Annotated in this window: 51 protein-coding genes and 3 pseudogenes (2 of these 54 only partly in view); 23 read left to right on the top strand and 31 right to left on the bottom strand. The window is 50.4% G+C overall.

Annotated elements, in window-relative coordinates:
• The 3 genes from glyS to AACU94_RS21695 all read right to left on the bottom strand — a co-directional run.
• Positions 1–1,729 carry the 5' portion of a glycine--tRNA ligase subunit beta gene (gene glyS, locus AACU94_RS21705; RefSeq protein WP_130216252.1) on the bottom strand. Its footprint begins 341 nt before the window's first position, so the window shows 1,729 of its 2,070 coding nt (coding positions 1–1,729); it begins with the start codon at positions 1,727–1,729; the stop codon falls past the left edge of the window.
• A 9-nt stretch (positions 1,730–1,738) separates the two neighbouring features.
• Entirely contained in the window at positions 1,739–2,650 is a 912-nt protein-coding gene (gene glyQ, locus AACU94_RS21700) for a glycine--tRNA ligase subunit alpha (RefSeq protein ID WP_001168544.1), read from the bottom strand.
• Positions 2,651–2,744: 94 nt separating this feature from the next.
• Positions 2,745–3,044, bottom strand: coding sequence for a YsaB family lipoprotein (locus AACU94_RS21695; protein ID WP_135488598.1), 300 nt, complete (start codon positions 3,042–3,044; stop codon positions 2,745–2,747).
• A 174-nt stretch (positions 3,045–3,218) separates the two neighbouring features.
• On the opposite strand from AACU94_RS21695, the gene AACU94_RS21690 reads away from it, so the two are divergent.
• Complete coding sequence (locus AACU94_RS21690) at positions 3,219–4,214, top strand: acyltransferase (protein WP_135488597.1); 996 nt, start codon at positions 3,219–3,221, stop codon at positions 4,212–4,214.
• A gap of 36 nt (positions 4,215–4,250) precedes the next feature.
• On the opposite strand, the gene yiaA is transcribed toward AACU94_RS21690, so the two are convergent.
• From yiaA to xylA, 4 genes are all read right to left on the bottom strand, one after another.
• The gene (yiaA, locus tag AACU94_RS21685) at positions 4,251–4,688 is read right to left on the bottom strand and encodes an inner membrane protein YiaA (protein WP_130216246.1); all 438 of its coding nucleotides are present in this window, start codon (positions 4,686–4,688) and stop codon (positions 4,251–4,253) included.
• Between the two features lie 41 nt (positions 4,689–4,729).
• Positions 4,730–5,071: an inner membrane protein YiaB gene (gene yiaB / locus AACU94_RS21680; RefSeq protein WP_130216244.1), complete on the bottom strand. Its 342-nt coding sequence runs from the start codon at positions 5,069–5,071 to the stop codon at positions 4,730–4,732.
• 167 nt (positions 5,072–5,238) lie between these two features.
• Complete coding sequence (xylB, locus tag AACU94_RS21675) at positions 5,239–6,693, bottom strand: xylulokinase (RefSeq protein ID WP_135488596.1); 1,455 nt, start codon at positions 6,691–6,693, stop codon at positions 5,239–5,241.
• 70 nt (positions 6,694–6,763) lie between these two features.
• Positions 6,764–8,086 carry a xylose isomerase gene (gene xylA / locus AACU94_RS21670; RefSeq protein WP_064527882.1) on the bottom strand — a complete coding sequence of 441 codons (1,323 nt, stop codon included), beginning with the start codon at positions 8,084–8,086 and terminating at the stop codon, positions 6,764–6,766.
• 366 nt (positions 8,087–8,452) lie between these two features.
• Here xylA and xylF point away from each other — a divergent pair, with 366 nt between their 5' ends.
• The 4 genes from xylF to xylR all read left to right on the top strand — a co-directional run bounded on the left by xylF (position 8,453) and on the right by xylR (position 13,479).
• The gene (gene xylF / locus AACU94_RS21665; RefSeq protein ID WP_135488595.1) at positions 8,453–9,445 is read left to right on the top strand and encodes a D-xylose ABC transporter substrate-binding protein; all 993 of its coding nucleotides are present in this window, start codon (positions 8,453–8,455) and stop codon (positions 9,443–9,445) included.
• 77 nt (positions 9,446–9,522) lie between these two features.
• Positions 9,523–11,064 (top strand): xylose ABC transporter ATP-binding protein, encoded by a 1,542-nt coding sequence (locus AACU94_RS21660; protein WP_130216240.1) that lies wholly within the window; start codon positions 9,523–9,525, stop codon positions 11,062–11,064.
• Positions 11,042–12,223 (top strand): xylose ABC transporter permease XylH, encoded by a 1,182-nt coding sequence (gene xylH, locus AACU94_RS21655; protein WP_130210036.1) that lies wholly within the window; start codon positions 11,042–11,044, stop codon positions 12,221–12,223. The genes AACU94_RS21660 and xylH overlap by 23 nt, the downstream gene beginning before the upstream one ends.
• Before the next feature lie 77 nt (positions 12,224–12,300).
• A complete protein-coding gene (gene xylR, locus AACU94_RS21650; protein ID WP_130210034.1) occupies positions 12,301–13,479 on the top strand; it encodes a D-xylose utilization transcriptional activator XylR in 1,179 nt (392 codons plus the stop codon).
• Positions 13,480–13,607: 128 nt separating this feature from the next.
• On the opposite strand, the gene AACU94_RS21645 is transcribed toward xylR, so the two are convergent.
• Complete coding sequence (locus AACU94_RS21645; protein ID WP_130216238.1) at positions 13,608–14,432, bottom strand: protein bax; 825 nt, start codon at positions 14,430–14,432, stop codon at positions 13,608–13,610.
• 320 nt (positions 14,433–14,752) lie between these two features.
• Between AACU94_RS21645 and malS the strand changes: the two genes are divergently transcribed.
• Both malS and avtA read left to right on the top strand, forming a co-directional pair.
• A complete protein-coding gene (malS, locus tag AACU94_RS21640; protein WP_135488594.1) occupies positions 14,753–16,783 on the top strand; it encodes an alpha-amylase in 2,031 nt (676 codons plus the stop codon).
• Between the two features lie 174 nt (positions 16,784–16,957).
• Positions 16,958–18,211 carry a valine--pyruvate transaminase gene (gene avtA, locus AACU94_RS21635; protein WP_130216234.1) on the top strand — a complete coding sequence of 418 codons (1,254 nt, stop codon included), beginning with the start codon at positions 16,958–16,960 and terminating at the stop codon, positions 18,209–18,211.
• Between the two features lie 167 nt (positions 18,212–18,378).
• Here the strand turns inward: avtA and AACU94_RS21630 are convergent, their stop codons facing one another.
• From AACU94_RS21630 to yiaJ, 3 genes are all read right to left on the bottom strand, one after another.
• Positions 18,379–19,359, bottom strand: coding sequence for an IS110-like element IS621 family transposase (locus AACU94_RS21630; RefSeq protein WP_135488593.1), 981 nt, complete (start codon positions 19,357–19,359; stop codon positions 18,379–18,381).
• 271 nt (positions 19,360–19,630) lie between these two features.
• Positions 19,631–20,104, bottom strand: coding sequence for a 4Fe-4S binding protein (locus tag AACU94_RS21625; protein WP_135488591.1), 474 nt, complete (start codon positions 20,102–20,104; stop codon positions 19,631–19,633).
• A 101-nt stretch (positions 20,105–20,205) separates the two neighbouring features.
• Entirely contained in the window at positions 20,206–21,039 is an 834-nt protein-coding gene (gene yiaJ / locus AACU94_RS21620; RefSeq protein WP_135488590.1) for an IclR family transcriptional regulator YiaJ, read from the bottom strand.
• Positions 21,040–21,253: 214 nt separating this feature from the next.
• Between yiaJ and yiaK the strand changes: the two genes are divergently transcribed.
• From yiaK to araD, 9 genes are all read left to right on the top strand, one after another.
• A complete protein-coding gene (yiaK, locus tag AACU94_RS21615) occupies positions 21,254–22,252 on the top strand; it encodes a 3-dehydro-L-gulonate 2-dehydrogenase (protein ID WP_135488589.1) in 999 nt (332 codons plus the stop codon).
• An 11-nt stretch (positions 22,253–22,263) separates the two neighbouring features.
• Positions 22,264–22,731 (top strand): YhcH/YjgK/YiaL family protein, encoded by a 468-nt coding sequence (locus AACU94_RS21610; protein WP_135488588.1) that lies wholly within the window; start codon positions 22,264–22,266, stop codon positions 22,729–22,731.
• A 124-nt stretch (positions 22,732–22,855) separates the two neighbouring features.
• Entirely contained in the window at positions 22,856–23,329 is a 474-nt protein-coding gene (gene yiaM / locus AACU94_RS21605) for a 2,3-diketo-L-gulonate TRAP transporter small permease YiaM (RefSeq protein ID WP_130210018.1), read from the top strand.
• A 2-nt stretch (positions 23,330–23,331) separates the two neighbouring features.
• Positions 23,332–24,609: a 2,3-diketo-L-gulonate TRAP transporter large permease YiaN gene (yiaN, locus tag AACU94_RS21600; RefSeq protein ID WP_130258798.1), complete on the top strand. Its 1,278-nt coding sequence runs from the start codon at positions 23,332–23,334 to the stop codon at positions 24,607–24,609.
• Between the two features lie 12 nt (positions 24,610–24,621).
• Positions 24,622–25,608 (top strand): 2,3-diketo-L-gulonate TRAP transporter substrate-binding protein YiaO, encoded by a 987-nt coding sequence (yiaO, locus tag AACU94_RS21595; RefSeq protein WP_135488587.1) that lies wholly within the window; start codon positions 24,622–24,624, stop codon positions 25,606–25,608.
• Positions 25,609–25,611: 3 nt separating this feature from the next.
• A complete protein-coding gene (lyxK, locus tag AACU94_RS21590) occupies positions 25,612–27,108 on the top strand; it encodes an L-xylulokinase (RefSeq protein WP_135488586.1) in 1,497 nt (498 codons plus the stop codon).
• Positions 27,105–27,767, top strand: a complete 663-nt coding sequence (ulaD, locus tag AACU94_RS21585; protein ID WP_135488585.1) for a 3-keto-L-gulonate-6-phosphate decarboxylase UlaD — start codon at positions 27,105–27,107, stop codon at positions 27,765–27,767. The genes lyxK and ulaD overlap by 4 nt, the downstream gene beginning before the upstream one ends.
• Positions 27,760–28,620: an L-ribulose-5-phosphate 3-epimerase gene (locus AACU94_RS21580; RefSeq protein ID WP_135488584.1), complete on the top strand. Its 861-nt coding sequence runs from the start codon at positions 27,760–27,762 to the stop codon at positions 28,618–28,620. The genes ulaD and AACU94_RS21580 overlap by 8 nt, the downstream gene beginning before the upstream one ends.
• Complete coding sequence (gene araD, locus AACU94_RS21575) at positions 28,614–29,309, top strand: L-ribulose-5-phosphate 4-epimerase (RefSeq protein WP_135488583.1); 696 nt, start codon at positions 28,614–28,616, stop codon at positions 29,307–29,309. Before AACU94_RS21580 ends, araD begins: the two co-directional genes overlap by 7 nt.
• Before the next feature lie 81 nt (positions 29,310–29,390).
• Here araD and AACU94_RS21570 read toward each other — a convergent pair whose 3' ends face one another.
• The 4 genes and pseudogenes from AACU94_RS21570 to fdhD all read right to left on the bottom strand — a co-directional run bounded on the left by AACU94_RS21570 (position 29,391) and on the right by fdhD (position 35,946).
• Positions 29,391–30,446 (bottom strand): YiiG family protein, encoded by a 1,056-nt coding sequence (locus AACU94_RS21570; protein ID WP_135488582.1) that lies wholly within the window; start codon positions 30,444–30,446, stop codon positions 29,391–29,393.
• 210 nt (positions 30,447–30,656) lie between these two features.
• Positions 30,657–32,963 carry a hypothetical protein gene (locus AACU94_RS21565; RefSeq protein WP_135488581.1) on the bottom strand — a complete coding sequence of 769 codons (2,307 nt, stop codon included), beginning with the start codon at positions 32,961–32,963 and terminating at the stop codon, positions 30,657–30,659.
• A 1-nt stretch (position 32,964) separates the two neighbouring features.
• A pseudogene (locus tag AACU94_RS21560) lies at positions 32,965–34,799 on the bottom strand (ATP-binding protein).
• A gap of 310 nt (positions 34,800–35,109) precedes the next feature.
• Complete coding sequence (gene fdhD, locus AACU94_RS21555; RefSeq protein ID WP_135488580.1) at positions 35,110–35,946, bottom strand: formate dehydrogenase accessory sulfurtransferase FdhD; 837 nt, start codon at positions 35,944–35,946, stop codon at positions 35,110–35,112.
• A gap of 193 nt (positions 35,947–36,139) precedes the next feature.
• Here fdhD and fdnG point away from each other — a divergent pair.
• The 4 genes and pseudogenes from fdnG to fdhE all read left to right on the top strand — a co-directional run bounded on the left by fdnG (position 36,140) and on the right by fdhE (position 41,663).
• Positions 36,140–39,191 (top strand): annotated as a pseudogene (gene fdnG, locus AACU94_RS21550) (formate dehydrogenase-N subunit alpha).
• 12 nt (positions 39,192–39,203) lie between these two features.
• Positions 39,204–40,106: a formate dehydrogenase O subunit beta gene (gene fdoH, locus AACU94_RS21545; protein WP_000331381.1), complete on the top strand. Its 903-nt coding sequence runs from the start codon at positions 39,204–39,206 to the stop codon at positions 40,104–40,106.
• Positions 40,103–40,737 (top strand): annotated as a pseudogene (gene fdoI / locus AACU94_RS21540) (formate dehydrogenase cytochrome b556 subunit). The gene fdoH and the pseudogene fdoI overlap by 4 nt, the downstream one beginning before the upstream one ends.
• Positions 40,734–41,663 (top strand): formate dehydrogenase accessory protein FdhE, encoded by a 930-nt coding sequence (fdhE, locus tag AACU94_RS21535; RefSeq protein WP_000027708.1) that lies wholly within the window; start codon positions 40,734–40,736, stop codon positions 41,661–41,663. The pseudogene fdoI and the gene fdhE overlap by 4 nt, the downstream one beginning before the upstream one ends.
• Positions 41,664–41,699: 36 nt before the next feature.
• On the opposite strand, the gene AACU94_RS21530 is transcribed toward fdhE, so the two are convergent.
• From AACU94_RS21530 to AACU94_RS21510, 5 genes are all read right to left on the bottom strand, one after another.
• Positions 41,700–42,074 (bottom strand): type II toxin-antitoxin system VapC family toxin, encoded by a 375-nt coding sequence (locus AACU94_RS21530; protein WP_001129490.1) that lies wholly within the window; start codon positions 42,072–42,074, stop codon positions 41,700–41,702.
• Entirely contained in the window at positions 42,074–42,316 is a 243-nt protein-coding gene (locus AACU94_RS21525; RefSeq protein ID WP_130216196.1) for a ribbon-helix-helix domain-containing protein, read from the bottom strand. Before AACU94_RS21525 ends, AACU94_RS21530 begins: the two co-directional genes overlap by 1 nt.
• Positions 42,317–42,543: 227 nt before the next feature.
• On the bottom strand, positions 42,544–42,762 hold the full coding sequence (locus tag AACU94_RS21520) for a ribbon-helix-helix domain-containing protein (RefSeq protein ID WP_135488578.1): 219 nt from the start codon (positions 42,760–42,762) through the stop codon (positions 42,544–42,546).
• Positions 42,763–43,825: 1,063 nt separating this feature from the next.
• Positions 43,826–44,116 (bottom strand): NadS family protein, encoded by a 291-nt coding sequence (nadS, locus tag AACU94_RS21515; RefSeq protein ID WP_135408300.1) that lies wholly within the window; start codon positions 44,114–44,116, stop codon positions 43,826–43,828.
• Positions 44,117–44,428, bottom strand: coding sequence for a type II toxin-antitoxin system RelE/ParE family toxin (locus AACU94_RS21510; RefSeq protein ID WP_130258786.1), 312 nt, complete (start codon positions 44,426–44,428; stop codon positions 44,117–44,119).
• 228 nt (positions 44,429–44,656) lie between these two features.
• Between AACU94_RS21510 and AACU94_RS21505 the strand changes: the two genes are divergently transcribed.
• Positions 44,657–45,565 carry an alpha/beta hydrolase gene (locus tag AACU94_RS21505; RefSeq protein WP_135488577.1) on the top strand — a complete coding sequence of 303 codons (909 nt, stop codon included), beginning with the start codon at positions 44,657–44,659 and terminating at the stop codon, positions 45,563–45,565.
• Positions 45,566–45,628: 63 nt separating this feature from the next.
• Here AACU94_RS21505 and fabY read toward each other — a convergent pair whose 3' ends face one another.
• The 10 genes from fabY to yihU form a co-directional block, all read right to left on the bottom strand.
• A complete protein-coding gene (gene fabY, locus AACU94_RS21500) occupies positions 45,629–46,570 on the bottom strand; it encodes a fatty acid biosynthesis protein FabY (RefSeq protein ID WP_001297068.1) in 942 nt (313 codons plus the stop codon).
• Between the two features lie 44 nt (positions 46,571–46,614).
• Positions 46,615–47,052 (bottom strand): D-aminoacyl-tRNA deacylase, encoded by a 438-nt coding sequence (dtd, locus tag AACU94_RS21495; protein ID WP_000560983.1) that lies wholly within the window; start codon positions 47,050–47,052, stop codon positions 46,615–46,617.
• Positions 47,049–47,921, bottom strand: a complete 873-nt coding sequence (locus tag AACU94_RS21490; RefSeq protein ID WP_000920721.1) for a virulence factor BrkB family protein — start codon at positions 47,919–47,921, stop codon at positions 47,049–47,051. Before AACU94_RS21490 ends, dtd begins: the two co-directional genes overlap by 4 nt.
• Positions 47,915–48,514, bottom strand: a complete 600-nt coding sequence (gene yihX / locus AACU94_RS21485; RefSeq protein ID WP_130223056.1) for a glucose-1-phosphatase — start codon at positions 48,512–48,514, stop codon at positions 47,915–47,917. The genes AACU94_RS21490 and yihX overlap by 7 nt, the downstream gene beginning before the upstream one ends.
• Positions 48,515–48,654: 140 nt before the next feature.
• Complete coding sequence (locus AACU94_RS21480; RefSeq protein WP_135488576.1) at positions 48,655–49,542, bottom strand: aldose 1-epimerase; 888 nt, start codon at positions 49,540–49,542, stop codon at positions 48,655–48,657.
• Positions 49,532–50,881, bottom strand: coding sequence for an MFS transporter (locus AACU94_RS21475; protein WP_135488688.1), 1,350 nt, complete (start codon positions 50,879–50,881; stop codon positions 49,532–49,534). The genes AACU94_RS21480 and AACU94_RS21475 overlap by 11 nt, the downstream gene beginning before the upstream one ends.
• A 101-nt stretch (positions 50,882–50,982) precedes the next feature.
• Complete coding sequence (locus tag AACU94_RS21470) at positions 50,983–52,416, bottom strand: MFS transporter (protein WP_130258783.1); 1,434 nt, start codon at positions 52,414–52,416, stop codon at positions 50,983–50,985.
• Between the two features lie 69 nt (positions 52,417–52,485).
• A complete protein-coding gene (locus tag AACU94_RS21465) occupies positions 52,486–53,496 on the bottom strand; it encodes a zinc-dependent alcohol dehydrogenase (protein WP_135488575.1) in 1,011 nt (336 codons plus the stop codon).
• Between the two features lie 32 nt (positions 53,497–53,528).
• Positions 53,529–54,416, bottom strand: a complete 888-nt coding sequence (locus AACU94_RS21460; RefSeq protein WP_135488574.1) for an aldolase — start codon at positions 54,414–54,416, stop codon at positions 53,529–53,531.
• Positions 54,417–54,440: 24 nt separating this feature from the next.
• Positions 54,441–55,319: a sulfolactaldehyde 3-reductase gene (yihU, locus tag AACU94_RS21455; RefSeq protein WP_059275685.1), complete on the bottom strand. Its 879-nt coding sequence runs from the start codon at positions 55,317–55,319 to the stop codon at positions 54,441–54,443.
• A gap of 172 nt (positions 55,320–55,491) precedes the next feature.
• Here yihU and AACU94_RS21450 point away from each other — a divergent pair, with 172 nt between their 5' ends.
• Positions 55,492–56,388 (top strand): sugar kinase, encoded by an 897-nt coding sequence (locus AACU94_RS21450; RefSeq protein WP_135488573.1) that lies wholly within the window; start codon positions 55,492–55,494, stop codon positions 56,386–56,388.
• A gap of 39 nt (positions 56,389–56,427) precedes the next feature.
• A complete protein-coding gene (locus AACU94_RS21445) occupies positions 56,428–57,216 on the top strand; it encodes a DeoR/GlpR family DNA-binding transcription regulator (protein ID WP_000022286.1) in 789 nt (262 codons plus the stop codon).
• A gap of 110 nt (positions 57,217–57,326) precedes the next feature.
• Here the strand turns inward: AACU94_RS21445 and AACU94_RS21440 are convergent, their stop codons facing one another.
• On the bottom strand, positions 57,327–57,671 hold the end of the coding sequence (locus AACU94_RS21440; protein ID WP_000956318.1) for an MFS transporter. Its footprint extends 921 nt past the window's final position; only the last 345 of its 1,266 coding nucleotides appear in the window; the start codon falls outside the window, past its right edge; the stop codon is at positions 57,327–57,329.

Below are 57,671 nucleotides of genomic sequence, written 5' to 3'. Positions count from 1 at the left end.
CAGCTGCATCCAGGGTACGGAAATGCGATACCGCCTTCATACGGGCATCGAAATCTGCCGGACGGGTCGGACGACGCGCCAGTACCGCCTGGATGGTGTCAACGGTGTAACCTTCGTCCTGATACCAGGCGCGGAAGCGACCGAGCATAAAGTCGATAACATCATCAACCACGTTGGCATTAGTCAGCTTATCGCCATACAAACGCACCGCTTCTTCGGTCAACGTTTGCAGATCAAGGTTGAGGTTCTTCTCAACGATAATACGCAGCACGCCAAGTGCGGCACGACGCAGCGCAAATGGGTCTTTGTCGCCTTTCGGATGCTGACCGATACCGAAGATACCCGCCAGGGTGTCCATCTTGTCAGCAATCGCCAGCGCACAGGCTACCGGGTTAGACGGCAGGTCATCACCGGCAAAACGCGGCTGATACTGCTCGTTCAGCGCTACCGCGACATCTTCCGCTTCGCCATCGTGACGCGCGTAGTGCATCCCCATTACGCCTTGGGTGTCGGTGAACTCGAAGACCATGTTGGTCATCAGGTCACACTTAGACAGCAGGCCCGCACGGGTAGCGTGGTTAACGTCAGCGCCAATCTGTTCAGCAATCCAGCCAGCCAGCGCCTGAATGCGGTCAGTTTTGTCGCGCAGCGTACCCAGCTGTTGCTGGAACAGCACGGTTTGCAGACGCGGCAGATTATCTTCCAGACGTTTTTTACGGTCGGTATTAAAGAAAAACTCGGCATCTGCCAGACGTGGACGAACGACTTTCTCGTTACCGGAGATAATTTGCTGCGGATCTTTCGATTCGATGTTGGCAACGAAGATAAAGTTCGGCAGCAGTTTGCCGTCGTTCGCGTACACCGGGAAGTACTTCTGGTCACCTTTCATGGTATAAACCAGGGCTTCAGACGGCACCGCGAGGAATTTCTCTTCGAATTTCGCGGTCAGAACAACCGGCCATTCAACCAGAGAAGCCACTTCTTCCAGCAGACTTTCGCTTAAGTCAGCGTTACCGCCAATCTTACGCGCTGCTTCTTCGGCATCGGCTTTAATCTTCGCCTTACGTTCTTCGTAATCGGCGATGACTTTCCCACGCTCACGCAGAATTTCCGGATACTGATCGGCATTGTCGATAGTGAATTCCGGTTCGCCCATAAAGCGGTGACCGCGAATCACGCGATCGGACTGAATCCCCAGAATGGTTGCCGGAATGACTTTGTCGCCCAGCAGCAGGGTCACGGTGTGTACCGGACGCACGAAGTGTACGTCGCTTGCGCCCCAACGCATCAGTTTCGGGATCGGCAGTTTCGCCAGCGAAGTCGCAACCATATTCGGCAGCAGTGCTTCGGTGCTTTCGCCCTTCACATGGGCGCGATACAGCAGCCATTCGCCTTTATCGGTAGTCAGACGCTCAGCCTGGTCAACGGTAATACCGCAACCACGCGCCCAACCTTCTGCCGCTTTGCTCGGTTTGCCTTCAGCGTCGAACGCCTGGGCAATCGCCGGGCCGCGTTTTTCGATTTCACGATCCGGCTGTGCTTCCGCCAGGTTAGCTACTTTCAGCGCCAGACGACGCGGAGCAGCAAACCATTGAACGGTACCGTGTGCGAGGCCAGCGTTATCCAGCTCCGCAGTAAAGTTCGCAGCAAAGGACTCAGCCAGGCTGCGCAGTGCTTTTGGTGGCAGCTCTTCAGTGCCGATTTCCACCAGAAAAGTTTTCTCAGACATAGCCGCCTCTTACTTATCTTTGTTGCACATCGGGAAGCCGAGGGCTTCACGGGAAGCGTAGTATGCTTCTGCCACTGCTTTGGTCAGAGTGCGAATGCGCAGAATGTAGCGCTGGCGCTCGGTGACGGAGATGGCTTTACGCGCATCCAGCAGGTTGAAGCTGTGGGCGGCTTTCAGAATACGCTCGTAGGCTGGCAGCGGCAGCGGGTTTTCCAGCGCCAGCAGCTGCTGCGCTTCTTTCTCGTATTGCTCGAAGCAGGTGAACAGGAAGTCCACATCCGCGTATTCGAAGTTGTAAGTGGACTGCTCCACTTCGTTCTGATGGAACACGTCGCCGTAGGTGGTTTTACCCAGCGGGCCGTCGCTCCAGACCAGGTCGTAAACGCTGTCTACGCCCTGAATGTACATTGCCAGACGTTCCAGACCGTAGGTGATCTCGCCGGTAACCGGTTTACACTCCAGACCACCAACCTGCTGGAAGTAAGTGAACTGTGTCACTTCCATGCCGTTCAGCCACACTTCCCAGCCCAGCCCCCAGGCACCCAGCGTCGGGTTTTCCCAGTTATCTTCCACGAAACGGATATCGTGGATAGTCGGGTCCATGCCCAGCTCTTTCAGAGAACCGAGGTACAGCTCCTGAATATTGTCCGGCGATGGCTTAATGACCACCTGGAACTGATAGTAGTGCTGTAAACGGTTGGGGTTTTCGCCGTAGCGACCATCGGTCGGGCGACGAGAAGGCTGGACATAAGCAGCCGCCATCGGTTCTGGCCCCAGCGCGCGCAGACAGGTCATTGGGTGAGAGGTTCCCGCGCCGACTTCCATGTCCAATGGTTGAACAATGGTGCAGCCCTGGCGAGCCCAGTAATCCTGTAAGGTCAGGATCAAGCCCTGGAAGGTCCTGGTATCAAACTTTTGCATATTATTTCGTGCTGGATACGTGTGGATTTAAAGGAAGGGATCAGTATACCCGCTGGATGGAAGATATACAGTACGAAACGGGAAAAAGCAGGGCTTAACGCATGGAAAGATGCAAAAAATGGCCATCTGCGTCAAAAGAACAGACAAACTGCTCTTTCCGGAAGGTATAACCACGCATTTCGTAGCTCCCCTGAAACTGTTCAAATGCGGTGACGTCGATTTTTTGCTCACCGGTGTTATAACGTTTTGCTGCCTGATCCTTGCACAACGCTTCCATATTCAATGAACGCAGCAGCTCAACCTTTACCCGCTGTGCTTTCTGCTCGGGTGGCGGTGTCGAGCATCCCACTAACACAATAAGTGCCATTGCTGGAAAGAAATAGTTCATCATCATTAAATTACCGTCTTATTTGCAGGTGAGTCTTATTATTAATATCGGTATAGTGGCTGAATCTAACGAATTTCCTCAAGCCTCTATAAGCTGTAGAGATAAAACTCGGATTATTCCAGTGCACCAGCTGAATGATTTATCGGTCAGACCTTTTTTTAACCAGTTACAGAGACACAGATGCAGCCCAAAATTTATTGGATTGATAACCTGCGAGGGATAGCCTGTTTAATGGTGGTGATGATTCATACCACCACCTGGTATGTAACCAACGCCCATAGCGTCAGCCCCATAACCTGGGATATCGCGAATGTTCTAAATTCTGCCTCCCGTGTCAGCGTGCCGCTATTTTTCATGATTTCCGGCTATCTCTTTTTTGGCGAACGTAGCGCCCAACCGCGTCATTTCTTGCGTATTGGCTTATGTCTGCTGTTTTATAGTGTCATCGCGTTGATCTACATTGCGCTTTTTACCGCTATCAATGTGGAGTTAGCGCTGAAAAACCTGCTACAAAAGCCTGTGTTTTATCACTTATGGTTTTTCTTCGCGATTGCGGTGATTTATCTGGTTTCGCCGCTGGTTCAGGTGAAAAACGTTAGCGGTAAAATGTTGCTGGTACTCATGGTGGTGATTGGCATCATCGCTAACCCAAACACAGTGCCACAGAAGGTCGACGGCTTCGAATGGCTACCGATTAACTTATATATCAATGGCGATACTTTTTACTACATCCTGTATGGCATGTTGGGCCGCGCCATTGGCATGGTGGATACGCAACATAAATCACTGTCGTGGGTGAGCGCCGTACTGTTTGTTGCGGGGGTATTTATCATCTCTCGCGGGACATTATATGAATTACAGTGGCGCGGAAATTTTGCCGATACCTGGTATCTCTATTGCGGACCGATGGTTTTTATCTGCGCAATCGCGTTACTGACTCTGGTAAAAAATACGCTGGATACACACACTGTTCCCGGGCTTGGGCTGATATCACGCCATTCTTTAGGTATATACGGGTTCCACGCATTGATTATCCATGCGCTGCGTACCCGGGGGATTGAGCTTAAAAACTGGCCAATACTGGATATTATCTGGATCTTCTGCGCCACGCTGGCCACAAGCTTATTACTTTCTGTGCTGGTGCAACGAATCGACCGAAACAGATTCGTAAGTTGAGCAAAAGCCCGGTCACACTGACCGGGCTTGCAAGGATTATTCGCTATATTCTTCCTGAGCAACCACTGTTTCTTTTGATGGATTAACTCCAGCATCACGAATATTCTTCTGCACTGCTACTGCACCAAACAAACTTAAAAAGAAGGCCAGACCATAAAACCCTTTTTCGCTGAGTAATAATGTTGCATTCCACAGACCAACTATCAGTAATGCGACAGAAATGATAAAGACAACCAGACAGGTCATATAATAAATGGATGTAGTGGGGATGCCTTCATACTTGTCCCGCACAGTTTTTTGATAAGATGCGGCTGAAAATAGTCCTAGCACCAGAACAGCAAAGTAATATCCTTTTTCATTTAACTGCATTTCCGCATTCCATAGCCCTAATAAATAGGTAACAATACCGCCGCCAAGCGCTATCCATGACACAATGCTAAATGCTGGAGAATAGGTTGATATTTTGTTTTCCATCACAGAGTTCCTTTCATATTACATTGTAAGAGCTACATAGCTCACGCTGAACGCAATAACCGCATCTGACCAAACAAGCAAGTAAAGAAGGCAATGGGATAAATCACCATTTCATAAGCATTGATAGGCGCATTTAAAACACCGATAAACAACAGACCGATAGTGATTAACGCAACTAACTGGCAGATGCGAATAAACATGTCATCCAGTTGCCCGAGTTTTTCAGCACGAAGGTAAGCATAATTGCCAAACGTTCCCGTCATTAACACGCCGAGAAAATAGCCTTTGCCACTTAACAATGGGCATGAGATCCATAGCCCAACCAGATAAACCAACGCCCCGACAACAAATAATAGTTTTGCCACAGTCTTTGAGGTTTTCATAATGATCTCCGTATCTACCAGCGATACATTACGATTAACCAACAAAAGACAAAACTGAAAAACACCATTAACAAATGATTTTCAGAATAAATTCATATGAAATATTAATGAATTGATAATATATATAGACGAGAATTATCCCCTGCCCGGTCAGGCGGGGGATAATTTTACGCCATTAGTGGCAGAAGTTGCTGATAGAGACGACGGAATGTTTCGCGTCGTGGCTGATAAGCGGCATGATGCTGCGCGTTCGGCATATGCGACTGCTCTAACGGCAGTTGCGGCAACAATTCACTGAGCGATTTATCTGGATTCACCGCAATCTGCGCCAACCTTGCTGCGCCCAGTGCAGGCCCTACATCACCACCCGTGCGGTAATCCAACTGCTGACCGCTGATATCCGCCAGCATCTGACGCCAGTACTCACTACGCGCTCCACCACCAATCAGGGTAATACTTTGCGGTTTAATACCGCATGCGTGCACTACATCCATGCCGTCGGCCAGCGCATAACCCACGCCTTCCAGCACTGCTCGCGCCAGTTCATTAGGGCCGTGTTGATGGGTCAGGCCAAAGAAAACCCCCTTCGCCTGTGGATTATTGTGCGGGGTACGCTCGCCGGAAAGATAAGGCAAAAACCAGATTGGCTCGGCACTTTCATCTGCCTGTTGCGCAGCTGTAATTAAGGCTGGAACATTGCTCAGGCCGGTTAATTTCGCGGCCCAATCCAGACACGATGCCGCACTCAACATCACCGACATTAAATGCCAACGCTGTGGTAATGCATGGCAAAAGCTGTGTACGGCGCTTTCCGGCTTGCTTAAGAACCCTTCGCTCACCGCAAAATAAACACCAGAAGTTCCCAGCGACAGCATTGCCTGGTTGGCATCAACCATACCCACACCAACCGCGCCAGCCGCATTATCGCCGCCGCCCGCGACAACAGGCACTACCGCCATTCCCCATGCTTTTGCCACCTCGGGTAGCAAAGTCCCGGTAACTTCACTGCCTTCGTATAATGCTGGCATCTGGTCACGGGACAGCTGGCAAGCTTGCAGCATGACATCACTCCAGTCACGCTTCGCGACATCCAGCCACATGGTGCCTGCCGCATCAGACATATCACTGGCAAACTCTCCGGTCATACGCAGACGCAAATAATCTTTTGGCAATAAAACTTTGTCTACCTGACGGAATATATCTGGCTCATGACGTTGCACCCACAGCAGCTTAGGCGCGGTAAATCCGGGCATCATCAGATTGCCGGTTATAGCGCGCGAATCCGGGACTCGTGTTTCAAGCAAAGCGCACTCTTGCGCACAGCGCCCGTCATTCCACAAAATCGCTGGACGTAATACCTGCTGCCGAGCATCAAGTAACGTAGCTCCGTGCATCTGTCCGGCAATACCTAACGCCTTAACCTCTTGCAAAGAATATTGTCGCGCCAGCGTTCTCACTGCACGATCTGTTGCCTGCCACCACTGTTCCGGGTCTTGTTCAGACCAGAGGGGATGCGGGCGCGAAACGGTCAGCTTTTCTGTTTGTGAAGCAATTACCTCACCCTGTTCGTTGAGCAGAATGACTTTCACGCCCGATGTGCCAAGATCTATCCCGATATACATAGCGATCGTTCCTTAAAAAATGCCCGGTATCGCTACCGATAACCGGGCCAACGGACTGCACAGTTAGCCGTTATTTGTCGAACAGATAATGGTTTACCAGATTTTCTAACTGCTCCTGGCGACCACTCTGATGCACAGGTGCAAGATTATGTTCCTGGGCATATTTTGCTAAATCCGCCAGTGACATTTGGCCTTTCAGAATTTGCTGGCCCAGTTCGCTATTCCAGCCGGAATAACGTTGCGCGACGCGTTTATCCAGCTCACCGTCTTCAATCATGCGTGCTGCAATTTTCAGCGCCAGTGCCATCGTATCCATCGCGCCAATATGACCGTAGAACAGGTCATATTTATCGGTGCTCTGACGACGTACTTTGGCATCGAAGTTCAAACCACCGGTGGTAAAACCACCCGCTTTGAGAATTTCATACATCACCAGCGCATTTTCTTCCACGCTGTTCGGGAACTGGTCGGTATCCCAGCCCAACTGCGCGTCACCACGGTTAGCATCGACAGAACCGAACAGACCAAGCGCAATGGCGGTGGCAATTTCATGGTGGAAAGAGTGACCCGCCAACGTTGCATGGTTTGCTTCAATATTCAGTTTAATCTCTTTTTCCAGGCCAAACTGCTTCAGGAAGCCGTAGACCGTCGCGGCATCGTAATCATATTGATGTTTGGTCGGCTCTTGCGGTTTCGGTTCGATAAGCAGAGTACCCTGGAAACCGATTTTATGTTTATGCTCAACCACCATCTGCATAAAGCGGCCAATCTGTTCACGCTCCTGACGCAAATCGGTATTCAGCAGCGTTTCGTAACCTTCGCGACCGCCCCACAGCACATAGTTTTCACCACCCAGTTTATGCGTCGCTTCCATCGCCGTAACGACTTGTGTTGCTGCCCAGCTGAAAACTTCCGGGTCGGGATTCGTAGCTGCGCCCGCACCATAACGTGGGTTAGTAAAGCAGTTAGCGGTTCCCCACAGCAGTTTCACGCCGCTCTCTTCTTGTTTACCTGCCAGCACATCGACCATTTGCGCAAAGTTATTGATGTACTCTTTTAACGATGCGCCTTCCGGGGAAACGTCCACATCGTGGAAGCAATAAAAAGGCACATGTAATTTGTGGAAAAACTCAAATGCGACATCTGCTTTACGCTTCGCCAATGCCAGCGCCTCGCCAGGTTGCTGCCAGGGACGGTTAAACGCGCCTACGCCAAACATATCCGCCCCGTTCCAGCAGAAGGTGTGCCAGTAGCAAGCGGCAAAACGCAAATGGTCTTCCATACGCTTACCCAACACCAATTCGTCGGGGTTGTAGTGACGGAATGCTAACGGGTTAGAGGATTTCGGGCCTTCATAACGAACGCGATCGAGCTGGTCAAAATAAGCTTGCATAATGAACTCCATAATCAGGTAATGCCGCGGGTGATGGATGATGTCGTAATATTGGGCACTCCCTTTAAGTTGCTCAATTATGTTATTTCACACTGCTATTGAGATAATTCACAAGTGTGCGCTCGCTCGCAAAATAAAATGGAATGATGAAATTGGGTAATTACTCGAAGAGAAAAATGCAACAAATTCGATTAACCAACAAAAATAAGATCTCGGTCATAAATCAAGAAATAAACGAAAAATCGTAATCGAAAGATAAAAATCTGTAATTGTTTTCCCCCATTTAGTTGCTAAAAATTGGTCACGTTTAACGCGGTGATTGTTACTTTTTAAAGCTACCCTCTAACAAAAGAAGGCCTCTGAACCATGAAAATAAAGAACATTTTACTCACCCTGTGCACCTCACTTCTGCTAACCAACGTTGCGGCACATGCTAAAGAAGTCAAAATCGGTATGGCTATTGATGATCTCCGTCTTGAGCGCTGGCAGAAAGACCGGGATATTTTCGTGAAAAAAGCTGAATCTCTCGGCGCAAAAGTATTTGTGCAGTCTGCAAATGGCAACGAAGAAACTCAAATGTCGCAGATTGAAAACATGATTAACCGGGGAGTCGATGTTCTTGTCATTATTCCGTATAACGGACAGGTATTAAGTAACGTTGTAAAAGAAGCAAAACAAGAAGGCATTAAAGTATTAGCTTACGACCGCATGATTAATGATGCTGATATCGACTTTTATATTTCTTTCGATAACGAAAAAGTGGGTGAACTACAAGCAAAAGCGCTGGTCGATATCGTCCCGCAAGGAAATTATTTCCTGATGGGCGGCTCTCCGGTAGATAACAACGCTAAGCTTTTCCGCGCCGGGCAAATGAAAGTATTAAAACCTTACGTCGACTCCGGGAAAATTAAAGTCGTAGGCGACCAATGGGTTGATGGCTGGTTACCAGAAAACGCGCTGAAAATTATGGAAAACGCGTTGACCGCCAACAATAACAAAATTGACGCTGTTGTTGCTTCTAACGATGCTACTGCTGGCGGGGCTATTCAGGCATTAAGCGCGCAAGGTTTGTCAGGGAAAGTCGCCATTTCCGGTCAGGATGCGGATCTCGCCGGCATTAAACGTATTGCTGCGGGTACGCAAACCATGACGGTGTATAAACCGATTACTCTACTGGCAAATACTGCCGCGGAAATTGCCGTTGAACTGGGTAACGATCAACAACCTAAAGCAAATACCACGCTGAATAATGGGCTGAAAGATGTTCCATCCCGCCTGCTGACACCTATTGATGTGAATAAAAACAACATCAAAGACACGGTGATTAAAGACGGTTTCCACAAGGAGAGCGAGCTTTAAGCGTTACGTCCCTGTCGACAACGGGGGCGTGATTTCTCTCCATGCCGCATGAACTGATTGGCTTAGGTGGAGTCGTTATGTCTTATCTACTTGAAATGAAGAGCATTACCAAAACTTTCGGCAGCGTAAAAGCGATAGATAACGTCAGTTTGCGGCTAAATGCTGGTGAGATCGTCTCACTTTGCGGTGAGAACGGTTCTGGTAAATCAACATTAATGAAAGTGCTATGCGGAATTTATCCCTTTGGCAGTTACGAAGGCGAAATTACTTTTGCTGGTGAAGTAATACAGGCAAGTCACATCCGCGATACCGAACGCAAAGGTATTGCCATCATTCACCAGGAATTAGCATTGGTGAAAGAGTTGACCGTGCTGGAAAATATCTTTCTTGGCAATGAGATAACCCGCAATGGGGTCATGGATTATGACCAGATGACGCTACGCTGTCAGAAACTGTTAGCGCAAGTCAGCTTATCCATTTCACCAGATACCCGCGTTGGTGATTTAGGGCTTGGGCAACAACAACTTGTTGAAATTGCCAAGGCACTAAATAAACAGGTGCGTTTATTAATTCTCGATGAACCAACCGCCTCATTAACTGAGCTGGAAACCACAGTTTTACTGGATATTATTCGCGATCTGCAACAACACGGCATCGCATGTATCTATATTTCTCACAAGCTCAACGAAGTCAAAGCGATTTCCGACACAATTTGTGTTATTCGCGACGGTCAACACATAGGTACGCGTGATGCAGCCGGAATGAGCGAAGACGATATTATCACCATGATGGTTGGGCGAGAATTAACGGCACTGTACCCAAACGAACCACATACCACTGGCGATGAAATATTACGCATAGAACATCTGACGGCATGGCATCCGGTTAATCGTCATATTAAACGGGTTAACGATGTCTCGTTTTCCCTGAAACGTGGCGAAATACTGGGGATTGCTGGACTGGTCGGCGCTGGTCGCACCGAAACTATTCAATGCCTTTTTGGCGTTTGGCCCGGACAATGGGAAGGGAAAATCTATATTGATGGCAAACAAGTGGATATTCGTAATTGCCAGCAAGCCATCGCCCAGGGTATTGCAATGGTGCCAGAAGACAGAAAGCGTGATGGCATCGTTCCGGTAATGGCAGTTGGTAAAAATATTACCCTCGCCGCACTCAGTAAATTTACCGGGGGTATTAGCCAGCTTGATGATGCCGCAGAGCAAAAATGTATTCTGGAATCTATCCAGCGACTCAAAGTGAAAACGTCGTCTCCGGAACTTGCTATTGGACGTTTAAGCGGCGGCAATCAACAAAAAGCGATCCTGGCACGCTGTCTGTTACTCAACCCGCGCATTCTCATTCTTGATGAACCTACCAGGGGTATCGATATTGGCGCGAAATACGAGATCTACAAATTAATTAACCAACTCGTCCAGCAGGGTATCGCCGTTATTGTCATCTCTTCTGAATTACCTGAAGTACTTGGTCTTAGCGATCGCGTACTGGTGATGCATGAAGGAAAACTAAAAGCCAACCTGATAAATCATAACCTGACTCAGGAGCAGGTGATGGAAGCCGCATTGAGGAGCGAACATCATGTCGAAAAGCAATCCGTCTGAAGTGAAATTAGCCGTACCGACATCCGGTGGCTTCTCTGTGCTGAAGTCACTGAATTTACAAGTTTTCGTGATGATTGCAGCAATCATCGCCATCATGCTGTTCTTTACCTGGACTACTGACGGCGCCTATTTAAGCGCCCGTAACGTCTCCAACTTGCTGCGCCAGACCGCGATTACCGGCATCCTTGCGGTAGGGATGGTGTTCGTCATAATTTCTGCCGAAATCGACCTCTCGGTCGGCTCGATGATGGGGCTATTAGGCGGCGTCGCCGCTATCTGCGACGTCTGGTTAGGCTGGCCTCTGCCACTCACCATTATTGTGACGCTGGTTCTGGGCCTGCTTCTCGGCGCATGGAATGGTTGGTGGGTCGCGTACCGCAAAGTGCCTTCATTTATTGTCACCCTGGCGGGCATGTTGGCATTTCGCGGCATCCTCATTGGCATCACCAACGGTACGACGGTTTCACCCACCAGCGCCGCGATGTCACAAATTGGACAGAGCTATCTACCCGCCAGCACCGGTTTCATTATTGGCGCGCTTGGCTTAATGGCTTTTGTCGGCTGGCAATGGCGTGGAAGAATGCGCCGACAAGCTTTGGGTTTACAGTCTCCGGCATCTACAGCGGTGGTCGGTCGCCAGGCTTTGACCGCCATCATCGTATTAGGCGCAATCTGGCTACTGAATGATTACCGTGGCGTTCCTACTCCTGTCCTGCTGCTGACGTTGCTGTTACTCGGCGGCATGTTTATGGCAACAAGGACAGCTTTCGGGCGGCGCATTTACGCTATTGGCGGCAATCTGGAAGCGGCGCGACTCTCCGGGATTAACGTAGAACGCACCAAACTTGTCGTGTTTGCTATCAACGGTTTGATGGTGGCCATCGCGGGGTTAATCCTCAGTTCACGGCTTGGTGCAGGCTCGCCTTCTGCCGGTAATATCGCCGAACTGGATGCCATTGCAGCCTGCGTGATTGGCGGCACCAGTCTGGCTGGCGGCGTAGGGAGTGTTGCGGGGGCTGTGATGGGGGCATTCATCATGGCTTCGCTGGATAACGGCATGAGTATGATGGATGTTCCGACCTTCTGGCAGTATATCGTCAAAGGTGCGATTCTGTTGCTGGCAGTATGGATGGACTCCGCAACCAAACGCCGTTCCTGATTTTGATAAAAATTTTCTCAAAACCGGTAACGTGTTGCCGGTTTTGAGTTTTTGCATGATTCAGCAGGAAAAGAACCATGTTTACTAAACGTCACCGAATCACATTACTGTTCAATGCTAATAAAGCCTATGACCGTCAAGTTGTAGAAGGTGTGGGGGAATATTTACAGGCGTCACAATCGGAATGGGATATTTTCATTGAAGAAGATTTCCGCGCCCGCATTGATAAAATCAAGGACTGGTTAGGAGATGGCGTTATTGCCGACTTTGACGATAAACAAATCGAGCAAGCGTTGGCTGATGTCGACGTCCCCATTGTCGGGGTTGGCGGCTCGTATCACCTGGCAGAAAGCTATCCGCCCGTACATTACATTGCCACTGATAACTATGCGCTGGTTGAAAGCGCATTTTTGCATTTAAAAGAAAAAGGCGTTAACCGCTTTGCTTTTTATGGTCTGCCAGAGTCGAGTGGCAAAAGATGGGCAGCCGAACGCGAATATGCTTTTCGCCAGCTTGTCGCCGAAGAAAAGTACCGTGGTGTCGTTTATCAGGGACTGGAAACTGCACCAGAAAACTGGCAGCACGCGCAAAACCGGTTGGCCGACTGGTTGCAAACGCTGCCACCGCAAACCGGGATTATTGCCGTTACTGACGCCCGGGCGCGGCATATTCTGCAAGTTTGCGAGCATCTGCATATTCCCGTACCGGAAAAACTATGCGTAATTGGCATCGATAACGAAGAGCTGACCCGCTATCTTTCTCGCGTCGCGCTTTCTTCGGTTGCCCAGGGCGCACGGCAAATGGGCTATCAGGCGGCAAAACTTCTGCATCGGTTGTTAGATAAAGAAGCGATGCCGTTGCAGCGGATTTTGGTCCCGCCAGTACGCGTCATTGAACGGCGTTCTACGGATTACCGTTCGTTGACCGACCCGGCTGTTATTCAGGCCATGCATTACATCCGCAATCATGCCTGTAAAGGGATTAAAGTGGATCAGGTGCTGGACGCTGTCGGCATATCACGCTCCAATCTTGAGAAGCGTTTTAAAGAAGAGGTGGGCGAAACCATACACGCAATGATTCATGCCGAGAAGCTGGAGAAAGCGCGCAGCCTGCTAATTTCAACAACCTTATCAATCAACGAAATATCGCAAATGTGCGGTTATCCATCGTTGCAATATTTCTACTCTGTATTTAAAAAAGCATATGACACAACGCCGAAAGAGTATCGCGATGTAAACAGCGAGGTCCTGCTGTAGCAGGAGGGGAAAAGCCGCCAGGCATGATAAGACGCGCCAGCGTCGCATCAGGTAACGCAGCACAACCGCCTGATGCGAGCAAAAGCCTTATCCGACCAACAAGTCGGATAAGGCTCGAGGGAATGCAATTACATATGCGCAGCGATTAACCGCTGGTTATCCTGGTACATCGCGAACAGGTAGTTGTTATAACTCTGTCCCTTCGTTGAATAACCTTTCAGCTTGTGAATCATCGCTGTGGCGGTGACTTCCTGATCAGCTTTACGCAATTGTGCACGTGATTTACGGAACGAAGCGTAAGCCGGGTGCGTATTCAGGTTAGTAACATAGGCGCTCACCGACTCTTTGACAGAATCAAAGTGAGAATAGCCTTTCACTTTACCCGGACCATTATTACAACGACCTTTGCCACACTTCATGCCAAACAGGTTGTTGTTGTTACGCGCCAGCTTCGACGTCCCCCAACCACTTTCTGCCGCAGCCATCGTCGCCACCATACTGGTCGGGATAATGTCTACGCGTTCAAGCAGCGTATTCCACGGGATTTTTCGTGTATTACCAGACCACTTCACCTTATAGCGTTTGGCGATGTCTTTCAGACGCGCACGCTCTGCAGGCGACCATTGGCCCTGGTACTGTTTTGAAATCAGCCAGTTACGTTCCGCCGTAATGGCAGCATTTTGGCTGGTAATGTAAGGCATTACGGTCCGGAGAAACGCTTTTTTCCTTGGTGTTCCGGAAGGGTATTTTCGCAAATCAGGAAGTGAACTGCTCTTTGCACTATTGCGAGAATACTCTTGTTTACTGCTTACCTGTTTATTACTAGCTTTGGTTATGTGGGACTTTTGACTCGCTGTTGTCGTGTGCGTTTTCGCTAACACCTCACTCGAAAACATCAGAGTGAGTAACATAAGAATCATCGCCCCATATCGTCGTATGGGAGTCAAAATCATCAGTTCTCCTGGTCGGATTTAATCATTCCAACACCTTATATTTTTCACAAATTTGAGAGTTGAATCTCAAATCATATCAAAAATAGCTGTCAAGAGCACCCCAAGGAATAGTCCAAATCTGAAACTATGTCACGTGTTAACCGTTCAGATTGGCGCTAAATCGCAGAAAATGTGGGGTTTATCGCAAAAAATAAACTTAAATCTCAGGTGAAATACTCCCCCTTTCGTCTCATCCTGGCGCAATCCTCATCAGGGATGAGTTTTACCAGTATTATCACTGGCAAACTGGTGAAATTCGCAGCAACAAGGACTCATCCGTTATGAAACTTGCCGCCTGTTTTCTGATACTCCTGCCCAGTGTTGCCATTGCCGCCGACTGGACATCTCAGGGATTTCCCACCTTTGCTGAACAAAGTGCAGGAACATTTGTTAGTCATGCCCAGCTGACCAAAGGTACGCGACCGCTGACGCTAAATTTTAACCAACAATGCTGGCAGCCTGCGGATGCGATAAAACTCAATCAGATGATTTCTCTCAAACCTTGCGACAGCACGCCCCCTCAGTGGCGATTGTTCAGGAACGGTGAATATACGCTGCAAATAGATACCCGCTCCGGCACACCAACGTTGATGATTTCGGTCCAGAACACCGCCGAACCGGTAGCAAAACAGGTCCGCGAATGCCCCAAATGGGATGGAAAACCACTGACGCTTAATGTCAGCGGCACTTTCCCGGAAGGTACGGTAGTCCGGGATTATTACAGCCAGCAAATCGCGACGGTGAAGAACGGCCAAATAACGTTACAACCTGCCGCCACCAGCAATGGTTTACTTCTGTTGGAACGCGCGGAAACTGACGCACCTGCCCCTTTCGACTGGCATAACGCCACGGTTTACTTTGTGCTAACAGACCGTTTCGAAAACGGCGATCCCAGCAATGACCAGAGCTACGGACGTCATAAAGACGGCATGGAGGAAATTGGCACTTTCCACGGCGGTGATTTACGCGGCCTGACCAACAAACTGGATTATCTCCAGCAGCTGGGCGTCAATGCTTTATGGATAAGCGCCCCATTTGAGCAAATTCACGGCTGGGTCGGCGGCGGTACGAAAGGCGATTTCCCGCATTATGCCTACCACGGTTATTACACACAGGACTGGACGAATCTTGATGCAAATATGGGTAACGAAGCCGATCTACGGACGCTGGTTGATAGCGCGCACCAGCGCGGTATCCGCATTATTTTTGATGTGGTGATGAACCACACCGGCTATGCCACGCTGGCGGATATGCAGGAGTATCAGTTTGGCGCGTTATACCTTTCAGGTGACGAAGTGAAAAAAACGCTGGGTGAACGCTGGAGCGACTGGAAACCTACCGCCGGGCAAACCTGGCATAGCTTTAACGATTACATTAATTTCAGCGACAAAACAGGCTGGGATAAATGGTGGGGGAAAAACTGGATCCGTACCGATATCGGCGATTACGACAATCCTGGATTCGACGATCTCACCATGTCGCTAGCCTTTTTGCCGGATATCAAAACCGAATCAACTACCGCTTCTGGTCTGCCGGTGTTCTATAAAAACAAACCGGATACCCACGCCAAAGCCATTGACGGCTATACGCCGCGCGATTACTTAACCCACTGGTTAAGTCAATGGGTCCGCGACTACGGTATTGATGGTTTTCGGGTCGATACCGCCAAACATGTTGAGTTGCCCGCCTGGCAGCAACTGAAAACTCAGGCCAGCGCCGCACTTCGCGAATGGAAAAAAGCTAACCCCGAGAAAGCATTAGATGACAAACCTTTCTGGATGACCGGCGAGGCCTGGGGTCATGGCGTAATGCAAAGCGACTACTATCGCCACGGATTCGACGCGATGATCAATTTCGATTATCAGGAACAGGCGGCGAAAGCGGTCGATTGCCTGGCGCAGATGGATACCACCTGGCAGCAAATGGCCGCGAAATTGCAAGATTTCAATGTGTTGAGCTATCTCTCCTCGCATGATACCCGCTTGTTCCGCGAAGGGGACGACAAAGCAGCAGAGTTATTGTTACTCGCGCCAGGTGCAGTGCAAATCTTTTATGGTGATGAATCCTTACGTCCGTTCGGCCCCACCGGTTCTGATCCCCTACAAGGCACACGTTCTGATATGAACTGGCAGGATATCAGTGGTAAATCTGCCGCCAGCGTCGCGCACTGGCAGCGCATCAGTCAGTTCCGCGCACGGCATCCAGCCATTGGCGCAGGCAAACAAACGGCGCTTTCGCTGAAACAGGGGTACGGATTTGTCCGTGAACACGGCGACGATAAAGTAATGGTCGTCTGGGCGGGGCAACAGTAACTTTTCCGGCTTCCCGTGCGGCAGTACGTCGGGAAGCCTCCCAGCCTAAAATACCAGCCTAATCGAAAACCACAGCATAAAGTGTCAATCCACCGTCAACAGCGTGATTTGCACCCTGGCAAATGTAGCGTTATTGTTACCTTCCTTGCTACAGAGTTCGACAGATATCCCGCTATGACATTCTCCCTTTTTGGTGACAAATTTACCCGCCACTCCGGCATTACGCTGCTGATGGAAGATCTGAACGACGGTTTACGCACCCCCGGCGCGATTATGCTTGGCGGCGGCAATCCGGCGCAGATCCCGGAAATGCAGGACTATTTCCAGACGCTGCTAACCGACATGCTGGAAAGTGGCAAAGCCACTGATGCGCTGTGCAATTACGATGGGCCACAGGGGAAAACGGAGCTGCTGTCTCTGCTTGCCGGTATGTTACGCGAGAAGCTGGGTTGGGATATCGAACCACAGAATATTGCACTAACAAACGGTAGCCAGAGCGCCTTTTTCTACTTATTTAACCTGTTTGCCGGACGCCGTGCCGATGGCCGGGTCAAAAAAGTACTGTTCCCGCTGGCACCGGAATATATTGGCTACGCGGATGCCGGGCTGGAAGAGGATCTGTTTGTCTCTACGCGTCCGAATATCGAACTACTGCCAGAGGGCCAGTTTAAATATCACGTCGATTTCGAACATCTGCGCATTGGCGAAGAGACGGGGATGATTTGCGTCTCGCGACCGACGAACCCAACAGGTAATGTGATAACCGATGAAGAGTTGCTGAAGCTGGATGCGCTGGCGAATCAGCACGGGATCCCGCTGGTGATTGATAACGCCTATGGCGTCCCGTTCCCGGGCATCATCTTTAGCGAAGCGCGCCCGCTGTGGAATCCGAATATCGTGCTATGCATGAGCCTTTCCAAGCTAGGTCTGCCAGGTTCGCGCTGCGGCATTATCATCGCCAATGAAAAAATCATCACCGCCATCACCAATATGAACGGCATTATCAGCCTCGCGCCTGGCGGCATTGGTCCGGCGATAATGTGTGAAATGATTAAGCGTAACGATCTACTGCGCCTGTCAGAAACGGTCATCAAGCCGTTCTATTACCAGCGTGTTCAGGAGACTATCGCCATCATTCGCCGCTATTTACCGGAAGATCGCTGCCTGATTCATAAACCAGAAGGAGCCATTTTCCTCTGGTTATGGTTTAAGGATTTGCCGATTACCACCGAGCAGCTCTATCAGCGCCTGAAAGCGCGCGGCGTGCTGATGGTGCCGGGCCACAACTTCTTCCCAGGGCTGGATAAACCGTGGCCGCATACACATCAATGTATGCGCATGAACTACGTGCCAGAGCCGGAGAAAATTGAGGCGGGTGTGAAGATTCTGGCGGAAGAGATTGAACGCGCCTGGGCTGAAAGCCATTAAAAATTGCCTGATGCGCTGCGCTTATCAGACCTACATAATTTCTGCAATCAATTGAATTTGTAGATACTGTTACGGCCTGCAAGTTTTTTCCTGGTCCAGTCCCCCGGATTGCAGGCATGCCAGACACAGCGCCGTCAGGCGCTGTTGTTTCATCCCTTCCGCGATTTTTACGCCGCTACCGGATTATGCCGTGCCGCATCGAACGGCACCCCTGACTTCAGCACTCCATACGCCACCTGTGCCAGCTTGCGCATCATCGCGCCGAGAATCACCTTTCCTTTCTTGCCATTAGCCGCCAGACGGTCGCGGAACGCCCGTCCCCACTCAGTCTTGCTGGTGGCTACCATTGCAGGCATATACAACGCCCTGCGAAGCGACACATGTCCGGCTTTACTCAACCGGCTTGCCCCTCTCACACTACTGCCTGATTCATAACGCCGTGGTGTCAGACCCGCAAAAGCGGCGAACTGTCTGGCATGGGCGAAGCGGTCCTTCAGACCGATATAAGCCAGCAATACCGCAGATGTTTTCTCTCCGATACCCGGGATGCTTTCCAGCAGTTTCCTGCGGTGTTTCATATCCGGATCATCGTCTGTCAGGTCTTTTATCTGCTTCTCAAGACGCTTCAGCTCTGCTTCAAGCCACAGAAGGTGAGCATCAATGCTCGGCCTCTGGACTTCCCGCGCCGTTTCAGTGCGATTCAGTTCCTGCGTGTGCATATCTGTCAGCGCCTGGTGGCGGACTACCAGGGCACGCAACGCGCGTTCAAGCGGGTGAGGCGCTTCCCAGGCTGCAGGGCGCTTCTGACGACAGAACTCTGCCAGCATGCGCGCATCCACAGTATCAGTCTTGTTACGCAGTCCTTCACTCTGAGCGAAAGCTTTACCCAGTGCAGGATTAATGACTGACACTATGTAGCCTGAATCGTAAAGGCACTCAGCGACAGGTTCCATATAGGTGCCGGTCGCCTCGATGCAGATATGCGCATGGTCAATCTTGTGACCTTTCAGCCAGCTCACCAGCTCATCGTGCCCTTTAGTGGTGTTAGCGAATTTTTTGGTGCGATGACGACCATCAGGACGCAACACATCGACATCCAGTTTCTCTTTAGCGGTGTCGATACCGATATAATGAAGTTCATGTTCCATAGTGAAACCAACCTTGCAAATACGGATTACCGGGAAAACCGGTCCATGATACTGTCCGGTTTATCACTTTGGGAGAAAGGCAGCCCGCTGCATAAATCTACAACACAGGTTAGAACCCAAGGCCGGATACGGCATGCGGACTGCAGGCAGAGAAAACTGGCCAATTTTCTCTGCACAGGAGGGATAATACAAGGCCGGATAAGGCGTTTACGCCGCATCCGGCATAAACAAAGCGCACTATTCCGGCGTTGAGAAACGCCGGAAAAACGTTTCAAACAGGCTGCTGCCGTAGCCGATGCCGCTGCACTTTCTCGACATCCATACATTGCAACGCCTGTGTCGGGCAGGCTTCAACACAGGCCGGTCCCGTCGCCCGATGCCAGCACAGATCGCACTTAATCGCCCTCGCCTTTTTGCGCGAAGAAACGACCTCCATCGCACCAAACGGGCAAGCCAGCATACAGCTTTTACAGCCAATGCAACGTGATTGTTCAACGAAAATATGCCCATGTTCGCGGCTTATCGCGTCAACAGGGCAGACATTCGCGCACGGTGCATCTTCACACTGATGACAGGCTACTGCCGTGGTCCAGCCGTGGTCTTTAATAACACGAATACGGGAAATAAACTCGCCCGGCGACAACGCAGAGCAATCCTGATTTTCCTGATGCGACACTGCGCAAGCCACTTCACAGGTACGGCAACCGATACATTTCGTCGCATCCGCAATAATAAACCGGTTCATGATCACTCCTTTGCACTAAAACAGCAGAGTGCCAGAGAGCGCCCCTCTACTGCTTTGATCCAACGAAGGAAATGTTAAAGTTTTGTCACCTGTCTAAAGCGTTATGTGATTGCACTCTGGTCGTCCCTGACAGTAAATCCCAGCTCATTAGAAATAGCCTGCGCGGTTTCACGCAGTGGTTTCAGGAGATTTTTCTCCCCCACCTGTTTCAACCGTGATGTCGAAAGCGAAATCGACACGGCGTACGGCACCCGCCCATGAATATCAAACACCGGAACAGCAATACAGGAGACGCCGAGTTCGTTTTCTTCTCTGTCCATCGCCGCTCCGCTTTCACGAATGTGCGCCAGTTCGTCGAACATCGCGGGCAGCTCGGTAATGGTATTGCGGGTTAACGGCTGGATTTCATTCTGATGGCTTTCCCAGTACGACTTCACGTAGTCCGGGTGACCAAACGCCATGTAGACCTTGCCCATTGCGGAACAGTAGAGCGGCATATGCTGGCCAATATAGGCACGGGTTCGCAGCATCCCGGTTGTGGGTTCCAGTTTATAAATCAAAATAGCGTGATCGTCTTCGCGGCTGGAGAAGTTAATGGTTTCACCAGTGGCGATGTTCAGTGCCTCAAGATGCGGAGCGGCGATATGAATGATATTCAGCGAAGACAGCGCCTTCTGCCCGACGGCAATAAATTTGGTAGTCAGGCGGTAACTCCCTGCGGCAGGCGCGGTGGTCACATAGCCACAGGACTGTAATCCCTGCAATAAACGATGGACGGTACTTTTGTTTAAACCTGCCAGTTCTGAGAGATGCGCCAGTGGGCAACCATTTGGATAGTTACTCAAAATCTCAATCAGCATCAACCCACGAAACAGGCTCTGACTTCCGGCTGGACGCTCTTTTTCCTGTGCCATCTCGTTCTCATTTTTTCCCATCGCTTTTTCCCCATTTTGTCGCGTCCTGATGGTAGCGCAAAGTGTGTCATAGTTCACGATCTGGGCAGATAATTTGCAACCATTTGATTTTAATGATTTTTGAAATTCACGGCGCGGATTGCTTTGTTAAAACGCGATCGATATATTTGAAATCAAATTTCGCATATTGAAATTTAAAGACAAAAAAGCGATCAGAAAAACAAGGAAGCCAGGGATGAAAGTAACATTTGAGCAGTTAAAAGCAGCCTTTAATCGGGTCTTAATTTCACGCGGCGTTGACAGCGAAACGGCTGACGCCTGTGCAGAGATGTTCGCCCGCACCACCGAATCCGGCGTTTATTCTCACGGCGTTAATCGTTTCCCTCGTTTCATTCAACAACTGGAAAACGGCGATATCATTCCTGACGCCCAACCAAAACGCGTGACCAGCCTCGGCGCAATTGAGCAGTGGGACGCCCAGCGTTCGATCGGTAACCTGACGGCGAAAAAGATGATGGATCGCGCCATTGAACTGGCGGCAAATCATGGGATTGGCCTGGTGGCGTTACGTAATGCCAACCACTGGATGCGCGGTGGCAGCTATGGCTGGCAGGCGGCGGAGAAAGGCTACATTGGCATCTGCTGGACCAACTCCATCGCCGTAATGCCGCCGTGGGGTGCAAAAGAGTGTCGCATCGGCACCAACCCGCTGATCGTCGCCATTCCTTCCACGCCGATCACCATGGTCGATATGTCGATGTCGATGTTTTCCTACGGCATGTTAGAAGTTAACCGCCTGGCAGGTCGTCAGCTCCCGGTAGATGGTGGCTTTGATGATGAGGGCAATTTGACCAAAGAACCTGGCGTTATCGAGAAAAATCGCCGCATTTTGCCGATGGGCTACTGGAAAGGTTCGGGCATGTCGATTGTGCTGGATATGATCGCTACTCTCCTTTCTGATGGTGCATCGGTTGCTGAAGTCACCCAGGATAACAGCGACGAATACGGCATTTCGCAAATCTTTATCGCCATTGAAGTAGACAAACTGATCGAAGGCACCACCCGCGACGCCAAGCTACAACGCATCATGGATTACGTTACCAGTGCCGAGCGTGCTGACGAAAATCAGGCCATTCGCTTACCCGGCCACGAATTTACTACCCTGCTGGCCGAAAACCGCCGTAACGGCATCACCGTTGATGACAGTGTGTGGGAAAAAATCCAGGCGTTATAAGGAGATAAGCCATGATTTTTGGACATATCGCGCAACCTAACCCGTGCCGTTTGCCCGCCGCCATTGAAAAGGCGCTCGATTTTCTGCGCGCTACCAACTTCAATGTCCTGGAGCCGGGCGTTGTCGAAATCGACGGTAAAAATATTTATGCGCAAATTATCGATTTAACGACGCGCGAGGCGGTGGAAAACCGCCCGGAAGTGCATCGTCGGTATATCGATATCCAGTTCCTGGCATGGGGCGAAGAGAAAATCGGCATTGCTATTGATACAGGAAAAAATAAAGTCAGCGAATCACTATTAGACCAGCGCGATATTATTTTTTATCACCATTGTGAAAAAGAATCATTTATTCAAATGACGCCCGGCAGTTACGCTATTTTCTTCCCTCAGGATGTTCATCGACCAGGTTGTATTCTGGAAGCAGCCTCTGAGATACGAAAAGTTGTGGTTAAGGTCGCATTAACGGCGCTGGATTAACAGAAGACTCTTCTACGCCAGAACGACAAGGTAATGTCATTGCGCTAAATATATATACCCTAAATATTTCAAATCGCATCACATGCAATCTGAAGTATGACGGGTATAGCCTAAAGGAATAGCTATGAAGAAAATACTTGAAGCAATACTGGCGATTAATCTCGCCGTGCTCTCCTGTATTGTGTTTGTAAATATTATTTTAAGATATGGTTTTCAGACAAGTATTTTGTCTGTAGATGAATTATCGCGTTATTTATTTGTCTGGTTAACATTTATTGGCGCAATTGTGGCTTTTATGGATAACGCCCACGTTCAGGTCACCTTTCTGGTAGAGAAACTCTCTCCAGCCTGGCAGCGACGAGTCGCTCTGGTCACCCATTCCTTAATCTTATTTATTTGTGGTGCACTGGCCTGGGGCGCAACGCTAAAAACAATTCAGGACTGGAGCGATTATTCACCGATCCTCGGTTTGCCCATCGGCCTGATGTATGCCGCTTGCCTGCCCACCAGCCTTGTTATCGCTTTCTTTGAACTGCGTCATTTATATCAACTCATCTCGCGCAGCGATTCTGTTACGCCACCACCGCAAGGAGCTTAATCATGGCTGTGCTGATTTTTCTGGGCTGCCTGTTGGGTGGCATTGCTATCGGTTTGCCTATTGCCTGGGCACTTTTGTTATGTGGCGCAGCGTTAATGTTCTGGCTGGAGATGTTTGATGTCCAGATCATGGCACAAACGCTGGTGAACGGAGCCGACAGTTTCTCCCTGCTGGCGATACCATTCTTTGTGCTGGCGGGTGAAATCATGAATGCGGGCGGCTTGTCAAAACGCATTGTTGACCTGCCGATGAAACTGGTTGGGCATAAACCTGGCGGGTTGGGCTACGTGGGTGTTCTGGCGGCAATGATTATGGCAAGTCTTTCCGGTTCTGCCGTTGCGGATACCGCCGCCGTTGCCGCGCTATTAGTGCCGATGATGCGCAGCGCCAACTACCCGGTCAACCGGGCCGCGGGGCTAATTGCCTCAGGCGGGATTATCGCTCCCATTATTCCACCTTCCATTCCATTTATTATTTTTGGCGTTTCCAGTGGTTTGTCCATCAGCAAACTGTTTATGGCAGGAATTGCCCCAGGCATTATGATGGGCGCAACGCTGATGCTCACCTGGTGGTGGCAGGCCAGTCGTCTTAATTTACCCCGCCAGCAAAAAGCGACAATGCAGGAAATCTGGCACTCTTTTGTCTCCGGTATCTGGGCGCTGTTTCTTCCGGTCATCATTATTGGGGGTTTTCGCTCCGGTCTGTTTACCCCTACCGAAGCCGGGGCCGTTGCTGCTTTCTATGCGTTGTTTGTCGCCACAGTTATTTACCGTGAAATGACCTTCGCCACACTTTGGCATGTGCTAATTGGCGCGGCGAAAACGACCTCTGTGGTCATGTTTCTGGTGGCCTCGGCACAAGTTTCCGCCTGGCTGATTACCATTGCTGAACTGCCGATGATGGTTTCTGATTTACTGCAACCGTTGGTCGATTCACCACGTTTGTTGTTTATCGTGATTATGCTGGCAATTTTGATCGTCGGCATGGTTATGGATTTAACACCAACCGTGTTAATTCTCACTCCGGTATTAATGCCTTTAGTTAAAGAGGCTGGCATTGATCCGATTTATTTCGGTGTCATGTTTATCATCAACTGTTCAATCGGCTTAATTACACCCCCCATCGGTAATGTACTTAACGTTATTTCAGGTGTGGCGAGATTAAAATTTGATGATGCAGTCAGAGGCGTTTTCCCTTACGTATTGGTTTTATATTCTTTATTAGCCGCATTTATTTTTATTCCCGATCTCATCATCCTCCCTTCGAAATGGATTAATTAAAAGGAAAATATTATGAAATTACGCTCTGTAACCTACGCATTATTCATTGCTGGCCTGGCTGCATTCAGTACATCTTCTCTGGCGGCACAATCATTACGTTTCGGTTATGAAACATCGCAAACCGATTCACAACATATTGCGGCGAAAAAATTCAATGAATTATTACAGGAAAAAACCAAAGGCGAACTGAAATTAAAACTGTTCCCGGATAGCACCCTCGGTAATGCGCAGGCGATGATCAGCGGCGTGCGTGGCGGCACTATTGATATGGAGATGTCTGGCTCTAACAACTTTACGGGACTCTCGCCCATAATCAACCTGCTCGACGTCCCTTTCCTGTTCCGCGATACCGCTCACGCGCATAAAACGCTCGACGGCAAAGTCGGTGATGACCTGAAAGTCTCCCTTGAAGGTAAAGGACTGAAAGTACTGGCTTACTGGGAAAACGGCTGGCGCGATGTCACCAACTCGCGCGCACCGGTTAAAACGCCTGCTGACCTGAAAGGGCTGAAAATTCGCACCAACAATAGCCCGATGAATATCGCGGCATTCAAAGTTTTTGGCGCTAACCCAATCCCGATGCCGTTTGCCGAAGTGTATACCGGGCTAGAAACGCGCACTATCGACGCTCAGGAACACCCGATCAACGTTGTCTGGTCAGCAAAATTTTACGAAGTGCAGAAGTACCTTTCTCTGACGCACCACGCCTATTCCCCGCTTCTGGTGGTGATCAACAAAGCGAAGTTTGATGGCTTAACCCCGGAGTTCCAGCAAGCGCTGATCTCATCTGCGCAGGAAGCGGGCAACTACCAGCGCAAACTGGTTGCCGAAGATCAGCAAAAAATCATCGACGGCATGAAAGAAGCGGGCGTGGAAGTCATCACCGATCTCGACCGCAAAGCCTTTAGCGACGCGCTGGGTACTCAGGTCCGCGACATGTTTGTTAAAGATGTTCCGCAGGGTGCCGATCTGCTGAAAGCCGTGGATGAGGTGCAATAAACCATGACGCAATACTGGCTGGGGTTAGATTGTGGCGGTAGCTGGCTGAAAGCCGGACTGTATGACCGTGAAGGCCGGGAGGCGGGCGTACAGCGCCTGCCGCTGTGTGCTGTAAGCCCGCAGCCAGGCTGGGCAGAGCGTGATATGGCAGAACTGTGGCAATGCTGCATGGCTGTCATTCGCGCCCTGCTTACTCATTCTGGCGTTAGCGGGGAACAAATAGTTGGTATCGGCATCTCCGCACAAGGAAAAGGCTTGTTTTTACTGGATAAAAACAACAAGCCACTCGGTAACGCCATTTTGTCCTCGGATCGCCGGGCGATGGAAATCGTTCGTCACTGGCAGGAAGATGGTATCCCGGAAAAACTCTACCCGTTGACCCGACAGACCTTATGGACCGGGCATCCGGTGTCGCTGTTACGCTGGCTAAAAGAGCACGAACCGGAGCGCTACACACAAATTGGCTGCGTGATGATGACGCACGACTACCTGCGCTGGTGTTTAACCGGCGTCAAAGGTTGCGAAGAGAGCAATATTTCTGAGTCCAATCTCTACAACATGAGTCTTGGGGAATATGACCCATGCCTCACCGACTGGCTGGGGATCGCTGAAATCAATCACGCCCTGCCGTCTGTTGTCGGATCTGCCGAAATCTGCGGGGAGATCACCGCCCAGACAGCCGCCCTGACCGGTCTGAAAGCGGGTACGCCCGTTGTCGGCGGCCTGTTTGATGTGGTTTCCACCGCACTCTGCGCCGGGATCGAAGACGAATTCACCCTCAATGCGGTGATGGGGACCTGGGCGGTGACCAGCGGCATAACCCACGGTTTAGGTGACGGTGAAGCGCATCCGTATGTCTATGGCCGCTACGTTAATGACGGTGAATTTATCGTTCACGAAGCCAGCCCCACCTCTTCCGGCAACCTCGAATGGTTTACCGCGCAGTGGGGAGAAATCTCGTTTGATGAGATTAATCGGGCCGTTGCCAGCTTGCCGAAAGCCAGTGGCGATCTCTTTTTCCTGCCGTTCCTGTACGGCAGCAACGCCGGACTCGAGATGACCAGCGGTTTCTACGGGATGCAGGCCATTCATACCCGCGCGCACCTGTTGCAGGCCATCTATGAAGGCGTGGTGTTCAGCCATATGACCCACCTCAACCGGATGCGCGAACGTTTTACTGATGTGCACACCCTGCGCGTGACTGGCGGCCCAGCGCATTCCGATGTCTGGATGCAAATGCTGGCGGACGTTAGCGGCTTACGAATCGAATTGCCGCAGGTGGAGGAAACGGGTTGTTTTGGCGCGGCGCTCGCTGCCCGCGTCGGCACCGGGGTTTATCGCGATTTCAGCGAAGCCCAACGAGGCTTACAGCACCCGGTACGCACCCTGCTACCGGATATGACCGCCCATCAGCTTTACCAACAAAAATACCAACGCTATCAGCATCTCATTGCCGCACTTCAGGGTTATCACACCCGCATCAAGGAGCACACATTATGAGCAGACCACTTCTGCAACTGGCCCTCGACCACTCATCACTTGAGGCCGCACAGCGCGACGTTACGCTGTTAAAAGACAGCGTCGATATCGTCGAAGCGGGTACCATTCTCTGTTTAAACGAAGGGCTTGGCGCGGTGAAAGCCTTGCGCGAACAGTGCCCGGACAAAATCATCGTTGCTGACTGGAAGGTCGCCGACGCTGGTGAAACACTCGCTCAACAAGCATTTACCGCAGGTGCTAACTGGATGACCATCATCTGCGCCGCGCCGCTCGCCACGGTAGAAAAAGGCCACGCCATGGCGCAGAACTGCGGCGGTGAAATTCAGATAGAGCTGTTTGGTAACTGGACGCTGGGCGACGCCCGCGACTGGCATCGTATTGGCGTGCGGCAGGCCATTTATCATCGCGGTCGCGATGCGCAGGCCAGCGGGCAACAGTGGGGCGAGGCCGATCTGGCACGCATGAAAGCGCTTTCCGATATCGGCCTTGAGCTTTCGATTACTGGCGGGATTACCCCTGCTGACCTACCGCTGTTTAAAGATATCCGCGTGAAAGCGTTTATAGCTGGGCGAGCACTGGCAGGCGCAGCAAATCCAGCGCAGGTAGCTGGCGATTTCCATGCACAAATCGACGCTATCTGGGGAGGCCAACGTGCGTAATCATCCGTTAGGGATTTATGAAAAAGCGCTGGCGAAAGATCTCTCCTGGCCGGAGCGGCTGGTGCTGGCAAAAAGCTGCGGTTTTGATTTTGTCGAAATGTCGGTGGATGAAACCGACGAACGGCTCTCACGTCTTGACTGGAGCACCGCGCAAAGGGCTTCGCTGGTCACTGCGATGATCGAAACGGGTGTTGCCATTCCGTCAATGTGTTTGTCTGCCCATCGCCGTTTTCCTTTTGGCAGCCGGGACGAGGCGGTACGCGAACGGGCGCGGGAAATCATGAGTAAAGCGATTCGCCTGGCGCGCGATCTCGGCATTCGTACCATTCAACTGGCGGGTTACGACGTCTATTACGAAGACCATGACGAAGGCACGCAGCAACGCTTTGCTGAAGGGCTGGCGTGGGCGGTTGAACAGGCGGCGGCATCGCAAGTGATGCTGGCGGTGGAGATTATGGACACCGCGTTTATGAACTCCATCAGCAAATGGAAAAAATGGGACGAGATGCTCGCCTCGCCGTGGTTCACCGTCTACCCGGACGTCGGCAATCTTAGCGCCTGGGGCAATGATGTTCCCGCCGAACTGAAACTGGGCATTGATCGTATTGCCGCGATCCACCTGAAAGACACCCAGCCAGTTACCGAGCAAAGTCCCGGACAGTTCCGCGACGTGCCGTTTGGCGAAGGCTGCGTCGATTTCGTTGGCATCTTCAAAACGCTGCATGAGCTTAACTATCGCGGATCATTTCTGATTGAGATGTGGACCGAAAAAGCCAACGAGCCGGTACTGGAGATTATTCAGGCACGGCGGTGGATTGAAGCGCGTATGCAGGAGGCTGGATTTATATGTTAGAGCAACTGAAAGCCGACGTGCTGGCGGCGAATCTGGCGCTTCCCGCTCACCATCTGGTGACGTTCACCTGGGGCAATGTCAGCGCGGTAGACGAGACGCGGCAATGGATGGTGATCAAACCTTCCGGCGTCGAGTATGAAGTGATGACCGCCGACGATATGGTGGTGGTTGAGATAGCCAGCGGCAAGGTGGTGGAAGGCAGCAAAAAGCCCTCGTCCGACACGCCAACGCATCTGGCGCTCTACCGTCGCTATGCCGAAATCGGTGGCATTGTGCATACCCACTCGCGCCACGCGACCATCTGGTCGCAGGCCGGGCTGGATCTCCCCGCCTGGGGCACCACGCACGCCGATTACTTCTATGGTGCCATCCCCTGCACGCGCCTGATGACCGCAGAGGAGATCAACGGCGAGTATGAATACCAGACCGGCGAAGTGATCATTGAAACTTTCGAAGAACGCGGCAGGAGTCCAGCGCAAATCCCTGCGGTGCTGGTGCATTCTCACGGCCCGTTCGCCTGGGGAAAAAATGCCGCCGATGCGGTGCATAATGCCGTAGTACTGGAAGAATGCGCCTATATGGGACTGTTCTCACGCCAGCTCTCGCCGCAGCTTCCTGCCATGCAAAACGAACTGCTGGATAAACACTACCTGCGTAAGCATGGGGCCAATGCTTATTACGGGCAATAATCTCTCACGCCGGGGCTTCATCGCCCCGGTACTATGAATTGATATGCTCCCGATTACATTGCGCACAAAAATCAGAAACGTTTAACGCAGGCGATTATAGTTACCGACCAGTTCATTATAAGCTTGTAATGATTTCGGATATGAGTCCTCGACCATCCAGCTTGTGTTTGCGTCCTGAAGTTTCTTTTTATCCCAGTCAGAATACGGGACTTTATCTCTGATACGACGAACATATTTTTTAGATGCAATTTGATATCGGTCTGCTGCCCCTGTGAAGAGAGAATTCATACTGTCTTTACTCACTTCTTTGGCTTGCGCCACCAGCGTTTCAAGTTCAGCCACTTTCTTCATTGCCGCTTCTGCATCAAACTTCTCTTGCGATATCAGGTTATTAATTTGTTTCGCTGAAATCATGGCAGCCAGAGAGTAGTAGTGGAATGTTTTCCCTTCTCTTTGTTCAATATTTTTCAGTTCTACAAGCTGACGCTTATCATTAATTTCCTGAATTGCCGCATGATAAGATTCTGCTACAGGTTCAAAGGCTTCAAGATTTTTTAAGAATGTCTGGTGCAGCGTTTTCCCTTTGGCAAACGCATCGTCTTTATAATTTTCCTGGGTGTAATATTTATCCATTTCGTTAATGGTATTACCCAACGCCACGGCAGCATCAATATAACTCGCCGCCACGCCATCAATAGGTTGCAGCGCAGGCGTTAACGCCACGACTCTTTTTATTCCTTTTTGACACTCAGAGAGATTGGATTCACTAATGCTGTAGATGCCATAAACAATGCTTTCTTTACCCGTTGGCCCCTGTTTAAAATCTTTCAGCCAGTCGGCATAACGCGCCAGACTGCGCTGTACCGGGATCTGTAACTTGTTGTAGCACTTGATATAGATATCCATTTTTTCGTCGAAAACCGCTTGTTCATCGACCACCGGTTGCGCAGGTGTTTCAGGTTTAGCTTCTGCTTTTGCAACGGGGGCTTCAGTAGGTTTCGCTTCAGGAGCGGGTGCGGCAGGTTGACTATTGGCGGGCGGGGGAGTTTCTGTTTCGGCTTTTTTATCATCACAGCCAGTGATACCGAGGGCCATTATAGCGACTATAATAGCGGAAGATAATAAATTCCTTTTCATTTAATTGCCTTATAAATAGATAAATAAGAGAGTGAATATAATAAATGAAAAAAGAAAATGTCACTACACGCGTTTTGTTTATAAATAAATTGATAATATTCACAAAATGAATGAGTCCTGTAATTTAATTTCTAAATCACAGGACTTATTTTAATTAACGGCACAACCCTGGCGAGAGGGAGTGTCATCTCCCCCGCCATTAATCACGCACTACATCCCATAACGCTCGGCAATAGCAGCATGTTTCTCTTCATTCGCTCCGGCTTCTTTGGCAAGACGCCACCAGCACAACGGATGTTCCCAGTCAGCGGTTAGTTGGCTAAGTGTTTTGTCGATATCAGCTTTGGCTATCGAACGCGGTGCGCTAATAACAAAATAGAATGCAGGCAACGGATCAGCGCCTTCACCCTGATGACTGTCCGTTAACGTATAGTCATCATTACTGTTGCTCCAGTAGTACCAGTTTCGTTCACGGAGCGCCTCACGGAAGGCATTAAACTGTTCTTCACCAGGCATAACACCTTCGCAGAACCAGGACTCGCCGTACTCGGTCGGGATAATGGTTTTCAGACACCCATAAAGTGGCGTGAAATTCTTCTGCTCTTCTTCGTCTTCAGGTCGGGTATTCAACATTTCTGCATCGAAAACCACTATTTCATCAACATGTTGCGGGAAATCGGTCCGGTAAGTCGGCTCTATAATCCTTGCTGTTACCGGCCCAATGCGTTGAGCATAGTAATAGCGGTATTCGTAATTTTCCCGGAAGCGAATGTTTAGCAGCCCCCATTTTTCGTCGATAAAACCTTCGCCTTCTGTGAGTTCGATTTCCAGTTCAGCAGCAATAGCACGCACCAAATCCCACTGTTGTAAGATGCTGGCGGTCGCCATGATATCCCACTGGAGATTACGAATATCTTCTTCACGGCTAATCATCAGTTGCTGCAATTGCTGTAAATAATCCAGCTGTCGCTCCCAGGCTTCCTGTTTTTGTGCTGCCCAGGAACACATACGATAAACGCCGACCCACTCACGCCCTTTTTCGTTTTCCAGCAACTGTTGCCCAATCGACTCCAGTTCACTCCAGTCTTCCTGTTGGTTGATCACCCGCGCACGGAACCACAGTGCCATATGTAGCAGACCCGCCTGTTCATACAGCTTCGCCAGGTGCTCGATCGCTTGCTGATCGCCACGGTTAAGCAAGAGATCCAGCAGATCGAAGCAAAGGCCGTTATCTTCCTGAAGATGGCTTTCAACGTGGCGTTGCAGAAGTTCGATCGACTCATTAATCGCATTACAGGCGTTTAACGCATTGACCAGTTTGCCCAGCAATTCCGCATCATCTGGCGTGTTCAGATAAGCGCGACGGAATATCTCTACGTCTTTTTCTGGATCTGGCTGCGTTTCTTCATCGCTATTTTCAGGTACTTCTACAACCGGACGAGCAAGCAACTCCGCCTCTTTGGCGGCGATTTTTTCACTAAGTTCGAGAAACTCGCGATCAACGCCCACTAACGAACGTAATTTCGGCATGTGCCGTTGGGCCTGTTTCATCGCCATTTTGGCCACCCAGACGGATTCACGCTCCAGCGCCAGAGTGATTTGCAGTTTTGCCAGATCAACCGCTTTGCGGTGCGCCCCGGCCTGCGAACGTTGATCCAGCATTGTCTGGATGATGCGCGCCAGCTGCCAGTGGTTTCTCTGTGGATGGCGAGGAAGCAGTACGGTAATAATCTTTACCCACATGCCCCATGAATAGGGGGTCAGATCTGACCAACGCGGTAATTCTTCCCAGACTTCTTCGTCCTGCCCGCATAACGCCATAATGTACAGTTTTTTGAGGTGATAATTGATGCGATCACGGCCCCAGTAATCATTCTCTTTTGCCAGTTCATCAATCAGTTCACGAGCTTCATCGTAGCGCTGAAGGGCAACCAAAATATCAGCGCGTGTTGCCAGCAGCGCTTCTAAATATTCACTCCCCGCTGCTTTCACCGCCTCGATTTGCCTGTCGATATAAACCAACGCTTCTTCTGTTTTGTTGGAGTCCACCAGTGCACTGGCATACTCGCAGGATAAACACATAAAGCAGCTCCAGGTCGGATCAATGCGCGCAATGGTTTCTTCACATACTGCCATGCGTTCATTCGCCCAGCCTGGACCATCGATATTTTCGTAGCAGGCTGATAAATCCTGGGTAACGCAAATGGATTGCGGGCAATCCTTCGCCTCTTCCCGGTGCGCTTTTTCAAACAGCGCTACCACGTCTGGCAGCACTTTTTCGCCTTCTTCATAGTTAGTCAGGCGATGACGCATCTCCCAGTGACCGATAAATATTTCCAGCCACGGATTTTTAGCTACTTGATTCAGCGCTTTCATTTCCGGCAATAGCGAATCGCATTTTTCTATTTGCAGGTGCAAAACACTTTCTGAAAAATCATCAATAAGCTGCGGAATATATTCTTGCCCGGCATCGCGCAACTCCTGACTATATTTGTTGTACCACTCCCATGTATCCATTTTATTTTCCTTGATTAATTAAGACAGGAATAACCTGAGTAAAATCTTCCAGTGCCTGGTGTAAATCCCACTGCTGTTCTTTATTACCGCTGGAGCACAAAATCACTTTCAGTGATTTTAATAACCGTAATGCTGCCGCTGGCTGCTGATGCTGTTGTAAGGCCGTCACCAGTTGCATGACACAGGGGTTATTAAGATTGATATACAGACTTGAGGTTTTCGTTTTTTGGATTTGCGAGGTAAATTGCCGCGCCAGCATTAACGCTGCGGTACTGATGCGTTTATCTGCGTCATCCTGTTCGAGAATTTGTTTTAATTCTGCTTCGCGGTCTGGCGTGACCACGAGCGGTAAAACCGCTGGTTCGAAGCGGGAGATAATTAATTGCTCGCCATCGCAGAGATGCTCTTCCAGATAAGCCACCTGCTCTTCAGGTAATTCTGCCAGGCTGAACAACTGCTCATTACCTGTTTGCGTACCGACTTCGATAATCCGGCAGTGATATAACAGCGCCCAACGGCGTAAAAATGGCACCACCGCATAGCGATCGCCACGGGCTACAGGCCGTTGCAGAATGTGGAACAACATCTCTTCAAAACCGCCGTCGCGGCTTAACAGAATATGAATGCTGTTATTAACGCGTAAATCCTTCGCCAGCAGCGCGCCTTTTGACGTTGGCACCTGCAAGCGATCTTTGAGCAAATCAAACAGACGGTCATCACACAACGCCGCACCCAGCAACGCTTCGTTGTGGCGCATTAATACACGCCGCCAGATTTCTGGCTGATTTTGTGCGAGATCGGACAAACCAGAGATCAGCGCCTCTTTTAACGCCTCTTGTACCGCAACCCAGGTTTCATCCCGCTGGAGATCTTCCCTGCTTGCCGTCGGCGTCAGTTTCGATGACTCAATCACGCCGCCAATAAATCCGGCCCAGGGCGGTAACAACTCACGCGCTTCATCATCCAGTAACATGCCGCGCAAAAACAACGACAGGTTGCGGTTATCGCTGGTGCCGTAGGTCGCGCCATCCTGAATCCATAAAATCCCAACCGCGTCGCTCATTCCCGCTGGCACCACCGGAATGGTACAAATCGGTTCGAAGGAGGATTCAAACTGGGCGGCAAAGGCGAGATTTTTACGCTGTACCAGCGCGCGGTGTATGGTTACGCCTTCGGGAGCAACTTCACGCCACGGTGGTTGAAGTTTATTTACCGGCTCGCTGGCATCGCCGACATAGACTGGTTCGTGCAGCAATATGCAGTAGCGGGAAAGAACGCGGTTCAACAAATTATTACTCGCCAGATGGCTGTACTCTTCCTTGAGCGTCAGAATCACCTGCGTTCCCGTTTCCGAGGACTGATGCGGCGTAACGGTATATTTTGCCCGTCGGTAGAGTGGTATTTCCAGCTCTGATCCGGCGTTTGCCAGGATGTGGTCAACACCGTGACCTCTTTTGCCAGTACAAAGGCCGACAAAAAACCGAGGCCGAACATACCAATTAAACCGGTGTTGTCATCCTGCTGACGCAACATTCGGGTATAACCCACGCCCACTGTAGCCAGGAAGCCGTGAATTTCGCTTTCTGTCAGTCCCGCACCGGTATCGGTAATAGTGATAGTGGACTTCGCCACGTCAGCCACCACACGAATTTGGTTATCCTTTGGCGCATCGGGCTGCTCAATCCTGCGGCGCACAATCGCATCATGGCCGTTCTGCACCAGCTCGCGCACGGCAACCACGGGAGTGGAGTAAAGATGCTTGCTGAGCACCTCAATTAAGCCGTTTAAATTAACTTCTGTAGAATATGAACTGCCAGGTAACTGTAATGTACTCATTTTTCAATACTCATAATCCATCACCTACTATTGAAAATACATTGCTGTTTTTACAACCGGTGCAAGGTTTGTTATTTTCATTCACGCATCGGAAACATTTATTTATTGATGCGATGATTAAAACAAAATGTCTTATATAAATAATGATTAATTCTTAAAGGATTAATGCGACTGGAGTATATCGATATAAATCGGAGTTAACGAGATAATTTCTTGTGATGAAATTATTATTTGAATGCTGAATAATATATTGAGGATTATTTAATAGAAAAATAAAACCGCAATCCAGAATCAGAATTGCGGTATTTCTTTAATTATGAATCAAACGCTGCGGATGGGTATAAACCGTTGCCCGCCCCGGCTTACAAAAGCCCACCAGCGTCAAATTACAGCGTTCAGCCACTTCTACAGCAAGCGTGGTCGCGGCAGACACCGCAAACAAAATCTCTACGCCGCACATCGCCGACTTTTGCACCATTTCATAACTGGCACGGCTGGAAACCAGCACCGCACCTTGCTGCCAGCTTTCACCTTCTTGCGCCCGGCGGCCTAACAGTTTATCCAGCGCCACATGGCGGCCCACGTCTTCATGCCCGCCTGCCAGTTCGCCAGATGGCAACATCCAGGCTGCGGCGTGGGTACAACCGGTCAGTAGCCCCACTGGCTGGAAGTCGGTGAGTTGGCGCAACGCATCATCCAGTTTGTTGAGATCAAATGTCTGAGTGAACGGCAGCGGCTGCACCGGTTTACCGATGTCATTAAGTTGCTCCACGCCGCATACGCCACAGCCCGTGCGCCCGGCCAGCGCGCGGCGGCGCTCTTTAAGCCCCATAAAACGGCGGCTGGACAGCTCAATTTGCACTTCCAGACCGTTACAGGAAGGAACAACATCCATGCCGAAGATATCGCGTGGGCTTTCGATAATTCCTTCGGAAAGCGAAAAACCGAGCGCAAACAGTTCAAGGTCTTTGGGCGATGCCATCATCACCACATGCGAAATACCGTTGTACACCAGCGCAACGGGAACTTCTTCCGCCACCTCATCTAACCGTGGGTGTTGTAAATCGTCACGACGCCATAACTCAATTTGGCTAACGCCTGTGACATTTGTCACATTTTTGACTTCTTTTTGTCGTGTTTTTTTCACTTTATATTAACCAGATAAGAACACACACACCAACATTATGGTATTCTGTTACAAACCCTTCCTGGATGGAGGGAAATTGAGCCAATTCTGGACCTTTGCGGCCCCTTCCGCAAAGAAAAATAACTCCCACTCCCTGCACACTCAGCAAGCGAATGTAAATGGGACGTGACAATGTCGAAACAAGGAGCAATCCATGCAGGTCAGCAGAAGGCAGTTCTTTAAGATCTGCGCTGGCGGTATGGCAGGCACCACGGCAGCGGCACTGGGTTTTGCACCCAGCGTAGCACTCGCGGAAACCCGGCAGTATAAACTGCTGCGCACCCGCGAAACCCGTAATACCTGCACCTATTGTTCCGTAGGCTGTGGGCTGTTGATGTACAGCCTCGGTGACGGAGCAAAAAACGCCAAAGCATCTATCTTCCATATCGAAGGCGATCCGGATCACCCGGTCAACCGCGGTGCACTTTGTCCGAAAGGCGCTGGCCTGGTGGATTTCATCCACTCCGAAAGCCGTCTGAAGTTTCCGGAATACCGTGCGCCAGGTTCTGATAAATGGCAGCAAATCAGTTGGGAAGAGGCGTTTGATCGCATCGCCAAACTGATGAAAGAAGACCGCGATGCTAACTACATTGCGCAAAACGCCGAACGGCGTGACTGTTAACCGCTGGCTCTCCACCGGGATGCTGTGTGCTTCCGCGTCGAGTAACGAAACCGGCTATTTAACGCAAAAATTCTCCCGCGCGCTGGGTATGCTCGCGGTCGACAACCAGGCGCGTGTCTGACACGGACCAACGGTAGCAAGTCTTGCTCCAACATTTGGTCGCGGTGCGATGACCAACCACTGGGTCGACATCAAGAACGCCAACCTCGTCGTGGTGATGGGCGGTAACGCCGCTGAAGCTCACCCGGTCGGGTTCCGCTGGGCGATGGAAGCCAAAATTCACAACGGCGCGAAGCTGATTGTGATCGATCCTCGCTTTACGCGTACGGCGGCGGTGGCTGACTACTATGCTCCTATTCGTTCCGGTACTGACATTGCTTTCCTGTCAGGCGTATTGCTGTACCTGCTGAACAATGAAAAATTCAACCGCGAATACACCGAAGCCTATACCAACGCTAGCCTTATCGTGCGTGAGGATTACGGCTTTGAAGATGGCCTGTTCACCGGCTACGACGCGGAAAAACGCAAGTACGATAAATCCAGCTGGACCTACGAACTGGACGAAAACGGCTTCGCCAAACGCGATACCACGCTGCAACATCCGCGCTGCGTGTGGAACTTGCTGAAACAGCACGTTTCCCGCTACACGCCAGATGTGGTTGAAAACATCTGTGGTACGCCAAAAGACGCGTTCCTGAAAGTCTGCGAATACATCGCAGAAACCAGTGCTCACGATAAAACCGCCTCGTTCCTCTACGCGCTCGGCTGGACGCAACACTCCGTTGGTGCGCAGAACATTCGTACGATGGCGATGATCCAGCTGCTGCTCGGCAACATGGGGATGGCAGGCGGCGGCGTTAACGCCCTGCGCGGTCACTCCAACATTCAAGGGCTGACGGACCTGGGGCTGCTGTCGCAGAGCCTGCCAGGTTACATGACGCTGCCAAGCGAGAAGCAGACCGATCTGCAAACCTACCTCGCCGCCAGCACGCCGAAACCGCTGCTGGAAGGACAGGTTAACTACTGGAGCAACTACCCGAAATTCTTCGTCTCCATGATGAAGGCCTTCTTTGGCGATAAAGCAACGGCGGAAAATAGCTGGGGCTTTGACTGGTTGCCGAAGTGGGATAAAGGCTACGACGTCCTGCAATACTTCGAGATGATGAAAGAGGGCAAGGTCAATGGCTATATCTGCCAGGGCTTTAACCCGGTTGCCTCATTCCCGAACAAAAACAAAGTGATCGGTTGTCTGTCGAAACTGAAGTTCCTCGTCACCATCGACCCGCTGAACACTGAAACCTCTAACTTCTGGCAGAACCACGGTGAGCTGAACGAAGTTGACTCGTCGAAGATCCAGACCGAAGTGTTCCGTCTGCCATCGACCTGCTTCGCGGAAGAGAACGGTTCAATCGTTAACTCAGGTCGCTGGTTGCAGTGGCACTGGAAAGGTGCGGACGCCCCGGGGATTGCGCTGACTGACGGCGAGATCCTCTCCGGTATCTTCCTGCGCTTGCGCAAGATGTATGCCGAACAGGGTGGCGCGAACCCGGACCAGGTGCTGAACATGACCTGGAACTACGCCATTCCGCATGAGCCATCTTCAGAAGAAGTAGCGATGGAGAGTAACGGTAAGGCGCTGGCCGATATTACCGATCCGGCAACCGGTGCGGTTATCGTCAAGAAAGGCCAACAACTTAGCTCGTTCGCCCAACTGCGCGATGACGGTACGACCTCCTGTGGCTGCTGGATTTTCGCCGGTAGCTGGACGCCAGAAGGCAACCAGATGGCGCGTCGTGATAACGCCGATCCGTCTGGCCTCGGTAACACGCTGGGCTGGGCATGGGCATGGCCGCTTAACCGCCGCATCCTGTATAACCGCGCCTCCGCAGACCCGCAGGGTAACCCGTGGGATCCGAAGCGTCAGTTGCTGAAATGGGACGGCACTAAGTGGACCGGCTGGGATATTCCGGACTACAGCGCAGCACCTCCGGGCAGTGGCGTCGGGCCGTTTATCATGCAGCAGGAAGGCTTGGGGCGTCTGTTTGCCCTCGATAAGATGGCGGAAGGTCCGTTCCCGGAACACTACGAGCCGTTTGAAACGCCGCTGGGGACTAACCCGCTGCATCCAAACGTTATCTCGAACCCGGCTGCACGTATCTTTAAAGACGACGCCGAAGCATTGGGTAAAGCCGATAAGTTCCCGTATGTCGGAACCACCTATCGTCTGACCGAGCACTTCCACTACTGGACCAAACACGCGCTGTTGAACGCGATTTTGCAACCAGAGCAGTTTGTGGAAATCGGGGAGTCGCTGGCGAATAAACTTGGCATTGCCCAGGGCGATACCGTGAAAGTCTCCTCCAACCGTGGCTATATCAAAGCCAAAGCGGTGGTGACCAAACGTATTCGCACACTGAAAGCGAACGGCAAAGATATCGATACCATCGGTATTCCGATTCACTGGGGCTATGAAGGTGTTGCGAAAAAAGGCTTTATTGCCAATACGTTAACGCCATTCGTTGGTGATGCGAACACGCAGACGCCAGAGTTTAAGTCCTTCCTTGTGAATGTGGAAAAGGTATAACGGAGACGACATATGGCTTATCAATCGCAAGACATTATTCGTCGCTCCGCGACTAACGGTCTGACCCCCGCGCCTCAGGCGCGGGACTTCCAGGAAGAAGTGGCGAAACTCATCGACGTCACCACCTGCATCGGCTGTAAAGCCTGTCAGGTGGCGTGTTCAGAGTGGAACGACATTCGCGATACCGTCGGCAATAACATTGGGGTGTACGACAACCCCAATGATTTAAGCGCCAAATCGTGGACGGTAATGCGCTTCTCGGAAGTGGAGCAGAACGACAAACTGGAATGGCTGATCCGCAAAGACGGCTGTATGCACTGTTCCGATCCAGGCTGCCTGAAAGCGTGCCCGGCGGAAGGGGCAATTATTCAGTATGCCAACGGTATCGTCGACTTCCAGTCCGAGCAGTGCATTGGCTGCGGTTATTGCATTGCGGGCTGCCCGTTCGATATTCCGCGCCTCAACCCGGAAGACAACCGCGTCTACAAATGTACGCTGTGCGTTGACCGCGTGGTGGTTGGGCAAGAACCGGCCTGCGTGAAAACCTGCCCGACGGGTGCGATTCACTTCGGTACGAAAGAGTCGATGAAAACGCTGGCGAGCGAGCGCGTGGCTGAGCTGAAAACCCGTGGTTACGACAATGCGGGTCTGTACGATCCGGCAGGCGTTGGTGGTACACACGTCATGTACGTGCTGCACCATGCTGACAAGCCAAATCTGTATCATGGCTTGCCGGAGAACCCGGAAATCAGCCAAACCGTGAAATTCTGGAAAGGCATCTGGAAACCGCTCGCGGCTGTTGGCTTTGCGGCTACCTTTGCGGCCAGTATCTTCCACTACGTGGGTGTCGGTCCGAACCGTGCGGATGAGGAAGAGAACAATCTGCACGAAGAGAAAGACGAGGAGCGCAAATGAAACGACGTGACACCATCGTGCGCTACACCGCGCCGGAACGTATCAACCACTGGATCACCGCCTTCTGCTTCATCCTGGCGGCGGTGAGCGGGCTGGGCTTTTTGTTCCCGTCCTTCAACTGGTTGATGCAAATCATGGGCACACCGCAGCTGGCGCGAATTCTGCACCCGTTTGTCGGCGTGGTTATGTTTGCCTCGTTCATCATCATGTTTTTCCGTTACTGGCATCACAACCTAATCAATCGGGATGATATCTTTTGGGCAAAGAATATTCGTAAGATCGTCGTCAACGAGGAAGTAGGTGACACCGGGCGTATAACTTCGGTCAGAAATGCGTTTTCTGGGCGGCGATTATTTTCCTGGTTCTGCTGCTGGTGAGCGGCGTGATTATCTGGCGTCCTTATTTTGCGCCTGCTTTCTCAATCCCGGTGATCCGATTCGCGTTAATGCTGCATTCATTTGCCGCAGTGGCGTTAATTGTGGTTATCATGGTGCATATCTACGCCGCCCTTTGGGTGAAAGGCACGATTACCGCCATGGTGGAAGGATGGGTTACCAGCGCCTGGGCGAAGAAACATCACCCGCGCTGGTACCGTGAGGTCCACAAGACAACGGAAAAGAAAGCTGAATGAGTATTCGCATAATCCCGCAAGATGAGCTGGGTTCGAGCGAGAAACGTACGGCGGATATGATTCCGCCGTTATTGTTCCCTCGGCTCAAAAATTTATACAACCGCCGCGCCGAGCGTCTGCGCGAGCTGGCAGAAAATAATCCGCTGGGTGATTACCTGCGCTTTGCTGCGCTTATCGCCCACGCCCAGGAAGTGGTGCTGTACGACCATCCGCTGGAGATGGATCTGACTGCACGCATTAAAGAAGCCAGCGCACAGGGCAAGCCCCCGCTGGATATTCACGTTCTGCCGCGTGATAAGCACTGGCAAAAGCTGCTGATGGCGCTGATTGCTGAGCTGAAACCTGAAATGAGCGGCCCGGCGCTGGCAGTGATTGAGAATCTGGAGAAGGCATCGACCCAGGAGCTGGAAGATATGGCCAGCGCACTGTTTGCCTCTGATTTCTCGTCCGTCAGCAGCGATAAAGCGCCGTTTATCTGGGCTGCACTGTCGCTCTACTGGGCGCAGATGGCCAATCTGATTCCCGGCAAGGCCCGCGCTGAATACGGCGAACAACGTCAATATTGCCCGGTATGTGGTTCTATGCCGGTGTCCAGCATGGTGCAAATTGGCACCACTCAGGGTCTGCGTTACCTGCACTGCAACCTGTGTGAAACCGAATGGCACGTAGTGCGCGTAAAATGCAGCAACTGTGAACAGAGCGGCAAACTGCATTACTGGTCGCTGGATGACGAACAGGCCGCGATTAAAGCCGAAAGCTGCGATGACTGCGGCACTTACCTGAAGATTCTTTATCAGGAAAAAGAACCGAAAGTTGAAGCCGTGGCAGATGACCTCGCCTCTCTGGTCCTGGACGCGCGAATGGAGCAAGAAGGCTACGCCCGTAGTTCCATCAACCCGTTCCTGTTTCCGGGTGAAGGGGAGTAATCTCTGACGTTTTCCGGGTGGCGCAGGTCGCCCGGATTACAGCTCATAAGGTGTGACGACACCTGCTATTCCCGCAAAATCTCTCGTATTTCGCGTTACTAGTTCAAAGCCATAAATCTGTGCTGTTGCCAGAATAATGGCATCTGGAAGTTTCATTCTATACTCCTGCCTTAAAGCAACGCTTCGTTCCGCGATATCCTGCGAAATCCCAATAACGTTAAACGCACTCATTGCAATCCGTGTGCGATGTTCTTGATCATATTTTTTAGCGCCAACTAGCACCTCCATCCAGGTGACCAGACTAATCGCATTCTGTAGGGGCCATGCCTCCAGTGCCTGTTTTGCCTCAATTCGTCCGCTGAACAAATCGATAAGGATATTGGTATCAAAAAGCGCAGTTCTTTTTGCCATTACCATTCCTCGCGCAGCTTACGCTGATATTCGACACCATCTTCATCACACCCTTGCCAGATACCAAGAGCACTGGATATTGTCGTTTTCGATTGATTTTCCAGATATTGATCTACCGCTTCTCGTAACAGCTCTGCGCGAGGAAGATTGCGCTGCACTTTGAGATCATCAAGTCGCTTAATCACCTCATCGGATAAATCGAGTAAAATTCTGCCCATATCCATACCTGCCATAGCGCTCATATATACCTCCAGTATATCATTTTTGAATGCATGATGAGCAAAATACTCTTGCAAAACCTTTAAAGAAAGCTCATTTACGCATCACTTTTTATTTTTGCGAGGCGTTTTCCAGATATGATGTAACAGTTGCAGTTATTATAAGTTCAGGTAAAACAGCCTTGTGTTAATGCCAGAATAAGAGCATCTGGCTTTTTGTTTTTATATTCAAGAATGAAAAAATCTTTTTGTCATTCCTTATGCTGCTTACATAGTTCTTCAACACCAACTGCCTCGTCCCTTTTCCTGCCGCCTTTTGCCTTACGCACCGGAAATTGCTGCCGCTCCAGATATTGCTCTACCGCTTCGCGTAAAATTGCAGATCGTGAAACCTTACGCCAGCCCCTGAGTTTATTCAGCCGTTTAATTGCCTCTTCTGATAAATGAAGAAAAACCGTATTCATCGCCATTGCCACCACCTTACATATATTACTCATTAATGTATGTGCGAAAATTACGCCAGAAAGTTAATTACCGAAAGCGGATTTTTTCATATTGTTTTGTTTTTGCGAGACGTTTTCCAGAAATAATGCAACAGTTGCACTTATTTAAATTATTATTGAAACACGGTTCAGCTATCGTCCGGGATAATTTATTATTAATCAGATGCTGGCGCACCCACAGAAAAAAGACAAACAATAAGGATGAACTATGAATTCTTATGATATATCACATTCAAGAATATTTATTTTTTGATCTGTTTTGCATGGGTCTTCGGTTGCCTTATTCGCATGGTGTACCCGAAAAAAGTCAGCGTCTTTACCGCACCAGGTTTAAGGTAAAATTTATCATCCATCGCAGACCAGTCAGTGCTGCCACCAACTGGTCTTTGATTGCTAGTAGTAGTAAATTTGCGGATAACAGTCCGGGAACCAAACGATTCCGTCCGGATCATCCCCCCGCATCACTCTATAGCATTGGCGTCGATCATCGGCGCGACGGCGAAGCGTAGTATAGAGCCGCTTCCATTCATGATCGCCCGGTATACTGTAGTTTACCCAACAATCCATTGAAGGGTGACGCCATTTACCTGTCAGTGTTGGGATCCCTGAATGCTTATGCGGCTTCGCTTTACCATTACGATCCCTATCTTTACGCGTATTAAAGGTGGACATTTTTAGTCTCCTGTTGAGAGTTCTAAAAATGTGCTTCCTTAAAATAGTTCATCATTTTCCCTTAATTCGCATAGCGTGCTTTTGCACGAATTTCCGATACGCGGGGACCATTATGATAGCGTCGATGCCCACACATCCAACAAGAACAAATACAGGGAGTACGAAAGCAAACACCTGATGCTTTTTTGCTTCCATCGCCTGCAGTGCGATAACGACAGCGGATTTTTTTTAATCGCGCCATATGATGGCGACGTTCAGCACGATTACGGGTCATAGCAAAACTCCTGAGCAGGCGGCACTATGCCGCTTTCATAGGAGTTCTGAATGCTGGTGCTTTCTGTATGGCATAACCATGCCTCTAACGGTTAAGTGCTTGCAGCACATGTTGCGGATCATTGGCAATCGCTCGCAGCAAAGCCTTTGCAGGCCCGGTCGGTGAACGCCGCCCCTGCTCCCAGTTACGCAACGTGTCTACGCTTACGGAAATAAGATCGGCAAATTTAGATTGTGACAACCCTGAAGCGCGGCGTATTTCTTTGATTTTCATAGCATCAATTTCAAAAGTCCGTGAAGGCTGTCGCGTTCCTTCAATAATTTCATTCATCTGGGTCATGCTGTGAGTCAACCGCTCAAAAAGTGCCTTATCCATTTACCACCTCGTATTTAACAACCGGAGCATTGCTTTTTCCTGGGGAGACAGATCATCTTTAATACCCTTACGATAAATAAGCAGCAATCTGATCTCATAACGTTTAACCTGATGAAAGTAAATAACCCTGACTCCAGCACGTTTCCCCTTTCCTCCTGCCACCCATCGAACCTTTCTTAACCCACCAGTTTCAGGTATTACCTCACCATAGTCAGGATTCAAGGCCAGGAAAAACTGAAAACGACTGAATTCATCGTCGTTCAGCAGTTTTTGAACATCTTCAGTAAAAATTTCCGTTTCGATGAAGAGTATAACTATACGCCATTGGCTTAGAGTAATAATCCTTTTTGCACGTCATTGACGTACCCTTGAAACCACTAGCTTACTGATAGTGCTCCAGCAAAACCATGTCTCTGCCGGGTTTGTCTTTACATTTGCGAGGCGCTTTCCAGCTTTTTCACGCCCGTGAATTTCCCTGTATCCATCCAGCAAAAACGGGTGTATAAAACTGTACATTCATACAGCAAAATGAGTTCTACTATGACACTGGAAAAAGGAATTGCAGAGTTAGTCGAAGAATTTATCGCTGCGGGTCGCCCCTCATCGCGTCAACAAAGTATTGCGCAGCGCAGGGAGGGCTATATCGCCAGCGCTGTCCTTGCGGGTGAGACAGAAACGCGGGTAGATATTCAGACTATCGAACTTGAAGGGATGACCTTACGAATAGTGTCACCGCTGAATGCCCCGACATTACTCCCGACGATAATTTATTACTACGGTGGCTGTTTTGTTAGCGGCGGGTTCGCAACTCACGACAACCAGCTGCGCCAGTTAGCCTATTACGGGCAATGTCGTGTTATTACCGTCCAGTATCGGCTGGCACCGGAACATACTTTCCCCGCCGCCCATGATGATGCGCAACAAGGTGCAGAATTAGTCTGGCAACACGCCGAACGACTCGGCGTTGATAAACAACGGATAACTCTTGCCGGTGACAGTGCGGGCGGACATCTGGCGCTGGTAACTGCTTTGCGATTAAAGCGTGCTGGCGAGTGGCAACCAGCACAACTCATCTTAATTTATCCCATGCTTGATGCGACTGCGCATTTCGAAAGCTACATACGCAATGGTCACGATTACATCATTACACGCGATACTCTACTGAGCGGCTTTGAGATGTACCTGCCAGATATTGATCGCAAGCATCCTGAAGCCAGTCCTCTATGGCGCGATGATTTTAATGGCTTGCCGACTGTTCATATCATTACCGCAGAATATGATCCGCTTTGTGATGAAGGCGAAGCGTTGTATCACCACATGACCGAGCAAGGAGTGCAATGTACCTGCCAACGCTACCCTGGCGTTATCCACGGATTTTTTCAGTTAGGTGGTATCAGTGAGGCCGCGCGATCGGCACTACGGGATGTTGCCTGGAGAGCGGGAGGGTAACTTCGGACCTGGGCCCTGAAAAGGTTTTCAGATTGAAAACCTTTTCAGTCAAGTAAAACGCCCCTACTCTTCTTCGTTCCCGCCCTCTTCATACGGGCCAAATGGCTTCGCGGGCAGAACGATATACGTGCCTTCAAACACTGCCCCCGGCGTCTCGTCGCCAAAGATTTCGACCTGCATCTGTACCCGTGCTTTTCGTCCGCGCGCCAGACGGTCAAGATCGCCGCTTAAGGCACCGAGGTCGGCTACCGCATGAGGTTTACCGCTAATCGGCTTGCTGTAGCGGATATGCGCATCCGCCAGAATAATCGTTCCACCGAGATGGCGTTCGCGCAGCATCAACCAGATTAGCCCCCAACCGGTAAGCGTTGCCAGCGAGAATAAACTCCCGGCAAACAGCGTATGATGCGGATTCTGATTGCCGGTTTCCGGCATGGTGGTGATAAATTTTTGCCCGGTATATTGCTGAATGCGCACGCCCATTTTTTCACTAAGCGGGATGTGTTCATACCACGCTTGTTGCAACTGCGCGCACCAGTCGCCGCGATGCAGAATGTCATCCAGAGTGGCGACGGGTTTAATCATCAAAAAATGGCGAATCGGCGTGGTGGTTGGCGTGGTGATCTCTCCCTGATTAACAAACCCCAGTTTGGCAAAAAACTCCACCGCGTCTTCACGGGCGCTGCAGGTCACGCGCTTAACGCCTTCCTGGCGCGCTACCGACTCCAGGGTCATCGCCATCAGCGTTCCCAGCCCTTTGTCCTGCACGTCGGGATGAACGGCCATAAAGCGAATGGACGCTTCGTTATCGGCATTAATATACAGCCGCCCTACTGCCACCAGATTACCCTGCTCGTCGACGACCATCTGGTGATGCGCCATCGCATCCCACGCGTCGCGTTCCGAACCTTTTGGTTGATGCAGGGGCTTACGCAACATCTCCCAGCGGAACTGATAGTAGCGCTCTAATTCTTCTTCTGTTTGTGGAACCCGAAGGTGATACATAGCGATACTCTCTCTTGTTTCCCGTGACACCCCTGGAAGCTGGCTCATACCTGCAACCAGAATGTCACGGGACCATCATTGACCAGCGATACCTGCATATCCGCAGCGAAGCGTCCTGTTTGCGTGTTCATCTCTTGTTGACGGCAGCGTTCGACGAAATAGTCATATAACGCCTCTGCGCGATCCGGTGATGCGCCTTTGGAGAAACTTGGGCGCATCCCCCGTTCGGTATCTGCGGCGAGGGTAAACTGGGAAACTACCAGCACACTACCGCCCGCCTGTTGCACGTTGAGATTCATCTTGCCTTCGGCATCGCTGAAGATGCGGTAGCCGAGCACACGCTCGCACAGACGGTTTGCTTTCTGTTCGTCGTCATCCTTTTCGACACCCAATAACACCAAAAGTCCCGCGCCAATTTCGCCCGTCACTTCTCCCTCCACGGTGACGCTGGCACGGGTTACGCGTTGAATTAATGCAATCATGGTTCGTCGTCTTCTTCTTGTTCAGCTGCTTGTTTTAGTTTGCGGTATTCCCCGAGAGTGACAGTAATTTCCGCGCCAAGCAAGACGATACACCATGTCCAGTAGACCCAGACAAAGAGAATGGGTATCACCGCCAGCACGCCGTAAATGAGCTGATATGACGGGAACATGGTGATATAAAGCGCGAAACCTTTCTTTCCTGCTTCGAACAGGAGTGCGGCGACAAACGCGCCGACAATAGCATCACGATTCGGTACGCGGATGGTGGGAACGATGCTGTAAAGCAACCAAAAGGAGATCCACGACAACAGCAGCGGAAAAATACGCAGCACATTGTCGATGACAGTATTGAGATCGCTCGCCCAACGCAGGGAGAGCAGATAGGAACTGATCGCCAGACTGGCCCCTGCCAGCAGCGGCCCCAGCGTTAAAATCATCCAGTACACAGCAAACGAGTAAATTTTTGGCCGTACCCGTTTACTTCGCCAGATGGCATTCAATGCACTATCAATGGAATACATCAACAATAACGCCGTGACGATCAGGCCACATGCCCCGACAGCGGTCATCTTGTTGGAATTGGCAACAAACTGTTCAATATATTGCTGGATAACGTCGCCAGTGGCAGGCAGAAAGTTGGCAAAAATAAAGTGACGCAACTGAATGCTGACGTCGGAAAACATGGGAAAAGCGGCGAAAAGTGCAAAAACAACGGCAACCAGCGGCACTAATGAGAGCAACGACACATAGGCAAGATTACCTGCCAGGGTGGTCATGTTGTCCTCATTAATGCGTTGCCAGAGTAGTTTCAGCCAGGCCCATAGCGGACGGGTACGATGCCTGGCTTTTTCATGGATGGTTTTTAGCATAACACCTTCGCGAAATAGTCCGGGATGGTGGTTTTATCTTTCACCAGAATACTGGTAATGCCTAGCTGATTTGCTCCTTCTATATTATCGGCGTTATCGTCGAAAAAGACCGTATCGTCTGGTGAAAAACCTTCTGCCTGCAAAACATGCTGGTAAATTCGTGCTTCAGGTTTGCGCATGCCCAGATCTTGCGAAAGATAGATATGGTCAGCAGCATCACGGATTTCCGGGTATTCCTCCGGCCAGAAGGTAGTATGCAGGCGGTTGGTATTGGAAAGCACCACCACGCGATGCCCCTGCTCACGCAGTTTATGCATGATGGCGATCACTTCCGGGCGCAGCGCGACAAACACCGCCTGCCAGCCGTGGGAGAACTGCTCGTAGCTTAGCGGTAGAGCCATCTCATGGCACATCGCCTCTGCGAACGCTTCGTCGCTAATTTCCCCGCGCTCATGCTGATGAAAAGCCTCCCCCATATGAAAACTCTTCTTAAGCGATGCCAGCGGAATACGCGTTAAATCGCTCCAGGTTCCCAGCACACGGTTAAAGTCGATATCGACAATCACATTACCTAAATCAAAGATATAGAGCATTTTTGCCTCCTTTCTCGCCACAAGAAATTAACTGTAGCGGGAAAGGATGGGTTTGGCTATGTGGCAATAAGGGTAATCTTGTGATGCTGATTGCGAAAAAGCAGAGTAATTTCACTGGCTTTTTCGCAATAGATGAATGGTTAAGATTCAGGTGTAAATTGCCAACGAGTTTCGATGACCAGCGGCTTCTCTGGCATCACCAATTCTGGCGTTAAATTTATTGCGTTAGGTGCCTGGGTAAGCGGATTAACACAGGTAGCATCAGGCTGTTTATCAAATACCACCAGACTGTTTGCAGAAGAAGTCATGGTCATCGCGAGTTTACCAGGCCACAGTAGCTTAACCTTCACCCCGTCATAAAAACCAAAACAGTCATCCCAGGGACCGGCTTGAGGAGAGATGCGATTTCCTGTTGGCAGTTCATCACTACCCGCTTCTTCTTGCCAGTCCGCATCAAAAAGCACCTGCAACGATTCTGTACTTTGCGGAGTCAGCTTTTTCGCAAACCACGGATGCCAGCCTGCAGAGGCCGGGAATGTATCGGTATGTGAATGGATTTCCAGTTGCAAAACCAGCGCATCATTCTCCAGCAAAAAAGTCTGAACCACTTCCCCTTGCCAGGGCCACGGTGAAGCCAGGGGCATACGTAAAGTCAGGGAATCTGTTGTTTTGTCGATGATTTCCCACGTTGAATAACAAGCCATACCATGCAATGCATGCGGTGGTTTATTGGCGGGTAAAGAATAACATTGCCCACCAGCATTCAGCGTCGCGTTCCCCAGTCGCCCTGCCCACGGCACCATTGGAAAACAGCCGTACTGAAAAGCTCTGCGTTGCGGCTGCCATTGGCGTAATACTTCAGAACCAAATGCCTGTAACGAGGTTATCCTGGCACCATCATGCGGATAAATCTGCAGGCGAATATTGCCTTTTTCCAGCGTAACTAACTCTCCTACAGGCCCAGGCCAGGGCGCGTCAAATGCGAGCTGTAGCGCCTGGTGATGTTCATTTTTCTGTTCAGTTTTCATGAGATTGTTCCCTGATGTAGCGGTAAGAAGCGGTTTCTTGTTCATCAGTCGGCTCAATCAGCCAGACGCAAACAAAAGAAAGAACTGAGACAGCAAATAATAACAGAGCGACATACCACGGCTTTCCTCCCCCTAGCGCCAGCAAACTTGAGGCGATAAGAGGGCTTAATCCGCCAAGAATCGCGGAAAATTGATAGGCAAAAGAAAGGCCGGTATATCGTACTTTGGTGCCGAACATGCGGGTGAAGAGTGTCGGCTGCACGGCGAACATCATCGTCGGGCCTAAGTTATAGCCGAGGATCATACTGCACCAGATGATGAGCGTACTTTTACTATCCAGCAATAAGAAGAAAGGAAACGCGAACAGGACACAAAATCCCGCGCCTGATAAATACAGACATTTTTGACCTATACGATCTGATAACCATCCAACCAATGGGCAACTGAAAATACCGATCGCCGAGGCAATCAACATACCCGTCAGGGGAATATCTCGCGATAATGCTAATTGGCTGGAAATATAAACAATACCAAAGGCGTTAATAATATTGGAAGAGACACTCTCCGCCAGCCTCGCGCCCAGCGCTAATAAAATATTTCGCGGATGTTTTTTGAATAATTCAATCAACGGAGGAACAGACTTTTCTTTATTATTCGTCGTTTTTTGCTTTTGAAAATCCAGTGTCTCCTCAGTATGCAGGCGGATAAATAATCCAACGATCAACATCACCGCAGAAAGCCAGAACGGAATACGCCATCCCCAGGAGAGAAACTGTTCCTGAGTCAGTAAATGGTTACAAAGCGCAAAAACACCGGTTGCCAGCATAATCCCCACTGATGCAGCCGTTTGTGGGAGCGAACCTAAAAAACCGCGCCGGGATTCGGGCGCAGATTCAATGGTCATCAATGCCGCTCCGCCATACTCGCCACCAAGACCAAAGCCCTGAATTAAACGCAGCGCCATTAATATGAGCGGTGCCCAGATCCCAATTTCCTGATACGTCGGAATAAAACCAATCAAAAATGTGGAGCAACCGACAATAGCCAGTGTCCAGATAAGTGTTATTTTTCGCCCAATTTTATCGCCAAAATGGCCAAAGACGATGCCACCTAAGGGACGAGTCAAAAAACCAACGCCAAAGGTCGCAAAGGAGGCTATAAGACCTATAAAAGGATCGCTGTTCGGGAAAAAAAGCGGAGCAAATACCAGCCCTGCTGCCGTGCCAAAAATAAAGAAGTCATACCATTCCATCAACGCGCCCGCGAAACTGCCCATTACGACACGTCTCATGGCTTTACCGGAAAGTCCTTCTCGCGGTGTGGGTAACGTTTCAGACATCATTTTCCTCTCCTGGTCGGCGAGAAATTGGGGAATAACCCACTACAAAGTGGGCAGTCTGATAAATACGCGCATCGGCCCGATGCCGATACGCGTTATGTTTATTTGTTCAATTCCGCCAGAACTTCCGCGTCTTCGGCATCCACATTCGCCCCCAAAGGTTCCCAATTAATCAATACGCAGGTCAGGAATCCCAGGAATGGCACAATTGCCAACCAGTAAAACGCTTCAGTTTTCAACGCCCCCCACAGCATCGGCCAGAAAATAAGCCCGGCAATCGCACCGGTGCGCATAATCGCGCGGGCAAATCCGACCCCTGTAGGGCGAATAGCAGGAGGATAAGAGAGTGTGGCAATGGTCATACCCAGCCCACCAGGACCCGCTGAATGGAAGAAAATAATTGATCCCAATAACCCTAAAGACAGCCAGGGGTTAGTCGTTGCCAGCGCACCTAACGACAGTAATGCTAAGGTCACAACGGCAAATCCATACATCGATTGTCGGCGAGTACCCAGTCGTTGGAGAATAAACGAGCCGATCATCCCGCCAGTCACCCCACAAAGGGCATTCACGACGGCAGAACCCGTCAACGCACCAGTAAGCCCGCCACTTATTATTCCCGCCAACGTAAGAGGAAGATAAACACCTACGGCGTTATATTGCCACGCCTGCATGGTTGCCACGACACAGCCAAGAATGGTGCGTTTGCGGTAACGATCATTAAATAAGATGCCATATCCACCACTGTATTTACTCTCTGCTTTTTGCGAAGATCTGGCTTCTGCTGTACCCGGTGCCGCAACGCGAGCCTGAACACCATAACGTTTTCCCAGAATGTCGCAGGCTTCCTGGTAACGCCCGACGCGTGCTGCCCACATTGCGGATTCACCAATAAAGAAGTAACGCAAAACCATGAAGATGACTGCGAAAATAGCTCCGATGAATATTCCGTAACGCCACAATTGTTCTTCAGCGATACCCGACAGAAGCAGCGGCAAAAGCACCAAATAAACAACGGTTGTCGAAACATACCAGGCCATTTGCCAGAGGTTGACCGACGTTCCGGTTTTCTTCGACGTTGAACCACGAAGCTCTGCCACGGCATTGGTTGCCAAAGGGAAGTCGATGCCTAAGCCAAAGCCCATGATGACGCGGCACACCAGTACCCACCAGATACTGGGCGCAATAGCTACCGCAGCAGCCCCGATGGTGCACAGCCCCATGCCAATAATAAATGCCCGCTTTTGCCCAAAGCGGTTTATTACTCGGTTCGCTAATAAACCGCCAATTAACGCGGCGATTAATACTGACGCATTAACGGTTGCGGCAAGGCCCGGCGAAATGCCAAATTGAGCGGCAATGTATTTATTACCAAACCCCACCATCGCCGCCTGGTAGGCATCAATCAATATGCCGCCTAAAGCGATAAAAATAACGCCGATGCTGGTGTTGATTGCAGAGTTCTTATTAACAATATCAATTACGTCCTGTGGCCGACTAATTGAATAAGTTGCAGGACTGGTGATTTGACTCATCGCAGTGTCCTTTTTAATTGTTGTAGGGTGGCGCTAGCGTGGCGCAGCGCCAGACAGAGATTTAGAAAATCATTCCGGCGCAAATTGCAGCATGACTTTTATGGAATCATTTTGCTGCGCACGTTCGAACGCTGCCGCTGCATCCTCAATGGCAAATAAATCGGTAACCAGTTCACTGGTATCAAACCGCCCATCCGCCAGCCATTCGATAACGGCATCGAAATCTTCAGGGATGTACATGCCAGAGTTGAGCAAGTCACGCTCGAAACGTTGCATCATCGGTAGCGGTATTTCACGCGGCCCACTCGGTACGCCCATGCACACGACGGTGCCTCCGGCATACACACGGGTACAGGCATCATTAAGCGTGGCCTGCGCTGCAACAACATCAATCGCCCCCGTAAATCGCACATCTGCGGCCAGTTCCCCTGGAGCCCAAACTTCTGCTGCGCCCAGCTTTAACGCCAGGGCGCGTTTGGCAGCGTCAGGTTCAATCACGGTGATCTTCCCTGCTCCCATAATGCGCAGTGCCTGCACGATGGATAAGCCAATCGTTCCGGCACCAATAACCAGTACGCTTTCCAGAGAAGTCTTCGGCATCCGGTTAACGCAATGGCGAGCACAAGCCGCCGGTTCGGCAAAGGCCAACACTTTTAGCGGTAAAGAGGCTGGTGCAACATGGCAATTACGCGCAGGAACAATGTGCTGTGAGCGAGCAAAGCCCGGCGCGCGAAAACCGGCAACCTGCGGTGGTTCACAAAGATTAAAACGTCCTGCTTTGCAGGCTCGGCATTCCATGCAAGCCATGATGGGATCGACCACAACATGATCGCCCGGCTGTACATTTTTAACGTCGCTGCCCACTTCCGTAACACGCGCTGCAATTTCATGACCGGGGACGACAGGCGGTTTGGCAAACGGATGACCGCCTTTCAGAACATGCAGATCCGAACCGCATATCCCGTAGAACACGGGCGCAATCCGTACTTCGTGCGGTTTAAGTTCCTGGTGTGGTACTTCAACATATTGAGTGGTGACTTTCCCAATATCTGAAAATAAAACCTGGGTAATTTTATCCATTGTTATTCTCCAGAATCGATATCCATAGGGGATTAGCGTTGCGCGATACCTTCATCGACAATTTCAGCCAGCCGTTGCAAGCGTGGAACGGAGACATCGCGCAGCATAGTTTGTGGATCTTGTGCACCAACAACCGACGCCCAAACCGCTCGTCCAGCCAGGAAGCCCGACGCACCACCTTTCATGGCAATACTGACTGCGCGGCCAAAAATATCGGCATCAACGCCAGAAGAAAGAATTACCCACGGCATCTTCATCTGATCGTTAAGTTTCTGACAGGCGGCAAGTAAGGTTTTTTCATCGCCTTTGCCCCCTAATGGCATCTCGGCTTTGTAAAGATCAGCCTCTGTTCCACCAAGCTCTGCGGCAGCGGCAACAATGGCGCTTTCACGATCAAAGTCCCAACCGCGACGAGGTGGACGCACCACAGGTTCAATAATGCTAACCAGCCCGGCACTACGGCAGCGACGAACAAATTTATCAACCATTGCCAGACGTTCCTCTGCTGGTTCATCTTCACGCCAGAGTACAAGTAATTTCATTGCCTTAGCCCCCATTTCACGGGCTTTATGCGGGTCGACGGACATATCTATTTCAACGCTATCAACCGGGATGCCATTACCAGGAATAAAAAGATCGGCAGCGACAATCAGGCCGCAAGAATTAGCCACAGCGCCCTGCTCGACTATTTGCTCAAGACAAAATTGTGTATCCGCCAGAACGGCAGAAGCATAAGGAGAAAGGATTCGGGTCGCGGCAACTTTAAAATCGGTGAGTACACTGTCGGCGATGGGTTTTGGCTGCCCTGCTGCCGCAAACATCAGGCGCATGGCTTCACGCTGATCGACAGCTAACATAGCGAATCCACCACCTGGGCGGGAGATATCTTTCAGCGTGTATGGGGTGAAGTGGGATGACATAGAAACTCCTGTTAATAGATAAAATTAAAGACCAGCCTGCTGGCGAACCTGATTTAGCAGGGCGCTCCAGTCCTGCCGCCCTTTGCCGTCTTGGCTTGCTGCGGCGTAATAACTTTCTGCTGCAATCCCCATATTGAGCGGCGCCCCCGTTTCCCGAGCGACGTCAACTGCAATACGCAGATCTTTCAATGCCAGGTCCACCATGAAGGCGGGAGAAAGATCGCCTTTCAGCACTTTGCCAGGCCAGGTGGTCGTAAAATGTCCTTTCCCTGCTGCCGTACCACTCATCACCTTAATTGCGACATCAAGATTTAATCCCAGTGACTCACATAACACAGCGGCTTCGGAGGACAGCGCATTAAGCGCAATGCTCATATAGTTGTTAATTAGCTTCACGCGGATCCCCATTCCTGGGCCGCCAGCCTCGACCAGCTCATTACCCATGCACATGAGAATCGGGCGTGCACGCGCAATCTGCTCATCAGTGCCACCCGCTAAAATCAGCAATGTGCCATCAATCGCATTCACGGACGTTCTGCCCACGGGGGCGTCCATCATATTGATGCCTTTTTCTTGTAATTCCCGTATTAATGCATCGGTCTGTAAGGGATGAATAGTCGACATATCAATCACTAACGCGTCAGATGAAACAGTTTCACAGACGCCTTTTTCCCCCAACAGCACCTGTCGAACAATGTCCCCATTGGGAAGCATAGTGATGATAAATTCAGCGCCTGCTGCCGCTTCCGCTGGGGTTTGTGCCGCAGTGGCCCCCTGCGTAACTAGCGCATCGACGGCCTGTGCATTGACATCAAATACCTGCAATGAATGCCCTTTTTGCAATAGATTGTTAGCCATTGGGCTACCCATCTGCCCCAGCCCGAGAAATGCAATGGTTGCCATGAATGCTCTCCTGTCTGACATTGACAAAATAATGACAATTGAAAATTCGTTTTCGTCTGTTTTTGAGCATATTTGTAATTTATGTTCAGAAACACGACACACATCACTAATTTGATCATTTGTGTCATTTAAATTGACCGAAGACGACAAAATTAAACAGGACAAGACAAATATGACCAGAATTGCATGCGTGGGTATCACAGTTCAGGACAGGATTTATTCTTTGCCCACTCTGCCGGAGGGCGGCGGGAAATATCAGGAAAATCATTATCTTGAGATTGGTGGCGGCCCGGCAGCAACAGCCGCTGTTGCAATCGCAAAACTTGGCGTGGAGGTTGATTTCATCGGTCGCGTCGGCGATGACAGTTGTGGAAATACCTTACTTGCAGAACTTAAGGGTTGGGGCGTCAATACCGCATTTTGCCGCCGATATCCTAACGCCCGTTCGTCGCAATCAGCGATCCTCGTTGATCAGCATGGCGAACGGATTATCGTTAATTATCCAAGTCCCGATCTCGGTACTGATGCCGAATGGTTAGAAGCGATCGATTTCTCTCGTTATGATCTGATTCTGGCCGATGTTCGCTGGCATAGCGGTACTGAAAAAGCATTCTCGCTAGCGCGCCTTGCGGGTGTGACAACACTTTTAGACGCCGATATGACACCGCAGGATATTTCTCCACTTGTCGCGCTTGCCGATCACGCCGTTTTCTCTACGCCAGGGCTGAAACGTATGACTGGCCTTCAGTCACCTGAAGAAAGCTTGTACCAGGCAACGACACAAACAGCAGGTAAAGTGTATGTCACGCTGGGTTCTGAAGGTTCGTTGTGGATTGAAGATGATCATTTGTGTCAACAGGAGGCATTTTCTGTCAATGTGGTTGATACCACTGGAGCAGGCGATGTTTTTCACGGTGCACTCGCGGTAGCGTTGGCAGAAAAAATACCAACAAAAGAGGCTATTCGTTTTGCCAGTGCGGTTGCCGCGATGAAATGTACCCAGCCTGGCGGTCGGGCTGGCATTCCTAATCGTGAGCAAACCGAATCATTTTTGTCACTTTATGCGTAAAATGGTAAACATCTACCGAGGAGGGGCAAGGGAGTATTCATGAGTATCATCGAAGTGACAGGTAATCCACGCCATGACCAACTCGTTCATCTAATCGCAGAACGCGGTTATATGAATATTGAAGAACTGGCACAACTGCTGGATGTTTCAACGCAAACCGTGCGCCGGGATATCCGAAAACTCAGTGAGCAGGGGTTGATCACCCGTCATCATGGAGGAGCCGGGCGCGTCTCCAGCGTCATGAATACCGCTTTTGAGCAACGGGAACTTTCGCTAACCGCCGAGAAACGGGCGATCGCTGAGGCGGTCGCCGATTACCTTCCCGAACGCTGTACTGTCTTCATCACCATCGGTACAACCGTAGAAGCCGTTGCCAGGGCATTACTCAACCGTCGTGATTTACGCATTATCACTAACAGCCTGCGTGTGGCACAGATTCTTTATAAGAATCAGGATATTGAAGTGATGGTGCCGGGAGGCACTTTACGCGCCCATAACGGTGGGATTATCGGCCCTGGAGCCGTGGATTTTATTGAAGGTTTTCGCGCAGACTATTTAATCACCAGTATTGGTGCCATTGAGCATGACGGCACCCTGCTGGAATTTGATGTCAATGAAGCGTTAGTCGCGAGAACGATGATTAAACATGCGCGGAATACATTGCTAGTGGCAGATCATACGAAGTTTGCCGCGTCTGCTGCCGTTTCAATTGGCAATGCACGGAATGTCAGGGCTTTTTTTACTGATGCCCCGCCTCCCAATTCTTTCTGCCAGTTGTTAAGTGAAGAGAATGTTGAACTGGTGGTTGCCGAGCAGGAAGTTTCCTGAAATTGAAACTTCGAAAAATCCGCTGGGGATTCAGCGGATTTTATTTTGCCGGATGCGGCCTACGGTTGATACGGTTTTCGTTGGCCGGATTAAGCACATCCGGCCATTAATCAAGCTTCAGCCGCCAGCATCTCTTTCTTACGTTGACTAATACGCTTAACCAGCATTACGGAAACCACCGCACCACAGAATGCGAAGCAGGCCATAATGCCAAACACGATTTTGTAGCCAATAATCCCCGGATTTAAATCCAGAATGTAGCCATACAGACTGAAGCAGAACATCGCCGGGGCGTAACCAATAAAGCTACCCAACGCCATCGCCGCGCCTGTTTTATTTTCAGCAATTTTTGCTTCGCCGATAGGTGCAAAAAATACGGCTCGCTGTGTAAAGACTATCGCGCCAAAGCCCAGCGTACATGCCATCCCTAAATAGACCGGCATACTTTCGTGCGG

It is taken from the genome of Escherichia sp. E4702 (assembly GCF_963883545.1).
In the GTDB taxonomy this organism is placed as follows: domain Bacteria; phylum Pseudomonadota; class Gammaproteobacteria; order Enterobacterales; family Enterobacteriaceae; genus Escherichia.
This window is presented reverse-complemented; position numbering and strand designations above follow the sequence as displayed.

What these genes read in the sequence shown, in the direction of transcription:
- AACU94_RS21505 (WP_135488577.1), top strand. Translation starts at nt 44,657, where the DNA reads ATGACACTGGAAAAAGGAATTGCAGAGTTAGTCGAAGAATTTATCGCT.
- AACU94_RS21570 (WP_135488582.1), bottom strand. Translation starts at nt 30,446, where the DNA reads ATGAAAAGGAATTTATTATCTTCCGCTATTATAGTCGCTATAATGGCC.
- ulaD (WP_135488585.1), top strand. Translation starts at nt 27,105, where the DNA reads ATGAGCAGACCACTTCTGCAACTGGCCCTCGACCACTCATCACTTGAG.
- araD (WP_135488583.1), top strand. Translation starts at nt 28,614, where the DNA reads ATGTTAGAGCAACTGAAAGCCGACGTGCTGGCGGCGAATCTGGCGCTT.
- AACU94_RS21475 (WP_135488688.1), bottom strand. Translation starts at nt 50,881, where the DNA reads ATGTCTGAAACGTTACCCACACCGCGAGAAGGACTTTCCGGTAAAGCC.
- AACU94_RS21530 (WP_001129490.1), bottom strand. Translation starts at nt 42,074, where the DNA reads ATGGCAAAAAGAACTGCGCTTTTTGATACCAATATCCTTATCGATTTG.
- xylB (WP_135488596.1), bottom strand. Translation starts at nt 6,693, where the DNA reads ATGTATATCGGGATAGATCTTGGCACATCGGGCGTGAAAGTCATTCTG.
- fdhE (WP_000027708.1), top strand. Translation starts at nt 40,734, where the DNA reads ATGAGTATTCGCATAATCCCGCAAGATGAGCTGGGTTCGAGCGAGAAA.
- lyxK (WP_135488586.1), top strand. Translation starts at nt 25,612, where the DNA reads ATGACGCAATACTGGCTGGGGTTAGATTGTGGCGGTAGCTGGCTGAAA.
- yihX (WP_130223056.1), bottom strand. Translation starts at nt 48,514, where the DNA reads ATGCTCTATATCTTTGATTTAGGTAATGTGATTGTCGATATCGACTTT.
- xylA (WP_064527882.1), bottom strand. Translation starts at nt 8,086, where the DNA reads ATGCAAGCTTATTTTGACCAGCTCGATCGCGTTCGTTATGAAGGCCCG.
- AACU94_RS21480 (WP_135488576.1), bottom strand. Translation starts at nt 49,542, where the DNA reads ATGAAAACTGAACAGAAAAATGAACATCACCAGGCGCTACAGCTCGCA.
- xylF (WP_135488595.1), top strand. Translation starts at nt 8,453, where the DNA reads ATGAAAATAAAGAACATTTTACTCACCCTGTGCACCTCACTTCTGCTA.
- AACU94_RS21445 (WP_000022286.1), top strand. Translation starts at nt 56,428, where the DNA reads ATGAGTATCATCGAAGTGACAGGTAATCCACGCCATGACCAACTCGTT.
- AACU94_RS21625 (WP_135488591.1), bottom strand. Translation starts at nt 20,104, where the DNA reads ATGAACCGGTTTATTATTGCGGATGCGACGAAATGTATCGGTTGCCGT.
- AACU94_RS21450 (WP_135488573.1), top strand. Translation starts at nt 55,492, where the DNA reads ATGACCAGAATTGCATGCGTGGGTATCACAGTTCAGGACAGGATTTAT.
- fdoH (WP_000331381.1), top strand. Translation starts at nt 39,204, where the DNA reads ATGGCTTATCAATCGCAAGACATTATTCGTCGCTCCGCGACTAACGGT.
- dtd (WP_000560983.1), bottom strand. Translation starts at nt 47,052, where the DNA reads ATGATTGCATTAATTCAACGCGTAACCCGTGCCAGCGTCACCGTGGAG.
- yiaN (WP_130258798.1), top strand. Translation starts at nt 23,332, where the DNA reads ATGGCTGTGCTGATTTTTCTGGGCTGCCTGTTGGGTGGCATTGCTATC.
- yiaA (WP_130216246.1), bottom strand. Translation starts at nt 4,688, where the DNA reads ATGGAAAACAAAATATCAACCTATTCTCCAGCATTTAGCATTGTGTCA.
- xylH (WP_130210036.1), top strand. Translation starts at nt 11,042, where the DNA reads ATGTCGAAAAGCAATCCGTCTGAAGTGAAATTAGCCGTACCGACATCC.
- AACU94_RS21470 (WP_130258783.1), bottom strand. Translation starts at nt 52,416, where the DNA reads ATGAGTCAAATCACCAGTCCTGCAACTTATTCAATTAGTCGGCCACAG.
- yiaJ (WP_135488590.1), bottom strand. Translation starts at nt 21,039, where the DNA reads ATGGGAAAAAATGAGAACGAGATGGCACAGGAAAAAGAGCGTCCAGCC.
- AACU94_RS21610 (WP_135488588.1), top strand. Translation starts at nt 22,264, where the DNA reads ATGATTTTTGGACATATCGCGCAACCTAACCCGTGCCGTTTGCCCGCC.
- avtA (WP_130216234.1), top strand. Translation starts at nt 16,958, where the DNA reads ATGACATTCTCCCTTTTTGGTGACAAATTTACCCGCCACTCCGGCATT.
- AACU94_RS21465 (WP_135488575.1), bottom strand. Translation starts at nt 53,496, where the DNA reads ATGGATAAAATTACCCAGGTTTTATTTTCAGATATTGGGAAAGTCACC.
- yiaB (WP_130216244.1), bottom strand. Translation starts at nt 5,071, where the DNA reads ATGAAAACCTCAAAGACTGTGGCAAAACTATTATTTGTTGTCGGGGCG.
- yiaO (WP_135488587.1), top strand. Translation starts at nt 24,622, where the DNA reads ATGAAATTACGCTCTGTAACCTACGCATTATTCATTGCTGGCCTGGCT.
- yiaM (WP_130210018.1), top strand. Translation starts at nt 22,856, where the DNA reads ATGAAGAAAATACTTGAAGCAATACTGGCGATTAATCTCGCCGTGCTC.
- AACU94_RS21490 (WP_000920721.1), bottom strand. Translation starts at nt 47,921, where the DNA reads ATGCTAAAAACCATCCATGAAAAAGCCAGGCATCGTACCCGTCCGCTA.
- fabY (WP_001297068.1), bottom strand. Translation starts at nt 46,570, where the DNA reads ATGTATCACCTTCGGGTTCCACAAACAGAAGAAGAATTAGAGCGCTAC.
- xylR (WP_130210034.1), top strand. Translation starts at nt 12,301, where the DNA reads ATGTTTACTAAACGTCACCGAATCACATTACTGTTCAATGCTAATAAA.
- AACU94_RS21630 (WP_135488593.1), bottom strand. Translation starts at nt 19,359, where the DNA reads ATGGAACATGAACTTCATTATATCGGTATCGACACCGCTAAAGAGAAA.
- malS (WP_135488594.1), top strand. Translation starts at nt 14,753, where the DNA reads ATGAAACTTGCCGCCTGTTTTCTGATACTCCTGCCCAGTGTTGCCATT.
- AACU94_RS21565 (WP_135488581.1), bottom strand. Translation starts at nt 32,963, where the DNA reads ATGGATACATGGGAGTGGTACAACAAATATAGTCAGGAGTTGCGCGAT.
- yiaK (WP_135488589.1), top strand. Translation starts at nt 21,254, where the DNA reads ATGAAAGTAACATTTGAGCAGTTAAAAGCAGCCTTTAATCGGGTCTTA.
- glyQ (WP_001168544.1), bottom strand. Translation starts at nt 2,650, where the DNA reads ATGCAAAAGTTTGATACCAGGACCTTCCAGGGCTTGATCCTGACCTTA.
- AACU94_RS21460 (WP_135488574.1), bottom strand. Translation starts at nt 54,416, where the DNA reads ATGTCATCCCACTTCACCCCATACACGCTGAAAGATATCTCCCGCCCA.
- AACU94_RS21525 (WP_130216196.1), bottom strand. Translation starts at nt 42,316, where the DNA reads ATGAGCGCTATGGCAGGTATGGATATGGGCAGAATTTTACTCGATTTA.
- AACU94_RS21520 (WP_135488578.1), bottom strand. Translation starts at nt 42,762, where the DNA reads ATGGCGATGAATACGGTTTTTCTTCATTTATCAGAAGAGGCAATTAAA.
- nadS (WP_135408300.1), bottom strand. Translation starts at nt 44,116, where the DNA reads ATGGATAAGGCACTTTTTGAGCGGTTGACTCACAGCATGACCCAGATG.
- AACU94_RS21660 (WP_130216240.1), top strand. Translation starts at nt 9,523, where the DNA reads ATGTCTTATCTACTTGAAATGAAGAGCATTACCAAAACTTTCGGCAGC.
- AACU94_RS21695 (WP_135488598.1), bottom strand. Translation starts at nt 3,044, where the DNA reads ATGATGATGAACTATTTCTTTCCAGCAATGGCACTTATTGTGTTAGTG.
- AACU94_RS21690 (WP_135488597.1), top strand. Translation starts at nt 3,219, where the DNA reads ATGCAGCCCAAAATTTATTGGATTGATAACCTGCGAGGGATAGCCTGT.
- yihU (WP_059275685.1), bottom strand. Translation starts at nt 55,319, where the DNA reads ATGGCAACCATTGCATTTCTCGGGCTGGGGCAGATGGGTAGCCCAATG.
- AACU94_RS21645 (WP_130216238.1), bottom strand. Translation starts at nt 14,432, where the DNA reads ATGATTTTGACTCCCATACGACGATATGGGGCGATGATTCTTATGTTA.